Origin of the sequence: Microcoleus sp. CAWBG58 (assembly GCF_020883045.1) — a bacterium.
Classification (GTDB): Bacteria; Cyanobacteriota; Cyanobacteriia; order Cyanobacteriales; family Microcoleaceae; genus Microcoleus.
Genome location: NZ_JAHRFA010000004.1, coordinates 86674 through 144344, shown reverse-complemented (window position 1 = coordinate 144344; position 57671 = coordinate 86674). Strand labels below are relative to the sequence as shown.

Genomic DNA, 57671 nt, shown 5'->3' with positions numbered 1-57671 from the left:
TTCGCGCTGCACGGCTTGCGGTTCGTCGGCATCTTCAACCGAGGGAAATTCGCCAACTAATTCGACTAAAATGTCGTTGACTGTCACCAATCCTTGAATGACGCCGTATTCGTCTACTACCAAGGCAAGTTGATTGCTAGATTGCTTGAAAAGCTCTAAGACTTTTAAACCGCGCGTACTTTCGGGTACAAATAAAGGTCTCCGCAAAGAAGCACTTAAATCGAGGGGTTGACCTGTTAAAGTGCGAGACAACATATCGGTAACGTGTACCAAACCGACAACATTATCGAGTCCACCCTGACAAACTGGAAATCGGGAATGACCGCTACCAAGCATTTTTTGGCGGTTTTCTTCTACTGAGTCGTCGAGGTCGAGCCAAGTCAGATCTGGTCGCGGTGTCATTAAAGCGCTGACTCGCCGATCGCCCAAACGGAACACTCTTTCTACCATGTCCTGTTCGGCTTCTTCAAAGGTTCCGGCTTCGGTTCCTTGCTCGATTAAAACTTTGATTTCTTCCTCTGTAACTTGGGGTTCTGTAGAAGGCGAAATCCCCATGATTCGCAGCACTAATTCCGTGGAATAACTTAAAAGATACACGGCAGGAGCGCCAATTTTTGAGAGCATTCGCATGGGAAGAGCGACACTAGAGGCGATCGGCTCGGGGTTGTTGAGGGCCAGCCGCTTCGGCACGAGTTCGCCGATAATTATGGTGAGATAAGTTATGGTTAAAATTGCGAGGACTGAGGCGATCGGCTGAGCGTAGGGCGCTAAAGCCGGTATCAAGCGCAACAAAGGCTCTAGTCTTTTAGAAATCGTGGTTTCTCCAAAAGCGCCCGACAGGATAGCCAGCAGGGTAATTCCGATTTGAACTGTCGGCAAGAACTGATTGGGGGCATTAGCCAGATCCAAAGCTACACGGGCATTCCTCGAACCCTGGTTAGCCATCTGTTGCAGTCTCACTTTCCGTACTGAGATGATGGCCATCTCTGACATCACAAACACGCCATTGAGCAAAACTAGCAGGAGAACAATCAGAAGGTCGGTACTTGGGGACATTTCTCAATTTATCGTTAGTAAAGGCGAAGCGCACTGCCCGCTTAAAGCATAATCCCGGAAGCTGCCAATCTCGATCGCAAAAATCGAAATTGTTGTCAACCTGTCCCTAGATTAACGGAACGGGCTCATTTCGATCGCAAGTTCGAGATATTTACATAAAGCTTCTAACAGAAATCTACCCGCAGTGCAGTTGAACTGCCAACAGCCGATCGGCACAATGATAGATGTTTGTCGTACAATCTTCCTTAATCAGCAGCCGGGAAGAGCCTTCGCCCATCGGGGATAATAATTAACAGCGCATGACTTTCTCTTCGATAATTCGGACATTGGGGCGATCGCCCCTAGCAACAGAACTTCTCAACAAGCTCAAACGGCATCACTGCCTGCAACTTAACGGCATCGCCCGCTTACCCAAAGGTTTAGTAGCTTCCGCCCTCGCACAACAAGAGGGGCGAAACCTCTTAGCCGTGACAGCAACTCTGGAAGAAGCCGGCCGCTGGGTAGCTCAATTAGAGGCGATGGGCTGGCAAACTGTACATTTTTACCCAACTTCGGAAGCTTCGCCCTATGAGCTATCTTACTCCGACGAGAACGAAATGACCTGGGGGCAAATGCAGGTGCTGGCGGATTTGGTGGACAAGGAAGAAACCAGTGCCACGAATTCTAAGCCGATCGCGATTGTGGCTACAGAAAGAGCTCTCCAGCCTCACTTGCCACCTCAAAGTGCCTTTGAACCGTACTGTCTGACGCTGAAACGAGGCGAAGTTCAAGACTCGAAAATACTTGACCGCCAACTTGTCTCGATGGGGTACGATCGGGTGACTTTGGTGGAAACTGAGGGCCAGTGGAGTCGCCGGGGCGATATTGTCGATGTGTTTCCGGTGGCGGCGGAGTTGCCGGTGCGGCTGGAATGGTTCGGGGATACTTTGGATCAACTGCGCGAGTTCGATCCTTCCAACCAGCGATCGCTCGATAAGGTCGATCGATTAGTTTTAACTCCTACTAGCTTTAACGCAATTATTAAGGCAGTTTTATCTGAAAATAATCTTGACAAAACGCACAAAATAGACTCTGTTGATTTAGAAAAAGAAGCAGAAAAATATGTCCGCAGGCTGTTAGGTTTAGCGTTCGAGAAACCAGCTTGTTTGTTGAATTATTTGCCAGAAAATACTTTAGTTGTAATTGACGAACCGCAAGGATGTGAAGGTCACAGCAACCGCTGGTTTGAAAATGCCCAGGAACAATGGGAAAGTTGCAATCGAGAATCAGAAGTTGTTGAGGGTGAAACGCCAAGATTGCCAATTGCGAATCTGAAGGTTCCGAAAATTCACCGCACTTTTGCAGAATCGATCGCAGATGTCGCAGCTTTTGACAGGCTAGAACTTTCAGAATTAGCAGAAGATTCTACTACTCAAAAAATTAAAAGCTCCTCCGGGGGCGAGCAGCTACCGCCTGCGGTTAATTTGTCCAGCAGGCCTGTGCCGGTGATGCCTCACCAATTTGCGAAGCTGTCTCAAATGCTCCGGGAAGAGCGCGATCGGGGTTTTACGGTGTTTCTGGTTTCGGCTCAACCGAGTCGATCGGTCTCTCTGCTGTCGGAACACGACTGTCCGGCTCAGTTTGTGGTGAATCCGCGCGACTTTTTGGCGATCGACAAGTTGCAGTTGCAGCATATTCCGGTAGCTTTGAAGTACAGCGGGCTGGCAGAGTTGGAAGGGTTTGTTCTGCCGACTTTTCGGATTGTTTTAATTAGCGATCGGGAATTCTACGGTCAGCATTCTCTCGCTACATTTAGCTACGTTCGCAAGCGCCGCCGCGCCACTTCTAAAAAGGTTGACCCGAACAAGCTGAGTCCGGGCGATTATGTGGTTCACCGCCAGCACGGAGTGGGCAAGTTTCTCAAATTGGAACGCTTGACGATCGATCGGGAAACTCGCGAATATTTGGTGTTGCAATACGCTGACGGTACTCTCAGAGTCGCGGCGGATCAATTGGGCGCGCTGTCGCGGTTTCGGACTGTCGGCGATAAAGTGCCGGATCTCAACAAGTTGACCGGTCAAACTTGGGAAAAAACTAAAGCAAAAGTTCGCAAAGCTGTTAAGAAAGTAGCGGTAGATTTGCTGAATCTTTACGCTAAAAGAGCTAAGCAACAGGGTTATGCTTTTCCTCCTGATATGCCTTGGCAGCAAGAGTTAGAGGATTCTTTCCCCTACCAACCAACGCCGGATCAGTTGAAGGCTACTCTGGATGTGAAACGTGACATGGAGGGCGATCGACCGATGGATCGCTTGGTCTGCGGCGATGTCGGTTTCGGCAAGACGGAAGTTGCTCTGAGAGCTATTTTTAAGGCAATTACAGCGGGCAAGCAGGTGGCAATGCTGGCGCCGACGACAATTTTGACCCAACAACACTATCACACGCTCTCAGAGCGTTTTTCCCCTTATCCGATCGAAGTTGGTTTGCTCAACCGCTTCCGCACAGAAACTGAACGCCGGGAAATTCACAAGCGGTTAGCAACTGGGGAGTTAGATGTGATTGTCGGTACTCAATCTGTTTTGAGTAAAGCGATTAAATTTCGGGATTTGGGTTTGTTGGTAGTGGATGAAGAACAGCGGTTTGGGGTGAAACAAAAGGAAGCGATTAAATCTCTCAAAACCGAGGTAGATGTTTTGACTCTGACGGCGACTCCGATTCCCCGAACTCTCTATATGTCACTGTCGGGGATTCGGGAAATGAGTTTGATTTCGACTCCGCCGCCCAGCCGCCGCCCGATTCAAACTCATTTGGCGCCCTACGATTTGGAGGTGGTGCGGACTGCAATTCGTCAAGAGTTGGACAGGGGCGGTCAGGTTTTTTATGTTGTACCTCGGATTGAGGGGATTGATGAGTTGGCGGATACGTTGCAAACAATGGTTCCGGGGGCGAGAATTGCGATCGCCCACGGTCAAATGGATGCTGCGGAACTAGAATCGATCATGCTGACTTTCAGTGCGGCAGAGTTTGATATTTTGGTGTGCACTACGATTATTGAGTCGGGTTTGGATATTCCCCGTGTCAATACAATTTTGATTGAGGACGCCCAGAAGTTTGGTTTGGGTCAGTTGTACCAGTTGCGCGGGCGGGTGGGACGTGCGGGGATTCAAGCTCACGCTTGGCTGTTTTATCCGAAGCAAAACCAACTGTCGGATGCTGCAAGGCAGCGGCTGCGGGCTATTCAAGAGTTCGCGCAGTTGGGTTCTGGCTATCAGTTGGCTGTCCGGGATATGGAAATTCGGGGCTCTGGTGATGTGTTGGGTACGGAACAGTCTGGTCAAATGGAGGCGATCGGTTTTGATTTGTATGCTGAAATGTTAGAGGAGGCTATTCGCGAAATTAAGGGTCAGGAAATTCCGAAGGTTGAGGATGCACAAATCGACCTCAGTTTGACGGCGTTTATTCCTGCCGATTATATTGGAGACCTGGATCAAAAGATGAGCGCTTATCGGTCTGTGGCTTCTGCGAATACTCTGGAAGAGTTGCAACAGATTCGGGCCGATTGGTGCGATCGTTACGGGCAGATTCCTCTACCGGCGCAGCAACTGATTCGTGTTGTCGAACTCAAACAAATTGCCAAGCAAATCGGTTTTTCTCGGATCAAACCGGAAAATAAGCAGCACATTGTTTTGGAAACGCCGATGGAGGAACCAGCTTGGAATTTGCTCAAGGCTAATTTACCAGAACATTTACATTCTCGTTTTGTCTACAGCAAGGGGAAGGTTACTATTCGCGGAATGGCTGTTTTGAGCGCCGAAAAGCAGTTGGATAATTTGATTGATTGGTTGGGTAAAATGCAGGGCGCTTTGCCGGAAGCAAAGATTTGATTTTAATATGAAATCCCGCTATTTAGCCTGCGGTCGAAATCTCAGAATCATACCGATGGAACCGGAGAAAATATTGCTGCTGCTTGAATAATTGTTTGAGCAGCACAAAGGATTAAAATCGTGAAAAAGTTAGTCTGTGTTTTTTTTGCGATCGCGCTAGCGCAAGGAGTGCCAACGGTGGTTCAATCTCAACAAATAATTGACCCGATCGACCGGGTTGTCAATGCAGGATTGATGAATAAAGATTCTAGCGGCAATTTTAATGCTGAAAGCATTATCAGTCGCGCAGATTTGGCGGTAATTTTACTGAAAACTTTTGGTTTGGAACGGCGGAAAACAGCTCAGAAACCGGATATGGAATTGCCCGACGTACCTAAAAGCTACTGGGCTTACAGTGCGATTCAAACTGCTTTGAAAACGGGAACTATGAGTGGATATCGCGACGGAATGTTTTTCCCAAATCAAAGGGTGACTCGCGCTGAGTCTTTGGCGATTTTTGCTCAAGCTTATGGGGTTTTTCAGTTTCCAGACGCCACCGTTGCCGAGATTTTAGCTAGGTATCCAGATGCAGGGGAAATTCCTAGTTGGGCTAGAAAGTCTATGGCTACTGCACTGTATGAAGGGTTTGTGAATTTTGAAGTCGGAACTAATAAAATTAATCCTTTAAAGCCGATGACTCGCGGCGATATCGCTTACGCTTTGAGCAAGTATTTGGAGCGCCAGGTAAGACCAACTTCTTTGCCTGTACCGGATGAGCCACCAAATCGGGGTATGGGAAGGTAATTGTTCAACAGTTGACAGTTGACAGTTGACAGTTGACAGTTGACCATGGGAGAGCGACCTCTGCCTATAAGTCCGAGGATTGGAGTAATGAATAGTATAATTTTAATTTCTCCCTCAAAGCCAGAGGCTTTCAACCAATTCTTTCTGGTAATTGGTAATTGGTAATTGGTAGTTAATCCGTAGGGTGCATCGCTGCGAAATCTTGGATCTAACGCGGCAGATGTTCTCCTAGCGACGCACCCTACTTGCCATCAGATTATATCTACCACACACACAGGTCATATGCTGTATAGAGGAGATATGCAGTGCCGTATCCTGATTTCGGATAATACTAATTCCGATGCAACCGTCCATGATATCAGTTAAAACGTCGATCGCCCGCCATGCAAAATCCCGGAGCTTTGGTGACTGTCAAACCAGCCATCAAACCCCCGGGATTTAAAATTTTCCTCTGAAACGAGGCTAAAATTGCGATGGTTTAGCTCAATCAGCAGTAGCCAATTCGGTACTGCCGCCGCCGCGCTTCCGCGTCAGGGTATTGAACAGCATCTGACCGACAGCTTTAATCAAATTGCCTTCTAACTCCATAAACATCTTCATGTTCATGCCAAAAGCTGCATTAGCTTCGTCAACAATGCGCTCTGCTGTAGCTTCGTCAATCGGCAATTCATTCATTGCCTGACGGTAGTTAGCTTTGAACTCTTTTTCATCAGGAATATCCTGGAATTCGTAGAAAGCAGTGCCTTCTCCCTCGGTAAGATTCATGCCGCGCTGAGCAATTCCCTTGAGGATTTGTCCGCCGGACAAGTCGCCTAGGTAGCGAGTGTAAGACTGAGCTACTAACAGTTCTGGTGCGGTAGCCGAGATTTCAAGAATCCGCTGCACGTAAGCTTTAGCTGCTGGTGACGGGGATACTTGTTCCCGCCAATTGGCGCCGTAGTAGTAGAATAAATCTTGCTCTAAACTTTGTTTGCGATTTAACTCAGAAAAGTAAATTTTTGAAACAACCGGATGCTGCTTTTGGCGTTCCATTTCCTCTTCCATTGCCGAGTAGACAAAGTACAGGTTTCCTACTAACTTCCGGTAAGAAGTTTTTTCTACAACGCCTTTTAAAAAGCATTTGACAAAACCAACGTTTTCTGCCATTGTGTGAGATTTTTTTGTTCCCTCACGCAATTTTGTTGCTAAATTGATGCTCATGCTATATTGTCCAACCTTCTATTTTTGTGGTAGCTGATGGATGCGCCAAAAATCTAAAATTTACCTAAGCATTTACCTTAAAGCAATTTGATGAGAGATTGTATTAATTTTTATAACAAAAGTTGCAGTTGGCAGGAAAGCAGTAGTCAGTTGACAGGAAAGCAGTAGTCATCAGCCACTAATTAATGACTAATGACTCATCCTCGCCAGCAACTGTCAACTGTCAACTGTCAACTGTCAACTGTCAACTGTCAACTGTCAACTGTCAACTGTCAACTAACTTAGATGTCCAAGTCGAGGAGGTTGAGTTTGGGGCCGTAGGTTTCGATGAATTCGCGGCGGGGGGCGACCCGATCGCCCATTAAGATGGTAAAGATGCGATCGGCTTCAGCAGCGTCTTCAATCTCCACCCGTTTTAGCGTCCGAGTTTCCGGGTTCATCGTGGTATCCCACAACTGCGTCGGCATCATTTCGCCCAAACCTTTGAACCGCTGGATGGTGTAGTTCGCATTCGCGGGGAATTCGTTACGGATCAGATTGTTCATTTCGCGATCGCTGTAACAGTAGTAGTGATTGCGTCCCCGTTCCACTTTATACAGAGGAGGACAAGCAATATAGATGTAACCTTGTTCTACAAGTGCGCGCTGGTAGCGGTAGAAGAAAGTCAGCAACAGCGTGCGGATGTGGGCCCCATCTACGTCAGCGTCAGTCATGATCACTATGTGGTGATACCGTAATTGACCGGGGTCGAATTCTTCGCCTTTGATGCCCAAACCCAGGGCTGTAATTAACGACTGAATTTCGTTATTTTTGTAGATTTTGGCGTCGTCGGTTTTCTCGATGTTGAGAATTTTACCGCGCAAAGGCAGAATTGCTTGGAATTGTCGATCGCGCCCTTGCTTCGCGCTGTTGTGTACAAAAACTCCCGCACCTAAGGCAAAGTTGTGGCTGTTAGGCACTTCGATGTCGTAAACATCGTACCGTTCCTCTACAGCTTCAATCTTCACAACACGGTGGTTGTAATTACGAACCGCTTGGCGAGCATATAATTCTTCACCATTAAAGTAGCGCTTACAAAAAGTCTCGTACTTCAACAAAGACTTATCATTCTTCAGGCGGCGATAAGAATTGTAATAATCTACATCCATCCAGCCCATTTTGATATGAACAGTCTTCAATGCTTCCAGAGTTTTGCGGTAATAAGTTTCGTCCAAAGCAGCTTTGCGTTGGCGGCGAAACTCCGGTGTCCACTGTTCCTTAGTTTTCTCCCGTCGCCAGTCCAACAAATCCTGATTTTGCCACTGTTCTTTGGCCAATTGTGAATTAGCCTCCCGCGCTTCAGGATTGTTAGCAAAATGATTGCGAACCCGTTGAGACTGAGCTAAGCGGTTTTCTTCGGAACTCCAATACTCTTGTTGGGCTTGGTTGAGCAATTCATTATTTTGCTCGCGATAAGCTTCATTAGTGTCGTAAAACTCACGCCACTTGCTAGTCATGTAAGCTTTATACTCTTCATCTTCCCACTGAGCCTTTGCCTGTTCAGAGAGAATTTGCCTGGTTTCAGGCTGCTGCATCCGCTCTTTCATCATCGCCCGAAATTCATCAGTCATGTGAGCTTGACGGCTCTTTTCAATGACATCCGGCCTGTGCAATGTTTTCTCAAGGTTGGCGCGGTGTAAAGCCAAGTGTTCATGAGCCGGCAGCCGCTGAATATTGGTCGGATTGTTGTTGAGCTTGTTGAAATCAAGATGGTGGCGGTGGTTGCCGTCAGATGCTTGATACACCTCATGTTTCAGGTTGTAGAAATCCGATAACAGATGACTGTAAATCCACTTGTCGCTGTTGGGATTCCAAACCATTTCGTAACCATTAAGCCCCTGACCATTTGGCTTCTTTTTAGACAACTGGCGGTTGAGAGGCATTAACGAATCGTCCGGTGTCAGCATTGCTGCTGCTTTGTAAGTGCCATCCCGCAACATGAACCGATGGTCGGGGGTACAAGTGATTGTCTCCCCATTGTCTAATGTCAATTTGATAACCTCAGCATTTGCTTTAGTCATGCGAGCGTTGGTTATCCGCTCAAACCCGATGTTTCCACTCTCGCGAATGGTGTAGCAAAAGTGTTCTTTACCTTCTGCTTGTTCGTCAACTATCTCTTTGAAGGTTTTTGTTGTGCCATCAGCTAATAATATTTTTTCCGAAGAAAGAAAACAGCCGCCGGCTGAATCGCCTTCGACCAGGTATATCTCAGACAGGGCGGGGTCTCTGGAGCTACAGTCCGCTAATTTTCCGGGCAAAGGAGACGATTCTAGGACGGATTTTCGGCGGACTAAATCGCGGGCACGACGGGCAGCTTCTGCGGCTTTAAATGCCTGAATTGCTTTTTCCAAAATAGCGTCTGCTACTTGGGGCCGAAATTCCAAATATTCGGTTAATACTTCGCCTACCAAGGAATCAACTATTCCTCGGACTTCGGTATTTCCTAGTTTAGTTTTGGTTTGGCCTTCAAATTCGGGATCGGGAACTTTGACCGAAATCACGGCTGTTAAACCTTCGCGGACGTTTTCGCCAGCGAGGTTGGGTTCGTTTTCTTTGATTTTGTTGCGCTTGCGGGCGATCGAATTCATCGTCCGCGTCAAAACAGCCTTCAAACCTTCTAAGTGTGTACCGCCGTCGATCGTCCGAATGTTGTTGGCAAAACCGAGAACGTTGTCACTAAAAGCATCAACGCACCACTGCAAAGACACTTCCACGTGCACGTTGTTGCGTTCGCCTTGCACGTAGATCACCTCTTCGTGCAGCGGCTGCTTCTCGCGGTTCATGTAAGTGACATATTCCTTAATGCCACCTTCGTAACAATAGGTTTCGACGCGCGGTTCGGCACTTTTGAGCAATTCCAAACGCCGATCGCCAAAAGTAATTTTCGCGCCGGCATTCAAATAAGCCAACTCTCGCAAGCGTCCGGCAACCGTAGCATAATCGAACTCAATGCCAGTGCTAAATATCTGAGTGTCCGGAAGGAAACTAACTGAAGTACCGGTGCGATTTCCTTTGCAGGGCTTGGCCACAAGTTCGCTGACGGGAAAGCCTCTTTCGTAGCGCTGCAAATGTTCTTTTTGGTCGCGCCAAACCGTCACCTCTACCCACTCCGAAAGCGCGTTAACCACGGAAATACCTACACCGTGCAAACCTCCAGAAACTTTGTAACCGCCGCCGCCAAACTTACCGCCGGCGTGCAGTACAGTCATTACTGTTTCGATTCCCGATTTGCCAGTCTTGGCAACGATCCCGGTAGGAATACCGCGACCGTCATCTGTGACAGTGACTGAACCGTCGGCGTTGAAGTCAACCTCGATGTGAGTGCAGTGGCCAGCCAGCGCCTCATCGATGGAATTGTCCACAACCTCGTAAACTAGATGGTGGAGTCCTCGCGGGCCGGTGGTACCGATGTACATCCCCGGTCGTTTGCGGACTGCTTCGAGACCTTCGAGAACTTGAATCTGGTCGGCGCTGTAGCTGCTGGTCATACAAAAATAGCTCCAATAATGAGGCCTAAAGCCCCAAAAGCTTCTAAAATGGGAAAACTCCTGAAATTATAGCACAAAACCGTTAATGGCGATGCTAGGGCTTTCTGAATGGAAATTTATTGGGGGGACGCACCCGGCATAGTAGTTTTACTTGGGGAGCTATTGACATTTGGTGGCAGGGCTGTTAGCCGGAAGGTTAAGAAGTGCGATCGCCCGGTTGCCGGCGGTTGCGAATTACTGTTTTATAGCCATTCTGGCGTCGCAGCAATTCCCGTGCTTGGCGTGCAGCCATAACTGCATCGCGAGTTTCGATCGCCTGTTGCGCGATCGCCCCTGCAACTTCCGGGCGGGCTGTCAAATATGCCATCAACTCTTTTTCTACCAAAGATTTAACGATTTCTCGTACTTCGGGGTTAGCCAGCCGACTTTTTGTCGGACCTTCAAACTCGGGATTCGGTAATTTAACGGCAATGACTGCGGTGAAGCCACACTCTAAAACCTCATTCCCCATTAAAACTGGGTCTGTATTTTTGAGTTTGCCCAGTTGGCGGCCGATCGCACTCACCACCGGCCTCACTGCCAATTGAAAGGTCTTAAGGTGAGTGCCGCCATCGAGATTCTGGACGCAGTTGGCAAAACCGAACAGTCGGCTGTAGGAATTATCTTGCCTCGGAATGTGCCACTGACAGGCTATTTCTACTTGCACGCCATCTCGATCGCCCTGAAGGTAAATAATATCTGGGTGCAGCGGTTCCACGTCGGAGTTCAGGTAGGCGACATATTCCCGGATGCCGTCGGGGTAACAATAAGTTTCGATCGAAGGAGAAGTGCTGCCGAGTATTTCCGAACGATTGTCAGTGAAAATAATTGTTAAACCGGGATTGAGATAAGCAAGCTGTCGCAGGTAAGAGGTGAGAGTCGGGCGATCGAACTCAATACCAGGGTGGAAAATCTCCACATCTGGCTTGAAACAAATCGACGTACCAGTGAGGTTTTCGGGATTTGGTTTAGCTGTTAGTTGCGTAACTGCGATGCCTTTCTCAAAATGCTGGCTGTAAATTTGCTCCTGGCGCCAAACAGTCACTTGCAACCATTCACACAAAGCATTGACAACTGCTAGCCCAACTCCGTGGAGACCTCCAGAAACCTTGTAGCCATCGCTGCTTCTGCCAACAAAGCAGAGAACGGTCAAAACTGCTTCCAAGAATGATTTGCCAGTTTTGGGATGAATCTCGGTGGGAATGCCCCGGCCGTTGTCTGTCACGGTAACGGAACCGTCAGCGTTCAGTTCAACTTCGATGCGAGTGCAGTAACCTGCCAGCCCTTCGTCGATCGCATTATCCACAACCTCGTAAACTAGATGGTGGAGTCCTCGCAGACCAGTGTTACCGATGTACATCCCCGGTCGTTTGCGGACTGCTTCGTGATTTTCGAGAATTTGAATTTGGTCGGCGCTGTAGGTGTCAGTCATGCAACAATAGCTCCAAAAATGAGGCTGAAGACCCCAAAATTCATAAAATGCAAAAACTCCTAAAAATTATAGCACAAAACCGTTAAAGGCGATGCTAGCGCATTATGAATGGAAATTTATCGGGGGACAGATATCGAATAGTTTTGAGTTCGCTTCGGGATGAACGAGGTGTAGCGCCGTCAATCAGCGGGGGGAGAGAGGATTCGGGGATTTGAGGGTTTTTCTTGGGAAATGCAATATGTTTTTTAAGTGTGCGACGGCTTATGTTTAGATTAATTACGATTTGTGGGGCGACGGCGACGGGGAAGTCTGGAGTGGCTGTGGAAGTGGCCGATCGACTGAAATCTTCGATCTTGAGCGCAGACTCCCGTCAAGTGTACCGCGAATTTGACATCGGAACGGCAAAACCTACAAAGATCGATCGCGCTTCTGTACCGCATCACTTAATTGACATTTGCGATCCGACGGAAACTCTAACACTCGCAGAATACCAGCAGCAAGCTCAAAAAATAATTGCTGATGTCGATTTTCCCGTTTCTCCTCCGCTGTTGTTGGTGGGAGGGACAGGCTTATATATCAAATCAATTGTCAAGGGTTTGAAAATGCCCAGGGTAGCGCCGATACCCGAATTGCGATCGCAACTTGCGGATCTGGGCCAATCTCAATGTTATGCGATGTTGCAGCAAGTCGATCGCGCGGCCGCCCAGAAAATTCACATCAACGATTCATTCAGAACCTTAAGAGCACTCGAAGTATTTTATGTCACCGGGCGCTCTATTTCCGAACAGCAAGGCGAAAATCCTCCCAATTATCCTATTCTACAGATTGGGTTGGACTGTGAGATGGATGTTTTGGGCGATCGCATCCAACAGCGCACCGAACAAATGTTAGAACGCGGTTGGCTGGCTGAAGTAGAATATTTGTGCAAAAAATACGGCTGCGACTTACCGTTGTTGAACACCCTGGGATATCAGGAAATCAAACAATATTTAGCTGGCGACATTACGCTTGGGGAAGCTAAAGAATTAACAATTTTGCACACAAGGCAATTTGCCAAGAGACAGCGGACATGGTTTAGAGCATATCCTGAAATTGAATGGTTTGATGTTAGCGCGCCAGATTTACTGGAACGAGTTTGGCAAAGAATCCAAGATTTTCTTGTCAAAGGTTCGTAGTGAGGACTAAAGTCCGCAAAAAAGAAAGGACTTTAGTCCTCACTACAAACCTAATAACAAAGGTTCGTAGTGAGGACTTTAGTCCAATGGCACTGAAAAAGTTGGGATCGGCGGTTGAAAAACAACGATCGTACAAGGGTTTAAGCTGGGTGGTTTGTGAATTTTCAGTGCCATTGGACTTTAGTCCGCAGAAAAGAAAGGACTGAAGTCCTCACTACAAACCTAATAACAAAGGTTCGTAGTGAGGACTTTAGTCCGCAGAAAAGAAAGGACTGAAGTCCTCACTACAAACCTAATAACAAAGGTTCGTAGTGAGGACTTTAGTCCGCAGAAAAGAAAGGACTGAAGTCCTCACTACAAACCTAATAATTTTCAATCAAAGAAACTATTTGATTGTAATCAAAATCATTTGCCAAGAAAGCTAAAGCCTCAGCCACAGATTCATCAAGCTTGCGAATTTCCTCTATGCAACTATCAACTTTAGTCATATCACAGAGACTGGAAGCTGCCAATAAATCAGCCAACAATTCAGCAGGCAAATCCGCCAAAGATGACCGATTCAAAGCAGCCTCGAGATCCAGTTTCGTCAAATCCTTGTTGCTAGCAGGTTCCTCATAGATAAAATTTACCCCAATATGTTTTTGCAGCGCATCAAATATATCTACTTCCCGGAACGGTTTGCGGATAAAATCATCACATCCTGCTGAAGAAACAACCGCTCTTTCTTCTTCTAAAACACTAGCAGTTACAGCAATAATTGCAGTAGCTTGACCTTTAACAGTCCCTTTGATTTGTTTTGTAGCTTCATACCCGTCCATCACTGGCATTCTCATATCCATTAAAATTAAATGCGGTTCCCAATCATTCCAAATTTCAACAGCTTCTTGGCCGTTACAAGCTTCTCTGAGTTCAAAACCGAGGGGAGAAAGGAGTTTGAACAGCAGCAAATTATTGCTGGGTTTGTCATCAACAATCAAAATGCGATACTTAGGTTGATTCGGTGCGAGGCAAATCACTTGTACCGCCGTTTTTTTGCCTTCTATTTCCCTGGAATCAATCAAACTAATTTTAGTATCGAATACAAAAGTTGTTCCGACTCCCAATTCTGAATAGACACTCATCTTGCCACCCATTAACTCTACAAAATTGCGGCTGATTGGCAGTCCCAAGCCAGTTCCTTCTTGGGAGTTTTTGCCAGTTTGGGTTTGCACAAAAGCTTCAAAAAGACTATCTAATTCATCGGCAGCAATACCGGGGCCAGTGTCGGAGATTGCAAAATTCAGAAAGCAGGAAGATGCAGAATCTAAATCGTTAGGATTTTGTGGGAGGCTAATTTTAGATTTTTCAAGACTCTGATTTGCTGGAATATTTAAATTTTCCCTATTCTCCATAATATCAACAATTTTATTTGGCTTTAGCCTGCTTGCCTCTGGTTTAAGATTCACTTTTACTGAAACTCCTCCTTGTTGAGTAAATTTGAGAGCGTTGCCAATCAAATTGATTAAAACTTGTCGCAATTTGACTTCATCTGCGCGCACATATCTGGGAACATCGGAGCTAGATTCTACTATTAATTGCAGTTGTTTCTCGTCAGCTTTGATATGGAACATATCTTCAAGATCGTCCATAAACTGATACAAATCAAAATTTTTATAATTGAGAATAGTCCGACCAGATTCAATTTTTGACAAATCTAAAACCTGGTTTATTAAAGTTAGTAAATGGTCACCACTGCGAGTAATAATTGCGACATTATCTTGATGCTCTTTGGGTAGATTTTGGCTGCGGAGCATGATTTGAGAAAAGCCGAGGATGGCGTTGAGGGGAGAGCGCAATTCGTGGCTCATGTTGGCTAAAAAGCTGCTCTTAGCTTCGTTGGCTACTTCGGCTTTTTTCTTCGCAAGAGCGAGCTCCGATGTGCGTTCTTCTACTTTTGTTTCTAAGGTGCGGTTGGAATCTGCTAAATTAGTATAAAGTCTGGCATTTTCAATGGAGATGGCTGCCGAAGCCGATAAGACTTTTAGCAGTTCTAATCTGTCTGATGTAAATGCTCCAGCGATTAGGTTGTTTTCTAAGTAAATTATGCCGATAAGTTGACCTTGGTTCAGGAGTGGCGCGCACAAGATTGATTTGTTTTGATGCTGTTTAATATACGGATCGCTGTTAAAATTTTTGCTGGCAAATGCTTTGTTTAAAACTACAGTCTCTCCTGTACGGGCAACATAATTAACAATCGATACTGGCAAGTTATTATCGATGGAAATTGACTGCAATACCGCAATGTTGTCGGAATCGATCGCACCCGCAGCTTCGATTAGCAATTCCCCGGAATTGTTGTTGGCAGAATCTGAGGACGAATGGAAAATTAAATAGCCTCGTTCTGCTCCGGCATTTTCAATCAGTATTTTCATCAAAGAAGCTAGCAACTTATCCAAGAGGATTTCGCCAGAAATGGCTTGGCTGGCTTTCACTACCGCAGCCAAATCTAAAGCTGAACTTCCTAAACCAGGGGTGTTTAATTGGCTGGCTATAGTTACTGTACTGGCATCATGAAATTGAGTTTCTGATGTGGATTTTATTAATAATTTTGGGTGAGTTGCTTCTAACTTTTCTTGTTTGCGTTTGGCGCCCCAAATTAGATAGTTGTAGTGCGCTTTTTTTAGGTAAATTTCGGCAAATTCTGCTTTACCTTTGCTCAGCCAGAAATTGGCTGCTAATTCTGCTGCTAATGCTTCATTTTGGATAAAATAGCCATCTCTGGCTGAAGCAATAGATCGATCGTACAAATCGATCGCCTCCATCTCCTTACCCCCAATCCGCGCCATCTCCCCAGCTACCAATAAGTATTTATGCTCAAAGGTCTCCGGACAGCTATCAGCCCAGATTTTCATCTGTTTTTGGTTGGCTTTGAGCTTTCTCAGGTATTTTTGGCGATCGCCCTTGGAAGCTTGCGGGTAAAGCGCAGTTAAAATTAGGGAATAATAAAAATTATGTTCGGCTACAATAATTGTGCCGATCGCCAAACTCAATTTTTTCTCAGCTTCCACAGCATAGGTGAAAGCTGCTGCATACTCTCCGTACAAATACAAAACCTGGCATTTCAAAATTTGATAGCCGCAGATTGCCAAAAAACTGCCGCGATCCGCACACCGATCTAAATATTGTCCTTCGCTAATTTCACCATTAGAAAATACCTCACAATTAGAAGTTTCTCCCAGTAAATTAAACAAAGCTATCTGACAGCCTAGTAAGTAATCAGTAGCAATTTGATTGTTAGTTTTAAAGTTAAATAGCAAAAAATTCCACACTTCTACACGCAGAGATTCGAGATTTTTGCCCTGGGGGATAGAATACATCAATTTGTAAAGCTGAATGTAACCAGCAAATTGCAATTCACCGGATTCTAAGCCGGCTTGATAGCCATTATGGCTAATCGAATCCGACAGTTTCAGAGGTTGTATCCAGTGATTTAAATGAGCCACAAGCATTTCCGATGCCTTGCATTTTTGCGTCAAATCGTGAAAGCGATCGCTCAAATTGAGAGCTAACATCCCAAACTCGTATCCCGAGCGATAATCAGCCATCGCAGCCGACAACACCAAGCCGTAGCAAGCATAGCTGTAAGATGATTCCGGTACCGGGCCGTATTTTAGAGAAAGATTGACAGATTTTGTAACAACTAATTGGTAAAGTATCGGATTGGAAAATAAACTCGCGGGAATAATTTTATCCAGAAGTTTCATCGCGGTTCTTTTTTCCGAAATCTTCATTTCCGGTAGGTGCAGCAAAGTACCAATTTCCCGATCGCCCAATTGTGCTGTTGCTTGGGCAAATTCGGCTTTGCAAGCTTGCTGCAACCGCTTTTCGGGCAACTCAACCCCCAACAAACGCAAGCCTTGGCGCCCAAACTCAATTGCTTCCTCGTATTCCCCCAGCATGGTATGCAGCGTAATTAGGCGATCGAAAAATTCCGCTTTTTCCACCGCCAATTGCAAGTGCGACAGTGCTAAATTAATCAAGAATTGCGATTGCTCGAAATTGCCAATCAGATAATTCAATTCCGCAGCTTCCAGATACAACTCTCGCGTCAAATTATATTCAGTTTCCCAGCTATCCGCAGCCAAAAGTTCGATCCCAAAACAGACATACTTGACAGCAGCCGCATAAGCTGTAGCAGCTTTGGCTTTTTTCCCAGCCAAAAGATTAAGTTTGGCAATTTTATCTCTTTCCGTGCGATCGATCCCCAACGGCAACTCCCCTGCGATCGCCCCTATCGCCTTTCCTGCCGCTAGATTTAACTGATCGACAATTTCAAAAAGCTCCTCCGACAAATTTTCATCACCGCTATTATCCAATAACAACCGACCGATTTGCAAATGAACCGCTTTTTTCTGCCCTTCGTCAATCAAAGCATAAGCTGCTTGTTGGACGCGATCGTGCAAAAACTTATACTCTTCAAACAACAGTTCAATATCCAACTCAGACACCGGAAAAATCAAACCAGCTTCCAGTGCGGGCTTCAAATCTGAAAAAACCAAATCTGGGGATTTTTCACAAATTTTTGCTAAAGTAGTTAAGTCAAAAGATGCCCCAGCACAAGCTGCAAAACGTAAAATGTTTTGAGTTGTCTCCGGCAACTTTTTTATTTTTTTTACCATCAAATCTACCACATTGTCAGTGATATCCATTGCTTTTATCTGAGCAATATCCCACTGCCAGAATCCTACACAAACTCTATTTTTTAGAGTCTCTGGTTCCCGAATAGATGGCTCGGAATATTCTAGGAAACTAAACTCAATCAATTTCTCAGAATGCAGCATTTTGAGAAATTGATTGACAAAAAACGGATTGCCATTAGTTTTGCATAGCACCAATTCAGCCAAAGATTGCACAGATATAGCATCGCTATACACAGTGTCAGCTATCAAATTACTAATATCTTTAATTGTTAAATTAGCTAAATAAATAAAATCAATTATAGCGCCTTCTTTTTGCATTTCATCCACAGTAATCATTAAGGGATGATGGGCGCTGACTTCATTGTCTCGATAGGCTCCAATCAGCAATAAATATTGTGTATCACTATCCACTACCATCAATTGAATTAAATTGAGAGTAGCTGCATCTACCCACTGCAAATCATCGAGAAAAATCACCAGGGGATGTTCCGCCGAACAAAACACGCGAATAAATTTTTCAAAGACAAAATAGAAACGAATTTGCGCTTCATTTGGTCTCAACTCTGCTACCTGGGGCTGTTTGCCAATAATTAATTCTATTTCGGGAATTACCTCAATAATTACTTGACCGTTTGCACCCAATGCAATTAAAAGTTTAGTGCGCCACTCATCGAGTTTTGCGGAACTTTCGGTTAGCAGTTGTCGCACCAATCCCGAGAAAGCGCTAATAATCCCTGAATAGGGAATATCGCGCTGAAATTGGTCAAATTTGCCGGAAATAAAATAGCCGCGTTTTTCAGTAATTGGTTTGTAAATTTCTTGTACCAGCGATGATTTCCCCATACCGGAATAACCGGCAACTAGCATCATTTCGCTTCCAGAAAAACTATGTTGTGGGTTCGCAACTCGCTCGAATGCTGCTAGTAAAGCCTGGACTGGCGCCACCCGCCCGTATAGTTTTTGAGGGATTTGAAATCGATCGGAAATATCTTGTTTAGCTAAAGGAAACTCTGAAATAGTTCCTGTTGTCTGTAATTGACGCAGACATTCTTCTAAGTCTGCTTGAATTCCCCAAACACTTTGGTAACGGTTTTCAGCAGTTTTTTCTAAAAGTTTCATGACTATTGCTGACACAGCCGGAGGAATTTGTGGATTGATTTTGTCGATGGGTAATGGCTGTTTGGCAATGTGAGAGTGTACCAATTCCATTGCATCTTTGGTCTCAAAAGGCAATTGGTTGGTTAGGAGTTCGTAAAAAGTAATGCCGAGGGAATAAAAATCTGTACGGTAATCTAGGGAACGGTTCATTCTCCCGGTTTGTTCTGGCGAAATGTAGGCTAAAGTTCCTTCTAAAAAATTGGGATTTTTTATGGTGGGAGTTTCTCGGGTTAACAGGGTGGAAATTCCGAAGTCAATAATTTGGATTTTTCCTGTGGCTGGGTTGAGAATAATGTTGCCGGGGTTGATGTCTTTGTGGATGATGTTTGCTGCGTGAATTTGTCCTAATATTGCGGCGGCTTGAATGCCGATATTGAGAAATTCAGACAGGCTAAAGCTTTGCTGTTCCTGCATTTGTTTCAATGAGAAACCGCCAAAATCTTCTAAGATTAGAAGGAGAGTGTTGCGATATTTTTGTAAGTCGTAGGCTTTGATGACTCCTGGAAGGTTGAGGATTTGAAGAATTTTGTATTCCTGTCGGTAGCGGACTATTTCGCTGGGAGTTGGATAATCTTCGTTGAGCAGTTTGAGAATAATTGGCTGTTGATTTTGTTCTCTGATGCCTCGATAAACTGTTGAAATAGAATTTTCGTGTATTTTATTTAATATTTGAATGCCGGGAATTTCAAGCATTGGATATTTTCCTTTTTATTTAGAACAAATTAATGTCAGTCGAGACTGACGTAGTCTAGAGTTAGATCCGATTTTATTGAATTCTGACAATTCACAGAAAACGGCTGTTGCACCCGCGTCTATAAAGACAAAACCCACTCCAAGCGATTTGCAAAGTGGGCGGTTGAAATTACATTTTATTTTTGAGTCCACTTGTAGTGGACTTCCTTGGATAAGAAGCCGTTGCAACTGCCGCCTTAGGTGTAAAGACTCGCCACATATTCGCCGTAACCGTTATAGGGCAAAGTTGGGCGAGTTTCCCACGACCAACTGTTACCGGGCCCGACTACCCGTTCGCTGGCTTGTGACCATCTGGGATGCGGTTTGTCGGGTTCGACATTGGCTTCAAAAGCGTATTCGTTGGGGCCGATGGTATTCCAAAAAGTAGCGGGCTGTTTTTCTACAAATTCAATTTTAACGATCGACTTTGCGCCCTTAAAACCGTATTTCCACGGAATCACCTGCCGCAGCGGCGCCCCATTTTGCTTGGGCAGCCGCCGCCCGTACAATCCTGTGGCAAAAAATGCTAAATCGTTGGCCATTTCCTCAATCCGCATACCTTCGGTGTAAGGCCAAGGATAAAATTGCGACATCAAACCAGGGCCGGGAGTGATTTTTGAATCGTAAAATGAGGTGAAGCGCACAAATTTAGCATTCGATTGCGGTTCGACATCAGCCATGAGTAATTTCATGGGAAATCCGACCCAAGGAACTACCATTGCCCAGGCTTCTACGCAGCGAAATCGATACACTCGTTCTTCGATGGGAAATTTTTTGTGGAGGTCGTCTATATCGTAGGTGCGGGGATTTTTGACTAAGCCAGTTACTTCTACTTTCCAGTTTTCGGTTGGTAAAGCTTGGGCGGCTTGCCAAATAGATTTTGTGCCTCCGTACTCGTAAAAATTGTTATATTTGGTAGCTAACGCTTCATCGGTAATTGCCCGATCGACTTTCGCAAAGGCAGAATTCCGCTTTAAGTCTGAATATGCTTGGGTTGAGCTTTTTTCTAGAGCAGTTTTTGAGCTGTCAGTGCTTTGACATCCTGCAAGCGGTAGCAGCGAAGCCGTTACGCCGGCGCCAATTAAATTGGTCATGAAACGGCGGCGGTTGAGAAAGGCTGTTTCTGAGGTAATTTCTGAGTCGAGAATTTCCCAAGGTTTGGGAACGCGAATTAACGGCATAGTTCAGTTGACCTGGGACAGTTGACAGTTGACAGTTGACGTTTGACAGTTGACCTGGGACAGTTGACAGTTGACCTGGGACAGTTGACAGTTGACAGTTGACAGTTGACAGTTGGGGTAGTGCCCGGTGCCTGCCCTCTCTTAGTTAACAGTTGACAGTTGATAGTTGTCAGTAGGGGCAGTGCCCCCGTGCCTGCCTTCTCCGTTGACAGTCGTCAGTTGACAGACTGCTTGGGCTACCTCTCCATAAAAGGAAGAGGATTGAAACAGTGAATGATTTTGTTTTATTTCCCCATAGAAGGAGGAGGGTTTAAACCCATTCTTCTTGGTAATAGTTAAAAGTTAGTAGTTAGTTTGGCGAAAGTTACCAAAATTTCAAATTTTCAGTTGATTTGAACTTTGAAATTGATTTCATTTTCGCAATTACTGTATCCACCAAAATAGTATAGCGTAATTCGTTGACAGCGAGTCCAGCCGATCGCTCAAGTTCGGTGCGATCGACTTATTCAGCCTCGATCGCACAAAAGTCCTATTAATTTGAGATTTTAGACTGCGACGGCTGCGCTGGCTCACAAAACGCTGACTAACAAGTCGCCAGCGCGGTCGCGCTTGTTTGCCGAAGTGTCGGACGATTTTAGATTGGGGATGACTGACTCGATAGTGGTGGGAATTTTTTCTACAGTTGTATTATTTGGGGAAATAGGTGTCAGCAATAATTTACGCGCGATCGCTCCAAGCAATTGTGGCTAAAATCTAGGAAACAATTATGATAAAGCAAAGATTCAAATTATTTAATTTGTCCACAGGAAGCGGCACGCACCGCCCCGCTTTCCTCCCCCACTCCTCCCTTTAAATCGGACGGGGGTCTCCAGCGGCAAGACAAATGAGTTACTGTATCAATCCCAATTGCCAGAATCCCAAAAATCTCGATCGCGCGACAACCTGCACAAATTGCGAGTCGAACTTGCTGCTCAAAGGGCGCTACCGAGTCTTTCACACCCTCGGCCAAAGTATCGCTTGCGGCACCTTCCTAGCAGCCGATGAAGACCAGCCAGCGCAACCCCGCTGCGTCATTCAACAGTTCTGCGGCCCCATGCCGTCAATCGCCGACGGTCAACACCACTTTAAGCGGACATTTTTGGGTTCTGCCTCAGTTATCGACAAGTTGGGCAAACACCGGCAAGTACCGAAACTGCTGGCATCTTTTGAAGTCGAAGGCTGCCAATATTTAGTGCAAGAATACATTGAAGGGCGCAATTTAGCCGATCGACTTTCGGAAAAAGGCGTTTTTAAAGAACTTCACATTTGGTATCTGCTGAGCGAGTTGTTACCAGTGCTGGAATTTGTCCACGAAAATCAACTGATTCACCGAGATATCAAACCGTCGAATATTATTCACCGCAAATCTTCCCAAACGCCGGCAGCAATAGTCGGGAAAGAGCATCTGGATTCTTGGGACGAGGAATCCGGTCTAGTTTTAGTCGATTTCGGCTCCGCAATTCCTGCCAACAGCGGGCCGCTGAAAACAGAAACAGTGACGGGTTCGGCCGAATACGCGGCACCGGAACAAATTAAAGGTGAAGCAATTAAGAGCAGCGACATCTACAGTTTGGGCGTCACGTGCATCCACTTGTTAACGGGAATGTCGCCCTTTGATTTGTTTGACATCAAAGCCGACGCTTGGGCCTGGAGGGATTATTTGAAAGTACCAGTTTCTGCCAGACTCGGCCGCATTCTGGATAAAATGGTGCAGCGAGAACCATCAAAACGCTATCGATCGATCGAAGCAATTCTCACAGACATGAAATACGGCCCGACACCGATAGAGGTGATTGCCAGCAAACCCAAGTGGACTTTAGCTATGTGGGGGGGAGCCGCAGTTGCTCTGATTTCATTGGTGCTCGGTTCTGGTTTGCCATCTCCGGTATCGGAGGCTTTCACTTCCAACGAGCCTGTTTCTAGCATTCCCGACATTCGGTTTGACCCGCCCCCCATGCAGAATTTCAGCACTGAGCCATCGCTGTCACGGCCCGCAGTGCGGACTCTGGCGGAGCAAGACAAAAATCCGGTGTGGGGGGTAGCAGTCACTCCCAACGGCCGCGTGATAGTCACGGGCAACAACGACGGGACAATTCACCTGCGGCACAAGCGTCACGGTAAAGTGCTCAAGGTTTTGACGGCACATTTGGGGCCCGTGTGGTCAGTGGCAGTGAGTCCCGATGGCAGGACGATCGCCAGCGGTGGTGCTGACGGTACGATTAAAGTGTGGAATTTCTATTCTGGCCAGTTAATTCGGACATTGGACGGACACACAGACGGCGTGTTCTCGGTGGTGTTCAGTCCCGACGGCAAAGCCCTCGCCAGTGTCGGCAAAGATAATGCTTTGAAGCTGTGGCAAGTCGAAGGCGGCGCCGAGTTGCAAACACTCAACGGGATAACAAACGAAGTGCATTCGGTAGCTTTCAGTTCCTATAAAGACACTTTGTTTGCTGGCAAAGGCGACGGTACGATCGAGATGTGGAATTGGAAAACAGGGGCATTCCAAGCCACTCTCAGGGGTCATGTGGATGCTGTGTCGGCGCTTACCATCAGCCCCGACGGTACAATTTTGGGCAGCGGTGGCTGGGACAATACCGTGAAGATTTGGGATATCACCACGGATCACGGGCCCGAACCATCCGGTATGGTGACTTTTGCCGGTCATACCGATAGAATTCAGTCTGTAGCTTTCAGTCCCGACGGGGCGACGCTAGCCAGCAGCGATTTGAGCGGAACTATCAAGCTGTGGGCGATGGATGGCGGGGAGCAAGGCACGCTGAAAGGTCATTCTACTTGGGTGGAATTGGCTTTTAATCCTGAGGACAAAACTCTGATCAGCGGCAGTTATGACGACACGATCAAGGTGTGGCAACTGTCTCCTTGATTTTGGCGATCGATTGTCCGGGCGATCGACTTAAATTAAGGTATGTTGTTGCGCTTCAGCGCTCTTTCTTAGATCCAAGAGCGAAGACAGCGCAACAACGTACCTAAAAATCTACCTCAATAAAACCAAATTGCCGATCGCACTACCGCTTTCCTGCAATTCATGAGCGGCCGCAATCTCGTCTAAACCAAACCGCCCAGCAATAACGTGGCGCAAAACTCCAGCTTTCAGTTGTAGGGTGTGTCGCCTGCAATCCCTAAACCAAGCTCAAAATTCTCATAGCAACGCACCTTTACTTAGAGGTTGAGTGAAAAAAACAACACTTTTTTTCAAAATTATATGATGTCCGCTAAACTCACCCTAATAATATAGGTTCGTAGTGAGGACTTTAGTCCGCAAAATGCTGCGGACTAAAGTCCTCACTACAAACCGTTTTACCACAAAAAAACATGGATTTACTAGAAAAAAATCAAGACCAACAGCACCCGCAATACAAGCGCGATCGAGCCACAGTCGATAGTTTATTAGGAAAAGAACCAACCGACCAAAATTTATCAGAATTAGCAAGATTAATCATTCGCTACAAAGGATTTCCCGGCGCTAGAGATATCCAAGCAGACTTAAAAAAACTCCTGCAACAATGGAATCATACCGAAGAAACACTTTACGAACAAACCCGCAAAATTCACGCCCAAGGTGAAGTTTACAGGAAGCAAAAAAGCGACCAAGAAGATTGGGCTTAATACAGTAAAATTGGTTTGTAGTGAGGACTTTAGTCCGCATCAATCTAAGGACTAAAGTCCTCACTACGAACCAGTAAAATTGGTTTGTAGTGAGGACTTTAGTCCGCATCAATCTAAGGACTAAAGTCCTCACTACGAACCGACATCGCATTCCGCCACAATCAATCAAAACACAACAATCTTGTGTCCCTACCAAATCCCTCTAAACCATCTCAGCCGAAACAGGCATTGCAGGCTGCGGCTGGAACTGGAACAGCGAATAAACCACGTTGCGGCGGATATCCGTCATCATGTCCAAAAACAACTCGTAACCTTCAGTTTTGTACTCGATTAACGGATCTTTTTGTCCGTAACCGCGCAGCCCCACAGACTCGCGCAAAGCATCCATTTGCTGCAAGTGTTCGCGCCACAAAGTATCAATTTGCTGCAAGATAAAGAACCGTTCCGCATCGCGCATCAATTCGGCACGGATGGCATTAACTTCCGCTTCCTTCATGTCGTAAGCATTGCGGACTTGTTCGTGGAGGAAAGTTTTAATTTCCTCAACTGACAAATCTTCTAGCTGATCCGATGTCATGTCAGCCAGCAGATAAACAAATTCCTTCACCTTGCTGACAAGTTTTTCGAGTTCCCATTCTTCCGAAGGCAAATCGGGGTTGATGTATGCTCCCACAATGTCGTCCATTGTCTGTTCGCCGTACTTAACCACCTGTTCTTTTGAGTCCAAACCTTCCAAAACTCGGCGGCGTTCCGCATAGATGGCTCGACGCTGATTGTTCATCACTTCGTCGTATTCAAATACCTGCTTGCGGATGTCGTAATAGTAGGTTTCGACTTTTTTCTGAGCACCTTCGAGCGATCGAGTCAGCATTCCAGATTCGATCGGCATATCTGCCTCAACACCGAACATATTCATCAAAGTGCCAACCCGTTCGCCGCCGAAAATCCTGAGCAAATTGTCTTCCAAACTCAAGAAAAACCGCGTAGAACCGGGGTCTCCTTGGCGTCCCGCCCGGCCGCGCAACTGATTGTCAATCCGGCGCGATTCGTGGCGTTCCGTACCGATCACGTGCAAGCCGCCCAACTGCACAACTTCATCGTGTTCGGTGCTGGTAAAAGCATCGTATTCGCTGCGAGTGCGATTGTAAGCTTCCCGCAATTTTTGAATCACGATATCTTTGGTGGGGGCTTTTTCCGAGGCTACAGCCACGATATCATCGGCTTGCAATTCCGAGAGCGATCGCTCGCCGTACTCCTTCACCGCCAATTCAACCGCCGCCTTGAGCATTTGCTCGGCCTCTTTCGATAGCTGTGTCGGGAAAATCTCGGCCGAAGCCTTCCAAGACTTGACCTTTTTCGCAGTTTGACCAAAACCTTGAGCTGCGGGGCGGCCGCCAATTCCAGGCGCTTGCACCAGCGAAAACCCGTCTTCATCATCCGGGCGCACGATCCGGGGCATCAAATACTCGCGCAACTTCAGGCGTCCCATGTACTCGGAATTACCGCCGAGAATGATGTCGGTACCCCGTCCCGCCATGTTTGTGGCGATCGTCACAGCGCCTTTGCGACCGGCTTGAGCGATAATTTCCGACTCCCGTTCCACATTTTCCGGTTTCGCATTCAGCAAATTGTGAGGAATCTTGAGTTCCCGAAGCAGCCGCGACAGCAACTCGGATTTTTCGACGCTGGTAGTACCAACCAGTACCGGCCTACCGACTTCGTGCATTTCAGCGCATTCTTGGGCGATCGCCTTCCATTTGCCGGACTCTGCCTTGTAAACCATATCCGACAAGTCACCACGACTGGGAATCCGGTTAGTAGGAATCAGAGTCACTTCCAGACTGTAAATCTTCTCAAATTCCGTTTCCTCAGTCTTCGCCGTCCCAGTCATCCCCGACAGCTTCGGATATAGCAAAAAGAAATTTTGATAAGTAATAGTCGCCAGCGTCTGAGTTTCTGGCTGAATTTCCGCGTGTTCCTTCGCTTCGATCGCCTGGTGCAAACCGTCGCTCCATCGCCGTCCCGGCATCACCCGCCCGGTAAACTCATCAACAATCACCACTTCGCGATCGAGATTGACGATGTAGTTAATATCCTTAATAAACAATTCCTTCGCCTTAATCGCATTAAAAATGTAATGCGCCCAAGGGTCAGCCGGATCGTACAAATCCGTAACGCCCAACAAATTCTCAGCTTCACCAAACCCTTCATCGGTCAACAGCACATTCCGCGCCTTTTCGTCAACCTCGTAATGTTCTTCATTTTCCTTTCTCAGGGAAGCAGCCACCTCCGCCGCCCGGATGTACTTCTCGCTGGGACGTTCGACTTGGCCGGAAATAATCAAAGGCGTCCGCGCTTCATCAATCAGCACCGAGTCAACTTCGTCAATCACGCAGAAATTGAAAGGGCGCTGCACCACATCTTCCATGACAGTAGCCATGTTGTCGCGCAAATAGTCAAAGCCGACTTCGCTGTTCGTGGCGTAGGTAATGTCGCAGTTATAATTTTTCTTGCGTTCCACCTGATCCATGCCCTGCTGGATCAGTCCCACAGTCAATCCCAGGAAGCGGTGCACCTGTCCCATCCATTCCGCGTCCCGTCTGGCGAGATAATCATTGACGGTGATGATGTGTACACCTTTACCATTGAGGGCGTTGAGGTAAGCCGGCAGCGTAGCCACGAGAGTTTTGCCCTCACCCGTTTTCATTTCAGCAATTTGGCCTTTGTGCAGGATGATGCCGCCCAGGAGTTGGACATCAAAGTGGCGCATTCCCAAAACCCGCTGTCCCGCTTCGCGCACCACTGCAAAAGCTTCCGGCAAGATGTCGTCTAGAATCTCTTTCTCTTCATTGAGAGATTTAGCTTTGGCCAGACGTTCTTTAAATTCCGCCGTTTTGCCTCTGAGGCCGTCGTCTGAGAGGGCGCGGATTTCTTCTTCCAAGATATTGATATCAGCTACCCAAGGCTGAAATTTTCTCAGTTTGCGAGCGTTGGGGTCGCCTAGCAGATTTTTAAACATGGCAGGAGAGGCAGATTTTTAATAATTAGCTTTAGTTTGCAGCATTAGGGGCTGTAGTGTGAGCCACAACGTTTACCTTTACCGATTGTAGCAACCATTTGCCGTCCTAGGCTGTCGAAGGCGTCCTTGGGGGCGATGCGATCGATTTGGGATTCCCGGCTCAAATTCCCTAACTCCCGACCAAATCCCACAACACATCAATACCTGAACCGACGTATGGTGTATCTTGGTGGCGATCGATCCATTGCACGACAGCAGGCAAAACCTCACTAGATTTCAAACCCAACTTACCCAAGGCTTCTGCTGCTGTCGAGTAATGCACAACAAAGTCATGCCTATCTTCGAGACGTAACAGCAGGGCACTGATTACAGATTCTGAAGCATTTCCCAAGTTACCCAAGGCAGATGCTGCCGAGCTACGCACTGAGTTATCCCCATCTTCCAGAGCTAGTAGCAGAGCATTGATGACAGTTCCTGAAGCATTTCCCAAGTTACCCAAGGCAGATGCTGCCGAGCTACGCACTGAGTTATCCCCATCTTCCAGAGCTAGTAGCAGAGCATTGATGACAGTTCCTGAAGCATTTCCCAACCTGCCCAAGGCAGATGCTGCCAAGTAACGAACTGAGTTATCCCCATCTTCCAGACCTAGTAGCAGAGCATTGATGACAGTTCCTGAAGCATTTCCCAAGTTACCCAAGGCAGATGCTACCGAGCTACGCACTGAGTTATCCCCATCTTCCAGACCTAGTAGCAGAGCATTGATGACAGTTTCTGAAGCATTTCCCAAGTTACCCAAGGCAGATGCTACCGAGCTACGCACTGAGTTATCCCCATCTTCCAGACCTAGTAGCAGAGCATTGATGACAGTTTCTGAAGCATTTCCCAACCTGCCCAAGGCTGCTGCTGCCGAGCTACGAACTGAGTTATCCTCATCTTCCAGACGTAAAAGCAGAGCATTGATGACAGTTCCTGAAGCATTTCCCAACCTGCCCAAGGCAGATGCTGCCCAGTAACGCACTGAGTTATCCCCATCTTCCAGACGTAACAGCAGGGCATTAATGACGACTTCTGAAGCATTTCCCAACCTGCCCAAGGCAGATGCTGCGAAGGAACTTACCGAACGGTCGCTATCTTGAAGACGTAACAGCAGGGCGTTAATGACGGTTTCTGAAGCATTTCCCAACCTGCCCAAGGTCTGTGCCGCAAATGAACGTACCCAAGAATCCTCATCTTGGAGATGTAGTAGCATGGCACTAATGACGGTTTCTGAAGCATTTCCCAAGTTACCCAAGGCTAATGCTGCCGAGCTACGCACATCCTCATTCCCATCTTCGAGACGTAGTAGCATGGCAGTCATGACAGCTTCTTTTTCCCCTAAAGCCATTTGATATCTCCACAAAGGATTTGCATCAACACCCCTTGCTTTCAAAAGTTGCAAAGTTTGCAATTCAAACTCAGTCTCATTCATACTGCAAAGGATTTGAAAAACCTGAGAGCGAACTCTGTTACCAACCTGTTCCCCACCTCCTACCTCCAAGTCAACCAACTTCTCCAAAATCTCCACAGCTAGACTGCCATCTACCACCTTTAACTCTTTAATATTTTCAGCAAGGCAACTGCCAGCAAAAAACAAATCGCGGTGCAACCATTGCTCATACTCGCTATTAGCCTCCAAAATAGCCCGCATCGCTTTAGCTGCTTTCTTGGGTTTTTGTTGAGCAATCAACAACAGCAACACTTCCCGCCAGTGAGCATCGTGCAAATTGTCTCGAATATGATTCAAAATAATCTCAAAATCACCGTCATCATCCGCCTGATAGGCAATTTCTTGAGCGCACAAATATTCTTGAAAAGTTTTGTGGACAAAAGCATATAAATCTTGTCCTTGTTCGTTGAGCAATCCCGTTCGCTGTTGAATAAAATCTACAAATCGTCTAGCTTCCTCTCTTGCCTGGAACCGTTCAACCTGTTTTTTGGTTTTAATGTTCTGAGTTAACTGCTCCAACAAATCATCCTTAGCAATCAGCGTTCCGCCTTCAGGATTGTCGGTACTACCCTGAGTATGAATCCAATAGGCGAGAATTTCCATCAGCCGCCGTAAGTCGTCTTCATCTAAACATTTGAATGACGACTGCTCGGTTATTTTTTTGTTGGCATCCCAACACTTTAATAGCGTCTCCACAGCTTTTTCATAAAGCTTGTGGCGCGCCCTCGGCAGTACCGCTTGATAACGGTGAATCAAAGCAATGATTGTCAGCAACAGCGGATTTCTCGCCAACAATTTAATTCTGTCATTATCATCCAGAGCTTTTTTAATGCTTTCTTTCCGGCGTTGAGCTTCCGCCGCATCTCGAACCCGGCTGTCATACCAATGATTAATAAACTCATCAACCTTAGCATCATCAAGCAGTTGTAACTGATAGTGTTCAAACTCCGAACTATTAAAAAAATCGCGCTTATAACCCGCAGGGCGAGAAGTAATAATTGCCAGATTTTGATGGTACTGCCCCAAAAAATTCTCAATCTGCTGCACTACGGCGTAGCGTTTGGATTCTTCTACAACCTCATCCAATCCATCCAACAAAATCATCGCCCTACCGTCAGCCAGCCAATACTCAAAAAAGCCTTCGGGTAGCGGTTTCACCGACATAGTTTTCTCAGCAAACTGGCGGGCGTAGTCGAGGAGACTGATATCTGAAAGCCTAGCAAAATCGCGAATTTTAATCAAAATCGGCAAGCAATCTCTCTCAGCATCCCAGCCGAGTTTTTCTGGATAATTCTGAGCCAACATCACTGCAAAAAAACTGAGTAAAGTTGTTTTTCCAGAACCGGGCGCGCCCAGGAGTACAAATTTATTTGAGCGATTTTGACTCAATAGTTGTGAAGCTAAAAACTTTCTGCCGGAGCGACTTCCTCGTTGAAATAGTTGCAGATCTTTGCTTGCATCTAATTCTTGGATATCCAAGCTTACATGAGTATTTACGTCTTCCAAGACATCGGGCATCACAAAAATCTGAGCCAATTTTTCCGATTTTTCGATTTCCTGCCCTTCGACAGCAATACCAGCAAATTTGACATCATCAAACCAGTTGGCAACTTGCTTAAAGTAGTCTGCTTTGGCAACCTGAAAATTTAAATAGCAATTGGTTTTCTCGAAATAAGTTCTGGCAAAAACATCCAGCCAGTCACTCACTTTTTCTCGCATGAATCTGTCTTGAATTCTCTTGTTTTCTGCGACTGTCACATTAAAAGCTGCAACTAACAAATCAACTTGAGGCGTTCCTTGATTGTTGAAAGGTTTTAGGAGTTCTGGAAGTGCGGCCCCAGCCAAGAAACTTTTCAGAAAATCTTCGACTACACCCAATTCGGAAGGATAGAATAATTCATGGGTTTTATCGGCGGTTTTAATGCCAGAAATACAAGCTTTTTCAAAGTCGCTAGGATTGATTTTTTTTATAGCTTCTTTGAATCCTATTTCGGCAAGTTTAGGCGCGATTGCTTGTGCTAGTTTTAAGCCTAATGTGCCAAATTCAATTATCATGGTAATTTTAAATATTTGGGGTTAATATAGTTTACAGTGATATTACAGCAGATTCCAGCTTCATCAAGTACATTAGCAGCTATATTCTTTTGTCTTTGGTAGGGTGCGCGTCGCTGCGATATCTTAGATAAAACTTGCAGATAGATCCCGTCGCACCTTACACGGGAACTCTCAATATTGTGTATACCACATAAACCTGAAATATGCTATATATTCAGTGACCTGAGATTTTGAAAGGTGCGTCGCTATGAGATTGTCGATTTTTTTGATGATTTTTGATGGCGACGCACCCTACAGATAACTCATTTTTACAATAAATGCTATATATAGCCTTTCTCAAAAAGATGAGGTATGACTGGCATCAGTATAACCGCTTAGACTAAGAGGGCCCAAGCCCAACAACGTACCTCATCTTTCTGAGAACCGCTATATTTAATTGATACTTGCTATCATAGGCTTAAAAATAACTGAATAAATGTATGAAAATTAGAGCAATCATTCATCCAGCAGAAGAAGGTGGCTATTGGGCAGAAGTTCCCGCACTGCCGGGGTGCATTACTGAAGGAGACACTATCGAAGAAGTGATGATTAATTTAAAAGATGCTATAGTCGGCTGGCTCGAAGTTGCTAATAGTCGTGAAGCAGTTGCCTCCACAGATAAAATTGTGGAAATTGCTGTATGAAATCTATTTCTGGCAAACAACTTTGCAAAATAGTAGAGCATAAAAATTGGGTTTTGAAAAGAATTACTGGCAGTCATCATATCTATGAAAACCCAGAATTAGAGCAAATTTTGTCAATTCCTGTTCACCGCAATCAAGATTTGAAAGTTGGAACCTTGAGAGCCTTAATGAAAATAGCTCAGCTATCTGAAGAAGATTTACTCTGATAGGGTGCGTGTACTCTGATTATCGATTTGAAGCCTGTAACGCCATACCTCAAAGCAGTTTCATAATGTTTTGAGTGTAGCGCAATTGTTTCTTATTCCGAAAGTGCGATCGCCCGTACTGTCCGAAAGTGCGATCGCTCTTTCCCATCCCTCTCAATACCCGACTCAACCATTTACACCTACAACACTCAACTCATCAGACATTTTGCAATTATTTGTTGCATCATCTTTTGGCAACTGTTCGCTATTCAAGAATTCTTCAAATAAATCAAAAAAGCGCTTCAGTGCATCCGCTTCATCCTCAGAATAAAAAAGAATAATGCGACTCCAAGATTGAGTATCTGCTTGGTTAAATCGATTCTCTATCCATTCTTGAAACTCCTCAAACTTTGTTTCTTGTTCTGTTACAGGAATGCCAAGTTGACGGCGGGCAAAGGTATAACCGTCCAAAAAAACATGAAGATGACTGAGCGATCGCTTCCCCAAGTATAAAGACGTTCTTTGCTTGATTTTTCCTAGCAAATCATACAAATCTAACATTATTTTATCTCCTTTTAGCTAAAATTCAATTTCCGCAATCTCAAATTGACCGCCCAGCTCGATCGCCAAACAATAAAATTTTCCCAACCACTCCTGTTTAGAAATTCCTTCCTTGTGGATATTATCAAAAATTAATTCCTCCCCATTGATTTGAACTAAAATCGCTTCATGCCTTCCATTCGTAGCAATATTTTGTCCGAGGTCATCATGGTAAATATTACCATATTTCCCCTTCGCACTGCCAGTGTAAATTTTGACTTTTTTTCCTGAAATACCCCTTTCAGTTAAAAACTCTTGGATGCTTAAAGCGCAAGTATTACATTCAAATAGCTTAAATTTACTAGCTATTTCAGAAATTTGTTTTCGTAATTCGTCATCGATCATGTTTAATTATTTGATCATCTCTTGGTACCATCCTAACTCCGCTTTACCATAGCTTGCGTAAGTTAGGCAAGTCGGCATTTATGAAGACTCGTCAAACGGCGATCGCCCTTGAAGACACCTCAAAGCTCGATCGCGATTTATCAGCATTAAAGAACCCTACTTTTCAACAAGTCTAGGTATTTCATAACTCAAAAAGTCATAGGCCATTTTTGTGTTCGGAAAAATAGCTTGGGCTTCTTTGAGCAAATCATCCAGGACGATCGCATTTCCGGGAGCGTAACGCGGGCTAAAATGCGTCATGATTAACTGTTTCGCCCCAGCGAGCAAGGCAACTTGAGCCGCCATTGTCGAGGTTGAGTGCAGGCGATCGAAGGCCATTTGAGCATCTTGATGGGCAAACGTCGCTTCGTGTACCAACAAGTCCGCATCCTTTGCCAATTCCACGGCGCTGTCACAAAAAACTGTGTCTGTACAGTAAACAAACTTCCGCCCGACTTGATCCGGGCCGCAAAAATCACTGCCTTTAAACTGTCGCCCGTCGGATAATTTTACCGTTTTTCCTTGTTTTAATTCGCCGTAAACTGGCCCGGAAGGAATGCCCACAGCCTTGGCTTTTTCGACATCGAAATGTCCCGGTCTGTCTTTCTCGGTAACACGATAACCAAAAGCAGTAACTCGGTGTTTTAAAGGAGCACAACTCACAATATATTCGTCATCTTCATAGACAACTCCCTCGTGACTTTTGTGTACCTTCACCGGGTAAGAAAAATGAGTTTGAGAATAGCGAACGCCAGCTTGCAAATATTCTTCAAGTCCCGGAGGCCCGTAAAGATCGATACGCTTGACATTCCCCGCCAAACCGCAGCTAGCCAGCAAACCCATTAAGCCGAAAATGTGGTCGCCGTGCAGGTGAGTGATGAAAATCCGGCTCAGTTGGCTGACTTTTAGCTCGCTACGGAGAAATTGGTGCTGGGTTCCTTCGCCGCAGTCAAACAGCCAGAGTTCGGCTCGCTGGGGCAAGCGGAGGGCGATACTGGAAACGTTGCGCGATCGCGTGGGGACGCCGGAGCTAGTTCCGAGAAATGTAATCTGCAAGAGTCAAATCACCTCAATTAAATCTTAAAAAATATGTTACAAATATCCAGGTGCGGCCAATCTGACATAAAGGAATTATTCGCAGGCAGGAACCGGGATAAATCGCTGTTGCTGCCAGGATCTAGTCGCTCCAATCATTTTTGACGCACAAAGTGCTAAACCCAATTCTAACGTTTTCTTTCTGCCGTTCTCCTTCCTTTTTCCCGAACCTTCCCGAACTCTTAAAAATTGTCAAGCTCATACAGCACAGGAGGAAAATTTTAAAATGCAGTCAGGAGTGTTCTTTAGTTCCGTTCTTTCGACTTTAAAAAAACGCTACTTTTGGATGGGGCTGTTGTTTTGGCTGGTGATGGTAGCCCCAGCGCAGGCCTCGCTAATTTTGCGAGTGGCGGTACAAGACGGGACGAGTCAAATCAAAGTCGGCAGTTCTACTAAGGCTGCCATCCGCGACAGCAGCGGGCGCAATTTGGGGGAACTGCCGGCAAACAGTTCTCAGTCAGCTCAATTTCGATCGGGAACTGTGGCAATTGGTCGCTGGGCTGCCAATCAAATTTGGATCGAGCCGACCGGAAACGGTTATGTTTGGATTGGCGATCGATGGTATCGGGGACGCACGCTTCTAGTTCCCGAAAAAGGAGCCTTGACTGCCGTCAACTACGTCGATATCGAACAGTATCTCTACAGCGTTCTCGGCGCCGAAATGAGTGGCAATTGGCCTCAAGAGGCTTTGAAAGCTCAAGCAGTCGCCGCCCGTTCCTACGCTCTCCACAAGCGCCTCAAAAGCGAAACCGACCTTTACGATGTGGACGATACTCAATCTTCGCAGGTTTACAAAGGACTGCAAACAGAATCTTCGGGTACTTATGCCGCAGTCGATGCCACCGCTGGTCAAGTTCTCACCTACAACGGTCAGATTATTTTAGCTGTTTTCCACTCTGCCTCTGGCGGACACACTGAGAACGTTGAGGATGTTTGGACGGAACCCCTGCCTTACCTGCGGGCGGTTCCGGATTTTGACCAAGGGGCGCCGGTTTACCAGTGGAAAGAAAATTTTTCCCGGGCTCAAATCAGCAACAGGATTTCTGGTGTTGGGAATGTGATCTCGATGAAGCCGGAACGCGCTACTGCTTACGGCAGCGTTTTGACGATGAAAGTAGTCGGAGATGGCGGTTCTAGGGTGATGAGTGGCGCAGATTTGCGTCGGGTTCTAAATTTGAGGAGTACCCGCTTTACTGTGATTCCTCAGTACGGCGGGATTTTTAATGGCAGAAATGGCGGGAAGCCTCCTACGGGTTTTCAAGTTGCTGGGAAAGGTTTCGGTCACGCTGTGGGAATGAGTCAGTGGGGGGCTTACAATTTGGCTAGGCAGGGATACGGCTACCAGCAGATTTTGTTGCACTATTATCGGGGTGCTGCTTTGGCTAGAATTGCTGTGCAGTAATTGCTACACCTTTGTTATTGGTTATTTGTTACTGGTTATTGGTTATTGGTTATTTGTCATTAGTAGCAACTCACAATTCACCAACAATACCTAACAACTACGAACAAATAACTAATAACTAATCACTAATCACTAAATTAAGGATTGCTATGCAAAAGTGGGAGTATTTATTTGTGGATGCGAATATGTATCCTTTTGGAAATAAGCTGATTAGTTTATATGTAAATGGTGAGGAGCTGCGAGATTGGAAACAAGGCTCGCTACATCTATTTATCAATCAGTTGGGGGAGGATGGGTGGGAACTTGTAGCTCTGCGACATGACTCGAAATACGACCAAAATTGTTTGATTTTTAAACGACCTAAGATTGTTAAAGAATGAGAAAGACAACAGATTCTAGTATTCAAAATAAATGATTTTGGCGTTGTTTAATCAGGGGATGAAAATGGGTAAATTGAAAATTCAGCTATATTGACTGACTGGTTTGTTTCATTTTTTCACATTGAGTCGTTCATACCGTTGCAGCAGCAACGCCAATACAAGGTACGTAGTTGCGCTTGAGCGCTCTTTCCTAATATAAGCAAAGAGCGCTGAAGCGCAACTACGTACCTAAGATCAATTCTCAGAAGACTTCTAGTCTCCGGCGGTTAGAAACCGCGACTACAAAAACAAAGTCCACCTCCGTGGACTATGAAAAAATCTGTGTGTTGCCTTCCTGATTCTTCGGGCTATACATTATCCGATCGCCCAATTCGCCGCTGCCATTCAGCATCTATTTTGGCTGATTGTTCTAGTTCTTGTTGAGTTAATTCGCTTTCTGTGGTATAAGCTAGGTCTTCTCCAGTCAGAACGTTTTCGCCTGCAAATTCCTGGGCGTAGGCCAGTTTTTGCTGCAAGTTGGCATCGGGTTGGTTTAATAACATGGCTCGCTGCTGCCGATCGCGATTTCGAGCTTCTATCTGGCTATTTTTCCACTGAATCCAGAAGTACCTGATTAAGGGAATTGTCAGAAATCCGACGCCGTAAATCAGCAGCAGTGGATAAATACCGCTGACGAAGCCGATGAATCCACCTGCGATCGCACTTTTAGTCAATAAGTTTCCCAAAACTAACGCACCGACAAGATTGACGGCTCCTAAACCTGCTGCGAGCACGATCTGGCCGGAGTCGGCGTGACTGAAACGCCACAGCATTTCTCGCAAATAAGCTCCTGTTGGTTGAGGATTTTGCAGGATGGCTGTGGTTTGCAATTGCGGAAAATGGTAGATGATTTGGCCTTCGGGACTGACTTCGGGGCGGCCGTCAAAACGGGCGAGAGCTGGTAACATATATTCTTCGTATTCTCGGGCGTATCCCTGTCCGAGATAGTCGAGATAGGGCGCAATTTGTTCGGCTGCGACTGCGCCTCGGTTGTTGCGAATTGCGGTGGCTATATCGCTCCACTTGCGCTCTTCTAGATTTTTATTGGGATTCCCGTCTCCAAATATAAATGAGAAAACTGCTTCCAGAAAACTCATCTGGGGTTTTTGACCGCGATCGCGCGATCGCTGCTGGTAGTATGGTTCATCATGGTTCCAGTAAAAGATCCAGATTAAGTCGTTCCAGAAGTAGGGAAAAAAGAAAAAGCCTCCGCCGCCACCTCCACTTTCGCCTCCGCTTCCGCCGCCTCCGCCGTTATTGTCGCTATTCATGCTGGAGAGTAAAAGCGTGATGGCAACAACAATTAAAAGGATGGAAGCTACCAGCACTACGCCAAAAGATATTCTAATCAAGTAAAATAGGACTCGCCAGATTTTTTGCCACCATTCCTGCAACTGCAAGCGCAAGAATTTGTTTCGCAAAATATCTCGAAAGTTGTTGGGAAATATGTAGGCAATGTCGCCAGATTCTGCTACTTGCAGGTTCCCACCTGCTTCGGAGGCCAGCGTTAACAGTTCTCGCTGGGCAAAATTGACATCTAATCCAGCTTTTGCCGCCACGTCTCCAACCGTAACGCGGTAGCCAAGTTGCTCGACGGCTTGCATAATCCCGGGATTTGGAGCCATGTGTTTCTCTTTGTGAAAATTACGCGGTTATTTTTAATTATAGGTTGCGGGCATTAAAGCTGGTTTAGACCTGGAGAATTTAGGCTTTTTGTGGCTGACCTTGATTTTGGGGCAAAACATTGCTACTTTTGGTATGGTTCAAAAATGGCAGTTTTAAGGTAGCACTGCACGGCAAATTCTGCCATCATTAAAGGTACATCAAAGCTGATAGCGATTGCTGTCAGCTTTGGGTCGAGAATACCGGCGATCGCCAGTAATTCGTAGCGTTGACCAATTGAAAACATCTACTTGATTCTCATTTATTTCTGAGTGGTATTTGTATTCTTGCGATCTGACTCAAAATAGAACTAGATACAGGGGGTGTCGGAATATAACCACCTGCGACGAATGCCATCTTAATAAAAAATATCAGCTTGCATATAGCCTTTCTCAAAAAGATGAGGTGTGCCTGACAGCTTGTATAACCGCTTAAACGTATAGGGCCTTCTTCCCAACAACGTACCTCACCTTTCTGAGAACCGCTATAATTAAATTAGTGAATAGTGAGTAGTGGATAGTGAATTAGATTGTTTCTAAGAACTCAAACAAATAGTTTTCATCTTTTAAGTTAAGAAAATTTTCTTTACCATTGAGAACATCTTCATAAGTCATTTTATCCAATTCATCTTTGCTCAAGTTTAGATCTATATCAGGCTTTCCTTTCATAACTATGCCTAAGCCAAAATCGCAATCCAACACAAAGACTCGCAAATCTTTGCGATTACTTCTTAGATAACAAATCGTTTTCCAGACATCACCACACCAGTTGCCATCCCATCCAGGTAAATTCATGTCGATCGCAGCTTGCAGAGACTGAGCTGGACAGGCTGCGAGGACATGGGGTGGTTTGCAATCATGCATGACTATTACGCCATTTTCATTGAGGTTGTCCAAGGTATTCAGGACATCTTGCAATGATTGTTCGTAGGTATGCAATCCATCGATAAATGCTACATCAAACCGTTCGATCGGATTGGCACTTGCAAAAAAAGCATCGCTAGTGGCGTCTATATATTGCGCTGTTGCATTACATAGATTTTTACTAGCCCATTCCAATTTACGTTCTTCAGAAAATGCAAAACTAGGATCTACTCCCACCTTTTGAGCGATCTCGATCGGGAAAAAACTATCGCCATTATTTACGCCGATTTCTAAATACCTCAGGGCTTTTTTCTTGTCGATTATTTTTTGAATTACATCGGTTCTGAGCATTTTGGTTTCCTGATATAATACACAACAATTTGAAACCTAACTATTTAGGCTGACTGTTTACTATAACATATCTCACGCATTGCCCCACGTATTTTTGTTACTGCTGTTGGGGGAAGGGGGAAGGGGAAAGGGGGAAGGGGTAAAGAGTACAGGACTTACGCAAAGACTCTATCTGTAGGGTGCGTTACCTCTGGTAGCCGATCGCCAACGCTACTAATAGTGTGGGTGCGTACTTTGTCTTTGCCAATATCACGATCGCTATTTTCTGGCGAGCATCAAGCGGTAAACTGGCTGCGACTGATTGGCTCGGGCTCATCCTTGTAGATTATACCCAGGTTTTTCCTAAGTTCCCTCTGAAACCATCATAAGTTCCGCGCAGACAAGCCCAAATTTTCAATCTTCTTGATAGGTTTTCTAATAGCAAGATTTTAATAACTAAATTAATCATAATTTTAATTCTATGAATACTAAACATAATCAATAGTTTGTTCTCCATAGCGAGACTAAGTTCGACAAAGGTGTTATTCCTGCATCGGTAGTAGTAACGCAACGGAGAACAATTCAATCGCATTATTTTTATTTTAGGATAAAATAAGTTAACTTCTTGAGTCTCTCCAAATCGTTGTTTTAGAACAATATTTCTATTGACAAATATAGAATAATTTTGTTTCTTTAATTTTAGACAATATTCCCAATCAACTGCTTCAATAAATAAATTTTCATTAGGAAAGGGAGTATTGTAAGCGGCTTGAATGGAAATAAGAGAGCCTGCTGTAATAACAGCATCACATTTATAAATTTCAGGGATTTGATCGTTTATAAGAAATTGTTTTAGTTGATACTTATCTAAGATCATTCCATTCCATTGTTGTCCTGTGACTCTATCAACGGGAAGTGGAGCAATAATTCCAATTTTTTGATGAGCTTCTTTGAGATTATCATAGGTTTCAATTAATCTTTTTAAAGCATCTGGTGAAGGTTCAGTATCTTGATCGAAAGTCCAAATAAAATCAAATTCATTTTTAATAGACCATTCAATACCCACTCGTAAACCGCCAGAAATGCCGATGTTTTGGGGATAAGATTTGACGATAATAGATTCGTCTAATTCTTCAGGAGACAACAAAACATGAGGCGAGTTATCGACTATTAAGATTTTCTCGATAGAATAAGTTTGACACTTAAGAGAAGCGATACACCGCTCAAGGGCAGTTTTATCTGAATAGGCGGTGATATAAGCAACAATACGATACGACATTACCTAATTAATACTTCCAACTTATTTTTACTACAAATGAATACAATTACCCCTACTGCCTGATCCTGCTTGAAAAATTAACATTTTTTACGCTGGAATAGTCTGACATTACCATGCTAATTAGCAATTGTCAACAACTGTCTCAAATTGTTGTTGGATCTGAAAAATATCTCCATGACAAGGAGTATCAGGCAGGACTTCTTTCTGACCTGCTCTCAATCCCGTCCCGACATCAGCAATGGTGAAATCTGGCTGAAACCCCTGCGCCATCGCATCTAGCAAATGCCAACCCCAAGACTGATTGGCTCGGACTCATGCTTTGGGGGGCGAATTAGGACTAAGGCGACAGCCTTCACCTTACACCGATCGCTCGCAAACTGTTACCCTCAATTGAACCGTACCCTACTTTTTTCCCAAAAGCTTTTCAGTGTTGGCTGAACTTTCAATAGTTCGGACAGTTTTTTTAACGACTCTGTAAGTCGTATCGCGAGTAAGCCATGGCATTTTTAATGATTTTTTGAAACGAGCGGGCTAGACTTAAAGATTGAAAAAATAGTCAGCCCTATAGCCATCAAGGGTTTGAGATACTCGATGAGATCTAAAATTGTCCGAAGTATTGAACTTTGAAAACTTAATAAAAGTTTAAATATGTAAAAAAAATATGTTTTTTTTGTAAGTCTTGCAATAGTTATCTACAATAGAATAGATAGGACTTGCGCGTGTTGTCAAGTTTGTTCTTGTGTCTCACAAGTCTTTTTCGCATCCTCAGCACAACTCTCAACTAAAATTGTTGTGCAAGTATTCATAGGAAAACTTTACCCGCTAATTTTTGAGATTAGCCACTAACCAAAAGAATCGCATATGCCAAGAACTCAACGCAACGATAACTTTATTGACAAAAGTTTCACGGTAATGGCTGATATCATCCTGAAGATTATGCCCGCGAAAAAGAAGGCGAAGGAAGCTTTTGCTTATTATCGGGATGGTATGTCGGCTCAAGCTGATGGCGAATATGCTGAAGCGCTGGACAATTATACTGAAGCGCTGAAGCTGGAAGAAGATCCTTACGATCGCAGTTATGTATTGTACAATATGGGTCTGATCCATACTAGCAACGGCGAACACGATAAAGCTTTGGAGTATTACAGCGAAGCGCTTGAACTGAATCCCAGAATGCCGCAAGCGCTGAACAATATTGCTGTGATTTACCACTATCAAGGGGAAAGGGAAAAGGAAGCTGGCAATGTTGAAGCGGCGGAAGGGCTGTTTGACAAAGCTGCGGATTACTGGAAGGAGGCTATTCGTTTGGCGCCGAACAATTACATTGAGGTGCAGAATTGGCTGAAGACGACAGGGCGATCGCAAATTGATGTGTATTTTTAACTATGATGAGAATGGGGAATGGGGAATGGGGAATGGGGAATGGGGAATGGGGAATTGATAATAGTTAGTAGTTAGTAATTTGGCTAATAACAACAAATAATCAATGCCTTATTCCCAATCCCTTCTTCCCAATGCCCAATTCCCAATTCCCAATGCCCAATTCCCAATTCCCAATTCCCAATTTTTATGATTGACAAAGAAGAAGTTCGGAAAGTAGCAAATTTAGCCCGATTGGAATTAACGCCGGAAGAAGAAGAGCAGTTTACTGGTCAACTGAACGGTATTTTGGATTATTTTGAGCAGTTGAGCGAACTGGATACGAGTAAGGTAAAACCGACAACTCGGGCGATCGATGTTAGCAATGTTATGCGATCGGACGATTTGCAACCTTTTGCTAACGGCGAGAGTATTTTGGCTGGTGCTCCCGATCGCGATGGGGAGTTTTTTAAGGTTCCTAAAATTATGTAGAATTCCCGCTGCGTACCTGACTCGATCGCCCCTTAATAAGCGGGGCGGTTTTATTGTCGTCATACAAATTAGGTACGTTGTTGGGCTTTAGCCCTCTTTATAATATTCGGAAAGAGGGCGCTTTACGCAAATAGGTACCTGACGATTTTATAATCTTCAAACAAATTAGGTACGTTGTTGGGCTTTAGCCCTCTTTATAATATTAGGAAAGAGGGCCCAAGCCCAACTACGTACCTTAAGATCGCACTAAATTCTCACTCCAAAAGATGCGGCCAATTCCCGTTCTGGCTGCGTACCAACTGTCGGCGGCATCGATCGACTTGCAACCTGCTCGATCAATTGTAACTGCTGCGGTAACATATTAGCTAAACTGTAGCGTTCTAGGGCGGTTTGACGGGCCTTGACGCGAATTTCTGCCATGCGGGTAGGATGATCTAAAACTTCGTCAATGCGATCGGCTACTTGTTTCGGCGAGAAGTAATCGACGATTAAACCGTTTTCTCCATCGCGGATAACTTCTCTCACCGGGCCTGTATCGGAACCGATTACTAAACATCCTGCCGATAGAGATTCAATCATCGACCAAGATAGCACGAAAGGTCTGGTTAAATAAACGTGTACGTCGGATGCTTGAATTACTTTTAAATACAGTCCGTAAGGTAGCGGCCCGACAAAGTGGACTCGCGACATATCTAGCGGCACTTTTTTGAGCATATGGTCTTTGTAAGACTCGCCGTTTGGTAAAGAACGGCCGTAACAAACTCTGTCTGAACCAACAATTACAACGTGACAGTTGGGGCGACGTTCTTGCACGTAGGCGATCGACTCAATGAACTCTGGAAAGCCGCGGTAAGGTTCCATTCCCCGCGATACGTAGGTGACAATTTCGTCAACGCCGGACAAATCTAAGTTCGGTAAAATTAGTTTAGCACCGGGATCTGGTTTAAAGTAATCGGTGTCTACGCCGTCGTGGAGTACGGATAATTTTTGTTGCAATTCTGGCGGGAATTGCGATCGCTGCCAATAAGTCGGCGACAAACCCCAATCGCAAGAATATAAATCGATCAGAATCGGCGCATTTTTGATTCTAATTCTCGCCATGTCGTCAACGCTTAAAGGTTCCGCCGGATCGAAATCTGCGTCGGAACCAATGGCGTGATAAAACCACTCGAAATAACACAAAAGTGGCGTATTTGGAAAAGCTTCTTTGACAAATAGTGTCGGCCCCCAACCGGAATGTCCGCAGATTACATCGGGTACAAAACCGTCAGCTTTGAGTTGTTCGGCCATTCTAAATACGGCTTGTCCGTAGATGACGGCACTTTCTAAAGGGCGCACGTATTGGTGAGTCTGGGCGTTGGGTTCGCGGCTGGGGGTAAATGCTGCTTTGCGAACTCCGGGAATGTCCCATTCTGGACGCTCGTTTTTAGTGCCGAAAACAATTTGATTTTTGGGATTTGCGCCTAAAGCCGTGATAATGTGGCGGTATTGGGCGGGGAAGTTGGGGTGGAGAAATAATGCTTTCATTTTAGAAGGAAGAGGGAAGAAGGAAGAGGGAAGAAGGAAGAGGGAAGAGGGAAGAGGGAAAGGAAGGAGCTCAGTTTTGTAAAAAGCATTTTTTTATTATAGTGCGAGCTTAAGAGCTCGCGTGTCATACAATACGCGAGCTCTTAAGCTCGCACTATAAATGCAAAACACAGATGCTCCCGAGGGAAGAAGGAAGAATAACAGGATTCACATGATGTTCGATCGATTAGTTATAAGCTGTAGCGCATTTAAATTGTATATTTTGGGCGGGCGGTACACCCACGCCACAAGAGGAAAAATTGTTTTTTTGACACACAATTTAAATGCTATTCGACTTAATTCCAGCAGGTGCGAGACTGCTTGAAAAACATCGCTGTCAACTGTCAACTGTCAACTATCAACTGATTAACGCTGTCAACTGTCAACTGTTTAACGGGGCTTTGCAAATCCAGACGCAATCTCGCGGTACTGAAGATGTATTTTTCAGGAGGATTTCGTAGTTTAAATGGTTGAGAAATTTTTCCATAATTGTATCGGTCATAATTGAAAATGCCGTGCCATCTCTGCGTCCCAGCAAGTTTTTGTCCCACTCGCCGGCGAATTTTTGCCACCCTAATTCGCTGAGGATATTGCCATGGTGGAAGACGCAAAGGCGATCGCCCCGCAGCAGTTTTGGAATGCGAGTTAGGTAGTTGAATATGTCTACGGCTTCTACGTGTACCATGGTATCGTAGCAAAAGCAGACATCGGCTGCACCCTGGGCGATGCCATCTAGCGTTAAACCGTCGAGTTTGACGTAGGAAACGCGATCGACTCCCAAGCGCGATCGGGCTGCTTGCAGCATTTGACTGGAAATATCGGCGCAAATTAGGCGATCGCAATATTTCAGCAACAGCGAACCAGTTTTTCCGCCACCGATACCAATTTCTAAAACCGTATGTTCTGGTTTGATGTACGGTGCAATAAATTCTTGTTCGATCAGCGCTTCGTATTCAGCTAAGGAGTTGGCCGCACCAGCAGCTTTCCCGATCCATTCGTCGCCAATATGCGAAAGTTGGGGATTAGTTTCTTGCCACTGTTGGGCGTAACTGTCCCAGGCAGTTTCATAATCTACTCTTGGGCGATCGGTCATTTGTTCATCATTCATTTTTGATTGTTTTATAGTATAGATGTCGGGATTTTCAATATGTTCCACAATTCTTCGTTTCTCGTTCCCCTGTGCTACCAATTATATCAAATCCGGTCTTAATTGGAATAATTCATCTCTCCATTCTCTCCCTCTGTGTCCTCTGTGTTCTCTGTGGTTTAATAATTCCGGTACAGCCAGATTTGATATTACCAATTAATTAATGACTGCTGAAATATGCTTCGCAGAAAATGTCTGCATAAGCTTGAGTCATCTCCTCAAAAGTATTCAGTGAATCCAAGACATATTTAGCATTTCCCGCCAACTGCTGGCGCAAAGATTTATCCTCCAACAAACTAATCAAAGCTGCCAGTAATTGATCCGGACGATCCGGCGTATAAAACAAACCGTTAATTCCCGGCCTCACTTGTTCCTTAATTCCAAAAACTGGCGATGTAATAATTGGTAAATCGCAGGCCATCGCTTCCAAAATCACTCGCGGAAAACTTTCGACACGAGAAGTGCAAACAAAAATATCCGCCGCTTTGTAATATTTTCCTGGTTCCCCAGTTTCCGGGACTACTGTCACCCTTTGTCGCAACTCTTCCGGCAATGCGTTCACCATCTCGGCTAATTTATTGCTGTAAATACTCGGCCGATCGCCCACAATGAAACACCTAATCTTATTGTGCCATTTCTCAGGCAAAAGTGAAAGCGCTTGAACTAAATCTTGCTGGCCTTTCCGTTCGCAAACAGTTCCCAGCAGCAACAATACCACATCTTCTGCTGCCACACCTAAAGTGTTTCTAGCATCTTCTGAATTCTCGGAATTTTCCAGTTTGCTCAAATCTAAGCCGTTGTGAATCACTGTAAAATTGTGGTGGCTGTTGAGAGGCAAATACCTGTCCCGCGTTGCATCCGCCACAAAAATTAACTTGTAAGGAAAGCGGAAACATTCCAAAGCTCTCGCCGCAATCTCCGAACCAAACCTGTTAAAATAAGTTTGCCAAGGTTCGCTTTCGTGCACGTTCCACACCGCCGGAACTCCGATTTGGTGCGCCGCATCAACTACAAAGAAGTTTTCTAAAGTATTGGCATAAATTGCGTCTACTTTTAAACTTTCAATTTCCTTGCTAAAACTGCGGATAGCTTCATCGTAAGCATCGCGCTGGTAGATGTGTTCGAGGGGATTGTTTCGCACTATTACTTCAATTCCCTGTTGTTCGTAAGCTTGGCGCAGGGGGCCATCTGTGGCGCAAAGTACGATCGGCAAAATCACACCCTCAGCCGCCAATTTCACCGCAATCTCGTACTGATGCAGCGGCGCCCCCGTGAAATCCAGCGAATTGCTGCACATCAAAACCCTAACACGATGAATCAGATTGCCCGCTGCTGCTACCAACAAACCAGAATCGAAAACCTTCTTATTAACATCCGCTACATCCGCTACAAAATCCGTTGCCGAACCTTCTTCCTTCATAAAAACCCGTCGGGGTTGAATATGAAAATACTCATCTTCTAAGGACAAATGAGGACTGTAAAAACTGTCATTTTTCCCCGCATACTTGCGTCGAAAAGACGCAATTTCTTGAGGATTGTCAGTAAAACCTCTCGAAGTTCCCTCTTTGTGCAACAACTCCGCATCGGGACAATATACACATCGATACCCCCGTTCTAACAATCGATATCCGTAATCGACATCATTGTAAGCAACAGCAAAATCATCCTCATCAAAACCGCCCAATTCTAAGAACAATTGACGGGGAGTAATCGTGCAAGCAGCAGTTACCGCCGAGTAATTTCGCGTTACCATCGCTTGAGAAAGATAGCCTCGATTCTCCTTATCCATCAGCTTAAAAGCGTGACCGGCCAAACCGTGATGGAGGCCGTGAATTACTCCCGCGTGCTGAATTCTACCGTCGGGATATAACAGTCGCGCGCCGACTGCACCCACGCCACGAATTTGAGCGTATCCCACCATTTGACTCAGCCAGCGCGGGTTAATTGCTTCAGTATCGTTGTTCAAAAACAATACATATTCGCTGTCAACTTGCTCGACGGCGCGGTTGTTGATTGCTGCAAAACTAAACTTGCCACCAGGATTTTTGATTCGCAAAACTTGGCAAGTTAATTGCTTTAAATATTCTAGAGTTTTCGGATCGTCGCTTTCATTGTCGATGACAGCAATTTGAAAATTTTTGTAAGTTGTAGTTTCCAGAGAATCCAAACAGGCTTTCAGCAATTTCACCTGATTTTTAGTAGGAATAATTACCGTTACTGACGGGCCGTCATCCGGGAAATCCTGGGCAAAGATGCCCAAATTTTCTTTGGTAGCCCAGGCGTGCTGAGCGACATTGCCGTTGATTTGGCGGCGGTTTAGTGCGTCTTGGATTGCTTTTTGACCTGCGCCAAAACTGGATGGTTTGGCAGCCCCAGATATGGCTGTAGAACCGGGTGCAGTTCGCCAATGATACAGCACTAGAGGCAGGTGCGCGACGTGGCGACAAATTTCGGTTGCTCTTAAGGCAAAATCGTAGTCTTGCGAGCCTTCAAAACCGATTCGCAAACCGCCTATTTCTTCAAAAATCTGTTTTCTGACGGCGCACAAATGACCGAGATACATATAGGAAAGCAGCAGTTCTGGCGACCATTGGGGTTTGAATTGTGGGGCGAAACGGCGACCTTTGGTGTCGATTTTGTCGTCATCTGAATATAGAAAATCGGTGGTTGGATGGGTGGCAAAATATAGCGCGACTTCGCCTAGGGCGTCGGGAGTTAGTTCGTCGTCGTTGTCTAAAAATAGGATGATGTCGCCTGTGGCGAGGGCGGCTGCGCTGTTAGTTGCGGCGCTGATGTTGCCGTTTTCTGTGCGAAATGTGATGCAAATTCGATCGTCCTTTTCGGCCCAATTTTTCAAGGTGTCAGCAACTGTAGCGTCGGTACTACAGTCGTCAGCGATGCAGAGTTCCCAGTTTTGATAGACTTGATTGATTACACTGTCGATCGCACTTTCGAGAAAATCTATCTGCGGATTGTACACTGGCATGACCACCGAAATCTTTGGCAGCGCTTCCCCACAGGATTTTAACCGAGAAATCAAGTAATCGCGCGATCGCACATTCCACTGATTCACCTCCAACCAAGCGTCATACCTATCAATCGGTTTCGGCATCACAAAACCCGCAGGAGGTAGCAAATCCCCCGGCGCAGTCAACTGTTTCTGCTGTTGGTAAATCTTCCCCAACTGGCGCATCACCTTGACAATTTCCCAAGGCATCGGCACAATTCTGCCCAGACGCTGTTTTCTCTCCCTCGCCCGCTGCCGGATTGCCTCTACAAAACTCGAAAACTCCTCAAATTTATCAGCACTTCGCTGCCAAATATGGTAGCGCCGCACAGTCAATACTTGTGGCGCTTGAAAAGACAAAATTTCCCCGGTATCTAACTCAGCTTGCAGCGCCACGTGCCATTCCCCTGGCGGCAAATCGACAAGTGCCTCAAAGCCGCTTTCCGAACTGTTAACCCAGTCGGGAAACACTTCGCCGACATCTTTTCTCCGCAAACCGTAGGCGCATTCTACAGAAATATCGCCGCACACAAAGCTTAATTTAGCAATTTTGCGATCGTGGTGACAGCACCAACCTGCAAACAAAATTTGACCCTGACGCTGTTCCCACACCACGGGTACATCTAACGATGCTTGAATCGTTGAAACCAACAGCGGATAAGTTGCCAAAAGATGCCAATTTCCGCCTGCTTCTTGGGCTTCTAGTATTACTTCGTGCCGTCCGGCAGGCGCTTGCAATTCAATAGTAAAACCCGCTTTCCTCGCAGCAGGAATATTAGAATGTGCTATCGCTATATCGCTTCTTTCTATGCCGTAAACGCCCGAAAATATTTTGTCATCAATTCGGACACGCACTGCTTTAATCTCAATCTTTGTGTTAAATACCCAGCCCACAATTAGGACATTAGAATCGCTAATTTGCCAAGTAGTGGGTTGGTCTAACGAAAAAATATATTTCGGAAAAAGGTCACGAATACGGCGCTGAAAACCCCACAAATTTTCTCGGAGTTGCCACCAGTCAGAAGCTTTGATTGCCTCAATTTCTGCCCGCACTCTTTCTGTTTCCTGGCGCGACTTTTCTAAGTCTTCCCGACTTTCATTTAATTTTTCTTGAGTTTGACTCTGTATAGTTTCTATCCACAGTAACTCAGCTAATTTCTGCTGCAGTTTGAATTCTTTTTCTTCGTATTTTACCTGACTCTTACCTAATTCTGCTTCTAATTCCAAGACTTTTGCTAAAGCTGTTTGAAATTGCGATTCTTTGCCGGCAAGCTGTACCTGAGTTTGTCCTAATTCTGCTTCTAATTCCAAGACTTTTGCTAAAGCTGTTTGAAATTGTGATTCTTTTCCGGCAAGTTGTACCTGAGTTTGTCCTAATTCTGTTTCTAACTTCAGGACTTTTGTTAAAGCTTCTTGAAATTGCGATTCTTGACCGGCAAGCTGTGCCTGAGTTTGTCCTAATTCTGTTTCTAATCCGAGCAGTTTTGCTAAAGCTTCTTGAAAATTTGATTCTTTGCCGGCAAGTTGTACTTGAGTTTCTCCTAATTCTGTCTCCAATCCCAACACTTTTGCCTGGGCTTGGTGAAATTCTTCTTGCCACTGTTTGATTTCGGAATTGCTGGTTTTTTGCTGTTTTTCCAGCAAGCGGATTTTTAGCCAATCTTCAAAAGGGCCGACAGAAGATGCTGGAAAATGAATAATTTTATCGCTGGCAGAATTCGATTCGCTGCCCAGATTGCCAGCTTGGGTTTCCAAAACTTGATATAGTTCTAAGGCTTCGGGAAAATATTGTTCTATTAAACTCGGTCTGTGACTTTTGACAATATCGTTTACTAATAAAGATTCTTCAAAATTGTCGGCAGGTATCGCACCTAGGTTAACATTAAATTTTTCGTTGACTCGATCGATAAAAAGTTCGGGAGTGTTGCCGATCGGGTAAACGTTCGCCAGCAGACAGCGATCGGGAAAACGTTGGTACAATTCTAAGACTTTTTGGTTGTAGTGAACCCACATTTTTACAGCCATTTGGGGATTTTGCAGCAAGCTGACATCGGTTCCCCGGCGGTACAGCGAATCGACGACTTCCCAGGGCGATCGATAAACACAGATGAAATTGGCTGTGGGAAGCAAATTTAGCCAAAAATCCCAAAACAAAGCGGTTCGCGGGTCTTTCCAGCCCCAATGGTTGTCAGTTTGTTGGTTTTGGTCGATCGCCCGTTTGGCAATTTCCACATATTCCGCTGCTACCGGAATCGTTTGTTCAAACGTACAGCCGAGTTCATCTATGCCGTGCGATCGTAAAACACTCTTGTGAAACTCAACAAAATCAACATTCTCAAAATGACCTTTCACATTTCCCACCGCCGGGCCCACCAACTGTTTACCAATATCAACTCCGACTTTCTGAAACAAAGAAGCAGTTAAAGATGTACCGGAACGGTGCATTCCAGTAACAATAAAAACCGACGGTTTGCTGTCATTCATACTCACAATTTCTCTCCCTCGCCCTAATTCCCAAACCATTTTTACTCGCTACACTATTTACCCCAAAATGCAACTTTAGGTAATATCCCAACACTTAGTCTATCATCTCTAGCAATCTCCAATCCCCAATCTAAAATCTAAAATGGTCTTCTCTTATTCTCCCGCTAACCCGATCGCTCGCCTGACATGAAACCACGTGCTTCTCAGCTTCCAGAACTTGCTACTTTCCATAGCCACAACTCGACATTGCGATTGCTGTAGTTCTTGCTTGACATTCATCAACTGATTTTCTGTCTTCTCCAACTGCATTTGCAGAGATACTAACAGACTTTGAGCTTGTTCTAACTGCGAGTGAACTGAAATTAATTGATTTTGACTTTCTTCTAACTTAGTATGAGATTCTTCTAACTGAGTTTCAGTAATCATTAACTTACTTTGACTTTGCTCCCATTCTATCTTAGCCGCAGCTAACTGAGTTTCCAGCAATTGAAGCTTGAGTTGAGTAGATCCCAATAAAGAGCGCGATTGCTTTTGTCTTACCAGCGATTGTACAGTGCAAGTTTCCAAAATCCATGTCAAACCATAGTTATTGATTGCTTTAACAGTTAACACATCCTGCGGCGCAACAGAATTTTTCGGTAAATAACAGTTCCAACCAGACTGCAAAGCCACATCAGTTTCAAAGTGTCCGGCCACATCCGGGCGATTGTAAAAAGGCTCGCACCTCTGCACAAACTCACCGTTTACCAGCACTTGCAAATCCTCAATTTTACCGCCCCCATTCAGATCTGCCGCCCATCCTTCCAGATACAAATTCTCCTTATTTGTAAAAGCAGCAACATCAACATATCCTTCCGGGTGTTGATTGAATTTCAACTCCGAAAAATCTCTAGATAGTTGATTGGTGACAACATACAAATCCTGAAACCTGCATATACCTTTTTCGATGCGGTGAACAAAAGCCTTACCTGCGCTAACTTTATCGACAACTTCTCTGACAAACTTTTCAGTTACATAAGTTGTGCCGTATTCCTCCTTATCCAAAGACTGACTTTCGCTCAAGGCGCTGAACAAAATACCACTAGCAGGCATTTCTACATTAGGAGCTCGCAAACACTCATCGTGAACGCTGAACATCAAAATGCCGTTAGGAGTCAACAAATCGTACAAATTTTGCAACCAACTTGTAAAAGTTCTTTCCGGCATATGGCTGAAAAAAGAATTAGCCAAAATGCAGTCAAATTTGCGATCGATTAAATAATTTTCTGGTTTGCCAGTCGAAACAATACCGCTAACGCCGAAGTATTCAGTTTGAAACTTAACCGCATTAGCATAAATATCAGAAACCCAAACTTGTTCCGGCGGTATTTCCTGAATCAAAAACCGTGTAAATCTACCGTAACCGCAGGCAAAATCTAGAAAAGACGGTACATTCTCAAAACTGCCAAAATGCCAATCCACAACCTGTTTAACCGTATCCAGGATGCGGCGCCCCAGCGAATAATAGCGCACCAAAGCCCGATCGCGATCGTCCTTGACATTGCTCAACGCAAACAAATACATTTCATCGTTTTCGCAGATATTTAGTTTAAAATCTTCGGGAAACTTAGCTTGCTCTCGAATAAATGCTTCGATAACCGGATTTTGGACTAAATCTAAATTGCTCTCGCTCATTGTTTTCACAGAATTTTAGATGACTTCGGTTGACGCCTTTTTCACCAGAGAATCAGAATTAACAACAGTTAAACACGGTTCTATCAGCAAGTCAACGATGCCGTTACCGCAGGACTCTGTACAAGACTGAACTCTAAACATCGCCACATCAACGCAGCGATCCAGATAAGTTAAATCCTCATCTACCGTTCCCACAACCCCCGCATTCAAAAAATAAACCCCAGGATTTAGCAAACATTTAAACTGAAACTTCACGACAATTGTCGTTCCCGCTTCCACATACCTAACCGACTGACTGGAAGCCTTTAAAGAAGCACCAGCTAACTCAAAACCGCTAATCGTTTTAATCAACATTCCAAACCTCACTTTGGAAGTTGACCGTGAAAAAGTGACAGAGTAAGTGTAAACATAATCTTGACGACCAATCAAGTGATTTACCACAGTTCCCAACCGAGTCTCGATGTGGGGGTTGATAATTTCCGCTCCGCGAGACGGATACCTTACCGTATTCGACGGTATCATCCCCGGATCGTAAAATTCATCATAATGTTCCTGGGATTTCGAGTGATATTGCTCCGCTTTCACCTCCGTCTTTGTGCTTTCTAAATTAGCATCCTGAAGATTGTTGTCACTTTCTTGCTTTGTGAGTTGATTTAGCGATCGAATATCTGACTTCAGCCCCAACACTTTATCTGGATCTGCATAGATCAACTTTTGATACTTAGAAATTACCACCTTCGGCGTGTGAGCGAGCAGCAATTCTCCGCTATCCATTAAAATTGCTGACGTACAAAGTTGCACCACCGAAGTAGCAGCGTGAGAGACAAATAAAATCGTGCCGCCACCTTCTTGAATGCTTTGCAAGCGGGCAAAACACTTGCGCTGAAAAGCTTCGTCACCTACCGAAAGTGCTTCGTCAACCACCAAAATATCCGGTTCGACGCTAGTCGCAACAGCAAAAGCCAGCCTGACAAACATACCGCTGGAATAAGTTTTGACTGGCTGTTCGATGAAATCTCCAATATCAGCAAAAGCAGCTATTTCATCAAACTTTGCTTCAGTTTCTTTTTGACTGAATCCCAGTATTTGAGCGTTGAAGAATACATTTTGCCGCCCGGTAAATTCCGGGTTAAATCCGCTTCCAAGTTCCAACAAAGCGGAAATTCGTCCTTTCACATCCACGCTGCCGGTGGTGGGCGTCAGCGTCCCCACAATTATTTGCAAAAGAGTGCTTTTTCCCGAACCGTTGCGCCCAACAATTCCCAGAGTTTGTCCTTGAGGAATTTCTAGATTGATGTCGTGGAGAGCCCAAAATTCGTCAGCGAGTTTTTTGTTAGGGTAAATAATTTCTTTTAAGCGGTCTCCTGGACGATCGTATCGCTTAAAGCATTTAGAAACATTTTTTAGTGAAATTACATTTTCTGTCATCCGATTTTAGATTTTAGATTTTAGATTTTAGATTGATATTATGTCCGCTCACTAAAAATAGGTTCGTAGTGAGGACTTTAGTCCTCAGATTTTTATGAGGACTAAAGTCCTCACTACAAACCTTTATTGGAATTTTAGATTTTAGATTGACTTGCGATCTCAAATAAGTTTACAGCACGTCAGCAAAAGCGGGGCGCAAACGGCGGTAAACGGCAAAACCTGCACAAAATACAGCAGCAGAAATCAGGGTGGCGACGCCCCATTCGCCCCAATGCTTGACTTCTCCAAGCAGTATCAAATCCCGGTAAATTTCGGAGATGGCGGCCATTGGATTGAGCCAAAATATCCACGATCGCCATTCTTCAGGGATGATTGATGCTGGATAGACGATCGGCGTCAAATAAAACCAAAAATTTAGAATAACACCTAATGTCTGAGGAATGTCTCGCAAAAACACTGTCAAGCCCGCTGTCAAATATCCCAAGCCGGCTGTTAGCAGCAACTGAGGCGCCCAAACCAGTGGCAGCAAGCATAAAGTAGCGTTAAGCTTTTGCGTGGACACTGCTACGATCAAAATCAAAGCTGCTAAACCGAGAGAACTTTCAATAAAAGCGGTCAAAATCGGCACTAGCGGCAGCAAACCGAGGGGAAATACCACTTTTTTGACTAAATTTGGCTGCCCCACCACGGATACTCCCGATTTAATCAAACCGCTGGTGAAGGCACTCCAAGGCAATAAACCTGCAAACAGCCAGACTCCAAAGGTAATGTCACTGTTTTCGGGGAACCCTGCAAGTTGGAGCTTTACCTTGAGGACGATCGAGAATACATAAGTGTAAATCACCAATTGGGATAGCTGATTGAGCAGCGGCCACAAATTGCCCAGAATGGAGCCTTTGTATTGAGATTCCAAGTCCCGGCGCACTAATGTTGCCAGCAGATTCAGCTTTGTCCACCGTTGGCTGCTTGCGGGCATCCTGCCGCGAGCCGATCGGGCTTTTTGGGCAACTCCTTTCACCGTTCTCAGCAATTTTTTCGCCCTCGTTCACTAACCTTCACACCTAAATCAACTCCAGCTACGATTGTGCAGCCTTTGCTAAACCGCAATTATTCCACAGCCCCGCCGCTTTGATCAAGCATCTGCCGCTTCGGCGAAGGCAGTCGCTGGTTATTTTAGCCGATCGCCTCACTCACTGCTGAGCGTATCGCCATTTTTTGCTCGTCGTCGTAGCCCCAGCGTTCAAAAAATTCCTGGTACTCGCCGCTGGCATCCTGCAAATTTGCTAGCATTTCCGACGCTATAGTTTGACAGGCCGGCATTTGCAGAATTTGAATCAAATTGCGCGATCGCCCCTGCACTCTAGCAGAACCCGCCGCTCTTTCCTCGCTTTGATGGCGCGAATGATAGACAACCATCGCCGACGACATCGCCAAATTTTTCACCAGCAGTTCTGCTACGATCTCAGGAGCCGATCGCAGCGCCTCGATCGCTCCGGGTGAAGGCCTGTCTGCCACCTGTCCCTCGTCCGTCAGATAAGTAACAAAAAAACCCCGAGCACCGTTCATAGTTTTCACCAGAGAAGCCACTGCTTGCTCGATCTGGGCCTCTGAAAGTTGTGAAGCGTAGCTATCCCGTAGGGAATCGGCCTCAATTTTGGCTAGTAAAGATTGAGTCAGCTCGATCGCCCCCTCAAAAGTTATGCTTTCCGAGGCTAATAAAGAAGATGGAATACTCATAACGAACTCAATACTGGTAATGATTCCGCTCACAATTGTAAACAATTCCCATTGCCCGATCGCAAATAACTATGGCAATTATCTCCTCCAAACAACAACCACCCGACCCAAATCTACCCGAAGACATAGCCCCGGCACCCCGGAAAAAAGCCGTCAAACCCGAGACGGAATCGCTACTAGAATCGCAAGAACTACCCGACGAAATCAACAGCAAACAAGAAGACAAAATCCGGCCCCAGCGGTTAGCTGAATACATCGGGCAAAAAGACTTGAGAGAAGTTTTGGCGATCGCAATTGCAGCAGCCAAATCCCGCGGCGAACCGATGGATCACCTGTTACTGTACGGCCCACCGGGATTGGGCAAAACCACAATGTCGCTAATTTTAGCAGCAGAAATGGAAGTTGAATGCAAAATCACCACAGCCCCAGCCCTAGAAAAACCGCGAGATATTGTCGGATTGCTAATCAACCTGAAAGCAGGCGACGTGCTGTTTATCGACGAAATTCACCGATTATCTAAAGTTACCGAAGAAATCCTCTATCCAGCGATGGAAGACTGCCGCTTAGACATTACGATCGGTCAAGGAAAAAGCGCCAAAATCCGCAGCATTCCGCTGAAACCCTTTACCTTAGTAGGCGCAACCACAAAAGTTGGATCGCTGACATCTCCATTGCGCGATCGCTTCGGCTTAATCCAAAGACTGCGATATTACGAAATAGACGAACTCAGTTTAATTGTCCAAAGAAGCGCCCAAGTTCTCGACACTCAAATCACCCCAGAAGGAGCCGAAGAAATTGCCCGCCGAGCTCGCGGCACACCCCGGATTGCCAACCGCTTGCTGCGCCGAGTCAGAGACTACAGCGAAGTCAAAAAATTAAAGCCAATCGACGCCGAAGTTGCCTCCGTCGCCCTCGAATTGTTCAACGTCGATCCGCTAGGTTTGGATTGGACAGATCGGTCACTTTTGACAGCAATGATCGAAAACTTTAACGGCGGCCCCGTGGGTTTAGAAACCCTCGCAGCTTCTACAGGAGAAGACACTCAAACAATTGAGGATGTGTACGAACCTTATTTAATGCAAATCGGATTTTTGCAGCGAACAAGTCGGGGCAGAATTGCCACAGCCGCTGCTTGGAAACACCTAGGTTTTGTCTCACCTAAATTATTGTAGGGTGCGTTAGATGGAGCGTGCTTAAATAATTGCGATGGAACAGTCGTAGGGTGCGTCGCCCTCGAAAATTCCCAAAGAAATATCGATAATCTTACAGCGACGCACCTGACAAACAGCGCTACAGTGTATCAGGAAAGGCAATACTCAATTATCACTGAAAATTCTATCTATCACAAAGCCCTGCACGAAACTCGTCATGTTGTTGATTGATAGATACATTATATCGTTTCCGGTTGCATCGGTATTCTTTAAAACGTAAACAATTAGCAGTTAATAGTTAACATTCAACATCACCTGACAGTACAACCGAAATTGATATAACTTGCTATCTAACAAATTTTAAGAGGGCCGGGGCCCAACAACATACCTTTCTTGGTACGTAGTTGCGATGAAAGCGCTCTTGGGGCTCCCATCCCAACAACATACCTTTCTTGGTACGTAGTTGCGATGAAAGCGCTCTTGGGGCTCCCATCCCAACAACATACCTTTCTTGGTACGTAGTTGCGATGAAAGCGCTCTTGGGGCCGGGGCCCAACAACATATAGCGGTTATCAGAAAGATGAGGTACGTTGTTGGGCTTTAGCCCTCTGAGTTTACTGGTTTTGCAAACTGTCTGTTATACCTCATCTTTTTGAGAAAGGCTATACCTTTCTTGGTACGTAGTTGCGATGAAAGCGCTCTTGGGGCCGGGGCCCAACAACATACCTTTCTTGGTACGTAGTTGCGATGAAAGCGCTCTTGGGGCCGGGGCCCAACAACATACCTTTCTTGGTACGTAGTTGCGATGCAAGCGCTCTTGGGGCTCCCATCCCAACAACATACCTTTCTTGGTACGTAGTTGCGATGAAAGCGCTCTTGGGGCTCCCATCCCAACAACATACCTTATATTTACCGAAATTGGTATAACTTGCTATGTCACAAATTTCAAGAGGGCTCCCATCCCAACAACATACCTCATCTTTTTGGTAAAGGCTATATGTCTATCACAATCAATCACACACTATCTGAAGCCAGCCGCAACTCCCGCAACATCTTTTCTCGCTCGCGCGCAATTCTTATAGCAGTTTCCCAAGTAAAAGTAAAAGATTGAAAAGAATCAGAATCAATCCGATCTTCGTCCAAATCTACAATCACCTGGTTAAAAATCTCAAATAACTCTTCTTGCAACAAATCAATTTCATGCGAAGTTTTCGCTTGACGAATTTTTTGAATCAAACTTAAAATCGCCAAATTAAACTGATCGGCTTGATTTTTTTGTTTTTCTACAAAGCGCGAGCGCAACTGCCAAAGCCAAGAGGCGAAAAGCGTTCCGATAGATAAATATAAAGCCATAAGATCGGAATTAGCAGCCCAAAAATCCGGTTTTTCGCGATCGTAATAAGCCTGAGCGCCGTCATGTAGGGGCAAAGCCAAACCCCCACTCTCTCCAGGCTGACTAATCATTGCGGCCAGCGAATTAGCAGCTACCAAATTGCGGCGGTACTCGAACAAAATCCGCGTAATTTCCCGCACGATCTTCGGATCGACATCCTTCCGAACCAACAGAGTAGCCTGCACTCCCACGGTCGCCAAATCTGTATCGGGAACAGCCAGATCCGCTTTGTAAGTACCCTTCGGAATCAGATCCGCTGCCAGATAAGGTAATTTGATTTTCA

The 57671-nt window shown here is 45.3% G+C and carries 38 protein-coding genes (2 of these 38 only partly in view); 12 read left to right on the top strand and 26 right to left on the bottom strand.

Annotated features, from left to right (window positions below; translation table 11 throughout):
* On the bottom strand, positions 1-1056 hold the 5' portion of the coding sequence (locus tag QZ918_RS02640; RefSeq protein WP_293330720.1) for a hemolysin family protein. It extends 276 nt beyond the left edge of the window; 1056 of the gene's 1332 nt are visible here — the first part of the coding sequence; it begins with the start codon at positions 1054-1056; its stop codon lies beyond the left edge, outside the window.
* A 299-nt stretch (positions 1057-1355) separates the two neighbouring features.
* On the opposite strand from QZ918_RS02640, the gene mfd reads away from it, so the two are divergent.
* Together mfd and QZ918_RS02630 are read left to right on the top strand one after the other, a co-directional pair.
* Positions 1356-4916 (top strand): transcription-repair coupling factor, encoded by a 3561-nt coding sequence (mfd, locus tag QZ918_RS02635; protein WP_293330718.1) that lies wholly within the window; start codon positions 1356-1358, stop codon positions 4914-4916.
* Positions 4917-5036: 120 nt separating this feature from the next.
* A complete protein-coding gene (locus QZ918_RS02630; RefSeq protein ID WP_293150209.1) occupies positions 5037-5699 on the top strand; it encodes an S-layer homology domain-containing protein in 663 nt (220 codons plus the stop codon).
* A gap of 483 nt (positions 5700-6182) precedes the next feature.
* Here the strand turns inward: QZ918_RS02630 and QZ918_RS02625 are convergent, their stop codons facing one another.
* The 3 genes from QZ918_RS02625 to QZ918_RS02615 all read right to left on the bottom strand — a co-directional run bounded on the left by QZ918_RS02625 (position 6183) and on the right by QZ918_RS02615 (position 11897).
* Positions 6183-6899 (bottom strand): biliverdin-producing heme oxygenase, encoded by a 717-nt coding sequence (locus tag QZ918_RS02625; protein ID WP_293330716.1) that lies wholly within the window; start codon positions 6897-6899, stop codon positions 6183-6185.
* Between the two features lie 281 nt (positions 6900-7180).
* Positions 7181-10426 carry a DNA topoisomerase (ATP-hydrolyzing) subunit B gene (gyrB, locus tag QZ918_RS02620; RefSeq protein WP_293330714.1) on the bottom strand — a complete coding sequence of 1082 codons (3246 nt, stop codon included), beginning with the start codon at positions 10424-10426 and terminating at the stop codon, positions 7181-7183.
* Positions 10427-10622: 196 nt separating this feature from the next.
* Complete coding sequence (locus QZ918_RS02615; protein ID WP_293330712.1) at positions 10623-11897, bottom strand: ATP-binding protein; 1275 nt, start codon at positions 11895-11897, stop codon at positions 10623-10625.
* Positions 11898-12160: 263 nt separating this feature from the next.
* Between QZ918_RS02615 and miaA the strand changes: the two genes are divergently transcribed.
* A complete protein-coding gene (miaA, locus tag QZ918_RS02610) occupies positions 12161-13072 on the top strand; it encodes a tRNA (adenosine(37)-N6)-dimethylallyltransferase MiaA (protein ID WP_293330709.1) in 912 nt (303 codons plus the stop codon).
* A gap of 362 nt (positions 13073-13434) precedes the next feature.
* On the opposite strand, the gene QZ918_RS02605 is transcribed toward miaA, so the two are convergent.
* The 3 genes from QZ918_RS02605 to QZ918_RS02595 all read right to left on the bottom strand — a co-directional run bounded on the left by QZ918_RS02605 (position 13435) and on the right by QZ918_RS02595 (position 21395).
* Complete coding sequence (locus tag QZ918_RS02605) at positions 13435-19602, bottom strand: AAA family ATPase (RefSeq protein ID WP_293330707.1); 6168 nt, start codon at positions 19600-19602, stop codon at positions 13435-13437.
* A 236-nt stretch (positions 19603-19838) separates the two neighbouring features.
* Entirely contained in the window at positions 19839-20822 is a 984-nt protein-coding gene (gene msrP, locus QZ918_RS02600) for a protein-methionine-sulfoxide reductase catalytic subunit MsrP (protein ID WP_293330705.1), read from the bottom strand.
* A 423-nt stretch (positions 20823-21245) separates the two neighbouring features.
* Entirely contained in the window at positions 21246-21395 is a 150-nt protein-coding gene (locus QZ918_RS02595; protein WP_293330703.1) for a hypothetical protein, read from the bottom strand.
* Between the two features lie 310 nt (positions 21396-21705).
* Here QZ918_RS02595 and QZ918_RS02590 point away from each other — a divergent pair, with 310 nt between their 5' ends.
* Positions 21706-23745 (top strand): WD40 repeat domain-containing serine/threonine-protein kinase, encoded by a 2040-nt coding sequence (locus QZ918_RS02590; protein WP_293330701.1) that lies wholly within the window; start codon positions 21706-21708, stop codon positions 23743-23745.
* Positions 23746-23856: 111 nt separating this feature from the next.
* On the opposite strand, the gene QZ918_RS02585 is transcribed toward QZ918_RS02590, so the two are convergent.
* Positions 23857-23976: a zinc-binding dehydrogenase gene (locus QZ918_RS02585; protein WP_293152574.1), complete on the bottom strand. Its 120-nt coding sequence runs from the start codon at positions 23974-23976 to the stop codon at positions 23857-23859.
* Positions 23977-24194: 218 nt separating this feature from the next.
* Here QZ918_RS02585 and QZ918_RS02580 point away from each other — a divergent pair, with 218 nt between their 5' ends.
* Positions 24195-24488 carry a DUF3288 family protein gene (locus tag QZ918_RS02580; RefSeq protein ID WP_293330698.1) on the top strand — a complete coding sequence of 98 codons (294 nt, stop codon included), beginning with the start codon at positions 24195-24197 and terminating at the stop codon, positions 24486-24488.
* A 202-nt stretch (positions 24489-24690) separates the two neighbouring features.
* Here the strand turns inward: QZ918_RS02580 and secA are convergent, their stop codons facing one another.
* Together secA and QZ918_RS02570 are read right to left on the bottom strand one after the other, a co-directional pair.
* Positions 24691-27507, bottom strand: coding sequence for a preprotein translocase subunit SecA (gene secA, locus QZ918_RS02575; RefSeq protein WP_293330695.1), 2817 nt, complete (start codon positions 27505-27507; stop codon positions 24691-24693).
* Positions 27508-27676: 169 nt separating this feature from the next.
* Positions 27677-31048, bottom strand: coding sequence for a HEAT repeat domain-containing protein (locus QZ918_RS02570; RefSeq protein ID WP_293330692.1), 3372 nt, complete (start codon positions 31046-31048; stop codon positions 27677-27679).
* Positions 31049-31527: 479 nt separating this feature from the next.
* On the opposite strand from QZ918_RS02570, the gene QZ918_RS02565 reads away from it, so the two are divergent.
* Complete coding sequence (locus QZ918_RS02565; RefSeq protein ID WP_293330690.1) at positions 31528-31731, top strand: type II toxin-antitoxin system HicB family antitoxin; 204 nt, start codon at positions 31528-31530, stop codon at positions 31729-31731.
* Positions 31728-31937 carry a type II toxin-antitoxin system HicA family toxin gene (locus tag QZ918_RS02560; RefSeq protein WP_293330688.1) on the top strand — a complete coding sequence of 70 codons (210 nt, stop codon included), beginning with the start codon at positions 31728-31730 and terminating at the stop codon, positions 31935-31937. The genes QZ918_RS02565 and QZ918_RS02560 overlap by 4 nt, the downstream gene beginning before the upstream one ends.
* Positions 31938-32102: 165 nt before the next feature.
* Here the strand turns inward: QZ918_RS02560 and QZ918_RS02555 are convergent, their stop codons facing one another.
* The 3 genes from QZ918_RS02555 to QZ918_RS02545 all read right to left on the bottom strand — a co-directional run bounded on the left by QZ918_RS02555 (position 32103) and on the right by QZ918_RS02545 (position 33956).
* On the bottom strand, positions 32103-32477 hold the full coding sequence (locus QZ918_RS02555) for a hypothetical protein (protein ID WP_293330686.1): 375 nt from the start codon (positions 32475-32477) through the stop codon (positions 32103-32105).
* A gap of 18 nt (positions 32478-32495) precedes the next feature.
* Positions 32496-32861, bottom strand: coding sequence for a papain fold toxin domain-containing protein (locus QZ918_RS02550; protein WP_293330684.1), 366 nt, complete (start codon positions 32859-32861; stop codon positions 32496-32498).
* 156 nt (positions 32862-33017) lie between these two features.
* Positions 33018-33956, bottom strand: coding sequence for a ribonuclease Z (locus QZ918_RS02545; protein ID WP_293330682.1), 939 nt, complete (start codon positions 33954-33956; stop codon positions 33018-33020).
* A gap of 265 nt (positions 33957-34221) precedes the next feature.
* Between QZ918_RS02545 and QZ918_RS02540 the strand changes: the two genes are divergently transcribed.
* Together QZ918_RS02540 and QZ918_RS02535 are read left to right on the top strand one after the other, a co-directional pair.
* Positions 34222-35397, top strand: a complete 1176-nt coding sequence (locus tag QZ918_RS02540; RefSeq protein WP_293330679.1) for a SpoIID/LytB domain-containing protein — start codon at positions 34222-34224, stop codon at positions 35395-35397.
* 149 nt (positions 35398-35546) lie between these two features.
* Positions 35547-35777 carry a DUF4177 domain-containing protein gene (locus QZ918_RS02535; protein ID WP_293330677.1) on the top strand — a complete coding sequence of 77 codons (231 nt, stop codon included), beginning with the start codon at positions 35547-35549 and terminating at the stop codon, positions 35775-35777.
* Positions 35778-36124: 347 nt separating this feature from the next.
* Here the strand turns inward: QZ918_RS02535 and QZ918_RS02530 are convergent, their stop codons facing one another.
* The 5 genes from QZ918_RS02530 to QZ918_RS02510 form a co-directional block, all read right to left on the bottom strand.
* Positions 36125-37441 (bottom strand): hypothetical protein, encoded by a 1317-nt coding sequence (locus QZ918_RS02530; protein WP_293330675.1) that lies wholly within the window; start codon positions 37439-37441, stop codon positions 36125-36127.
* Positions 37442-37563: 122 nt separating this feature from the next.
* Positions 37564-37725 (bottom strand): hypothetical protein, encoded by a 162-nt coding sequence (locus QZ918_RS02525; protein ID WP_293330673.1) that lies wholly within the window; start codon positions 37723-37725, stop codon positions 37564-37566.
* Positions 37726-38002: 277 nt separating this feature from the next.
* Positions 38003-38692 (bottom strand): class I SAM-dependent methyltransferase, encoded by a 690-nt coding sequence (locus tag QZ918_RS02520; protein WP_293330671.1) that lies wholly within the window; start codon positions 38690-38692, stop codon positions 38003-38005.
* Between the two features lie 184 nt (positions 38693-38876).
* Positions 38877-39008, bottom strand: a complete 132-nt coding sequence (locus QZ918_RS02515; protein WP_293152510.1) for a hypothetical protein — start codon at positions 39006-39008, stop codon at positions 38877-38879.
* Between the two features lie 9 nt (positions 39009-39017).
* Positions 39018-39950, bottom strand: coding sequence for a glycosyltransferase (locus QZ918_RS02510; RefSeq protein WP_293183324.1), 933 nt, complete (start codon positions 39948-39950; stop codon positions 39018-39020).
* Positions 39951-40811: 861 nt separating this feature from the next.
* Here QZ918_RS02510 and QZ918_RS02505 point away from each other — a divergent pair.
* Positions 40812-41333 carry a photosystem I assembly protein Ycf3 gene (locus QZ918_RS02505; RefSeq protein WP_293152504.1) on the top strand — a complete coding sequence of 174 codons (522 nt, stop codon included), beginning with the start codon at positions 40812-40814 and terminating at the stop codon, positions 41331-41333.
* A 186-nt stretch (positions 41334-41519) separates the two neighbouring features.
* Positions 41520-41801, top strand: a complete 282-nt coding sequence (gene gatC, locus QZ918_RS02500) for an Asp-tRNA(Asn)/Glu-tRNA(Gln) amidotransferase subunit GatC (protein ID WP_293128462.1) — start codon at positions 41520-41522, stop codon at positions 41799-41801.
* Positions 41802-42047: 246 nt separating this feature from the next.
* On the opposite strand, the gene QZ918_RS02495 is transcribed toward gatC, so the two are convergent.
* The 7 genes from QZ918_RS02495 to QZ918_RS02465 form a co-directional block, all read right to left on the bottom strand.
* Positions 42048-43328, bottom strand: a complete 1281-nt coding sequence (locus tag QZ918_RS02495) for a glycosyltransferase family 4 protein (protein WP_293330669.1) — start codon at positions 43326-43328, stop codon at positions 42048-42050.
* A gap of 421 nt (positions 43329-43749) precedes the next feature.
* Positions 43750-44475, bottom strand: a complete 726-nt coding sequence (locus tag QZ918_RS02490; protein ID WP_293330667.1) for a class I SAM-dependent methyltransferase — start codon at positions 44473-44475, stop codon at positions 43750-43752.
* A 199-nt stretch (positions 44476-44674) separates the two neighbouring features.
* The gene (locus QZ918_RS02485) at positions 44675-50044 is read right to left on the bottom strand and encodes a glycosyltransferase (protein WP_293330665.1); all 5370 of its coding nucleotides are present in this window, start codon (positions 50042-50044) and stop codon (positions 44675-44677) included.
* Positions 50045-50158: 114 nt separating this feature from the next.
* Complete coding sequence (locus tag QZ918_RS02480; protein WP_293330663.1) at positions 50159-51679, bottom strand: methyltransferase; 1521 nt, start codon at positions 51677-51679, stop codon at positions 50159-50161.
* A gap of 15 nt (positions 51680-51694) precedes the next feature.
* Positions 51695-53107, bottom strand: a complete 1413-nt coding sequence (locus QZ918_RS02475; RefSeq protein ID WP_293330661.1) for an ABC transporter ATP-binding protein — start codon at positions 53105-53107, stop codon at positions 51695-51697.
* Positions 53108-53276: 169 nt separating this feature from the next.
* A complete protein-coding gene (locus QZ918_RS02470; protein WP_527250380.1) occupies positions 53277-54125 on the bottom strand; it encodes an ABC transporter permease in 849 nt (282 codons plus the stop codon).
* A 155-nt stretch (positions 54126-54280) separates the two neighbouring features.
* Positions 54281-54844, bottom strand: a complete 564-nt coding sequence (locus tag QZ918_RS02465) for a sll1618 family protein (RefSeq protein ID WP_293330659.1) — start codon at positions 54842-54844, stop codon at positions 54281-54283.
* A 71-nt stretch (positions 54845-54915) separates the two neighbouring features.
* Between QZ918_RS02465 and ruvB the strand changes: the two genes are divergently transcribed.
* Positions 54916-56016 (top strand): Holliday junction branch migration DNA helicase RuvB, encoded by a 1101-nt coding sequence (gene ruvB, locus QZ918_RS02460; protein WP_293330657.1) that lies wholly within the window; start codon positions 54916-54918, stop codon positions 56014-56016.
* Positions 56017-57009: 993 nt separating this feature from the next.
* Here the strand turns inward: ruvB and QZ918_RS02455 are convergent.
* Positions 57010-57671: the 3' portion of a TAXI family TRAP transporter solute-binding subunit gene (locus QZ918_RS02455; RefSeq protein ID WP_293330655.1), read on the bottom strand. The gene runs 634 nt beyond the window's last position; the window shows 662 of its 1296 coding nt (coding positions 635-1296); its start codon lies beyond the right edge, outside the window — the gene reads right to left on this strand; it ends in the stop codon at positions 57010-57012.

What these genes read in the sequence shown, in the direction of transcription:
- secA (WP_293330695.1), bottom strand. Translation starts at nt 27,507, where the DNA reads ATGTTTAAAAATCTGCTAGGCGACCCCAACGCTCGCAAACTGAGAAAA.
- QZ918_RS02535 (WP_293330677.1), top strand. Translation starts at nt 35,547, where the DNA reads ATGCAAAAGTGGGAGTATTTATTTGTGGATGCGAATATGTATCCTTTT.
- gyrB (WP_293330714.1), bottom strand. Translation starts at nt 10,426, where the DNA reads ATGACCAGCAGCTACAGCGCCGACCAGATTCAAGTTCTCGAAGGTCTC.
- QZ918_RS02525 (WP_293330673.1), bottom strand. Translation starts at nt 37,725, where the DNA reads ATGTTTTCAATTGGTCAACGCTACGAATTACTGGCGATCGCCGGTATT.
- QZ918_RS02520 (WP_293330671.1), bottom strand. Translation starts at nt 38,692, where the DNA reads ATGCTCAGAACCGATGTAATTCAAAAAATAATCGACAAGAAAAAAGCC.
- QZ918_RS02515 (WP_293152510.1), bottom strand. Translation starts at nt 39,008, where the DNA reads ATGAGCCCGAGCCAATCAGTCGCAGCCAGTTTACCGCTTGATGCTCGC.
- QZ918_RS02510 (WP_293183324.1), bottom strand. Translation starts at nt 39,950, where the DNA reads ATGTCGTATCGTATTGTTGCTTATATCACCGCCTATTCAGATAAAACT.
- QZ918_RS02540 (WP_293330679.1), top strand. Translation starts at nt 34,222, where the DNA reads ATGCAGTCAGGAGTGTTCTTTAGTTCCGTTCTTTCGACTTTAAAAAAA.
- miaA (WP_293330709.1), top strand. Translation starts at nt 12,161, where the DNA reads ATGTTTAGATTAATTACGATTTGTGGGGCGACGGCGACGGGGAAGTCT.
- QZ918_RS02465 (WP_293330659.1), bottom strand. Translation starts at nt 54,844, where the DNA reads ATGAGTATTCCATCTTCTTTATTAGCCTCGGAAAGCATAACTTTTGAG.
- QZ918_RS02480 (WP_293330663.1), bottom strand. Translation starts at nt 51,679, where the DNA reads ATGAGCGAGAGCAATTTAGATTTAGTCCAAAATCCGGTTATCGAAGCA.
- QZ918_RS02560 (WP_293330688.1), top strand. Translation starts at nt 31,728, where the DNA reads ATGAAATCTATTTCTGGCAAACAACTTTGCAAAATAGTAGAGCATAAA.
- msrP (WP_293330705.1), bottom strand. Translation starts at nt 20,822, where the DNA reads ATGCCGTTAATTCGCGTTCCCAAACCTTGGGAAATTCTCGACTCAGAA.
- QZ918_RS02475 (WP_293330661.1), bottom strand. Translation starts at nt 53,107, where the DNA reads ATGACAGAAAATGTAATTTCACTAAAAAATGTTTCTAAATGCTTTAAG.
- QZ918_RS02615 (WP_293330712.1), bottom strand. Translation starts at nt 11,897, where the DNA reads ATGACTGACACCTACAGCGCCGACCAAATTCAAATTCTCGAAAATCAC.
- QZ918_RS02505 (WP_293152504.1), top strand. Translation starts at nt 40,812, where the DNA reads ATGCCAAGAACTCAACGCAACGATAACTTTATTGACAAAAGTTTCACG.
- QZ918_RS02555 (WP_293330686.1), bottom strand. Translation starts at nt 32,477, where the DNA reads ATGTTAGATTTGTATGATTTGCTAGGAAAAATCAAGCAAAGAACGTCT.
- QZ918_RS02550 (WP_293330684.1), bottom strand. Translation starts at nt 32,861, where the DNA reads ATGATCGATGACGAATTACGAAAACAAATTTCTGAAATAGCTAGTAAA.
- QZ918_RS02570 (WP_293330692.1), bottom strand. Translation starts at nt 31,048, where the DNA reads ATGATAATTGAATTTGGCACATTAGGCTTAAAACTAGCACAAGCAATC.
- QZ918_RS02565 (WP_293330690.1), top strand. Translation starts at nt 31,528, where the DNA reads ATGAAAATTAGAGCAATCATTCATCCAGCAGAAGAAGGTGGCTATTGG.
- gatC (WP_293128462.1), top strand. Translation starts at nt 41,520, where the DNA reads ATGATTGACAAAGAAGAAGTTCGGAAAGTAGCAAATTTAGCCCGATTG.
- QZ918_RS02625 (WP_293330716.1), bottom strand. Translation starts at nt 6,899, where the DNA reads ATGAGCATCAATTTAGCAACAAAATTGCGTGAGGGAACAAAAAAATCT.
- QZ918_RS02580 (WP_293330698.1), top strand. Translation starts at nt 24,195, where the DNA reads ATGGATTTACTAGAAAAAAATCAAGACCAACAGCACCCGCAATACAAG.
- mfd (WP_293330718.1), top strand. Translation starts at nt 1,356, where the DNA reads ATGACTTTCTCTTCGATAATTCGGACATTGGGGCGATCGCCCCTAGCA.
- ruvB (WP_293330657.1), top strand. Translation starts at nt 54,916, where the DNA reads ATGGCAATTATCTCCTCCAAACAACAACCACCCGACCCAAATCTACCC.
- QZ918_RS02605 (WP_293330707.1), bottom strand. Translation starts at nt 19,602, where the DNA reads ATGCTTGAAATTCCCGGCATTCAAATATTAAATAAAATACACGAAAAT.
- QZ918_RS02530 (WP_293330675.1), bottom strand. Translation starts at nt 37,441, where the DNA reads ATGGCTCCAAATCCCGGGATTATGCAAGCCGTCGAGCAACTTGGCTAC.
- QZ918_RS02485 (WP_293330665.1), bottom strand. Translation starts at nt 50,044, where the DNA reads ATGGTTTGGGAATTAGGGCGAGGGAGAGAAATTGTGAGTATGAATGAC.
- QZ918_RS02495 (WP_293330669.1), bottom strand. Translation starts at nt 43,328, where the DNA reads ATGAAAGCATTATTTCTCCACCCCAACTTCCCCGCCCAATACCGCCAC.
- QZ918_RS02490 (WP_293330667.1), bottom strand. Translation starts at nt 44,475, where the DNA reads ATGAATGATGAACAAATGACCGATCGCCCAAGAGTAGATTATGAAACT.
- QZ918_RS02590 (WP_293330701.1), top strand. Translation starts at nt 21,706, where the DNA reads ATGAGTTACTGTATCAATCCCAATTGCCAGAATCCCAAAAATCTCGAT.